Origin of the sequence: Christiangramia sp. 3-2217-3z (assembly GCF_051195275.1) — a bacterium.
Taxonomy (GTDB): Bacteria; Bacteroidota; Bacteroidia; order Flavobacteriales; family Flavobacteriaceae; genus Christiangramia; species Christiangramia marina.
Genome location: NZ_JBNJLI010000009.1, coordinates 1 through 57,671 on the forward strand (window position 1 = coordinate 1; position 57,671 = coordinate 57,671).

Below are 57,671 nucleotides of genomic sequence, written 5' to 3' on the forward strand. Positions count from 1 at the left end.
GGAACCGGACGAAGAAAATCAAGGATTAGACGAAGAAGAAAAGGAAGCAGAATTATCGATCAGGTCAGCATTGATCAGCGACCAGCACATATTAACCTTCGAGAAGAAAGCGGACACTGGGAAGGTGATCTTATGGTAGAAGCCAATCACAAAAGTGTCATAGGAACTATTGTAGAACGCAAGTTCAGATACACTTTAATTATAAAATTAGATCATAAAAAGGCTAATCACGTCAGTAAAAAATTCTCCAAAACCTTGAATCAAATAGATCCAGTTTTTAAGAAAACGATGACTTACGACAACGGAGTTGAAATGGCTGCACATAAAAAAATTACACAAAAAACAGGAATGCAAATCTACTTCGCTCACCCCTATTCTTCCTGGGAAAGAGGCACCAATGAAAACACCAATGGACTCATCAGAAGATACCTTCCAAAAGGAACAAATTTTAATACCATTGATCAAAAACGATTGAAGATTATACAGGATAAACTCAATAACAGACCTCGTAAAATTCTGGGGTTTAAAACCCCACAGGAAATGATGGATCTTGAACGAAAAAAATTATATTTGAATACCTAACCTTTAAACTACGCTTTGTTGCGTTAAGACCTTGAATCCAGCGTACTGAATGTTTTCTATTGTTCCTATGCACCGTTAATAGTGCTGAAGTGTGAAGGTTAATTCTATTTTGATATCCAAATAGAATTTCTAAATTTGACAAACATCAAAAATTACATCAATGCATCACAAATTTTACCTGTCTCTGCTTTTAGCAGTTGCAGTTCTATTTTCATCCTGCACTTCAGACGATAGTGCTCCATCAATCGATTATTCCATCAAATCTGACGATCATCTAAAAATCCTGAGTCAGTATGACAACGGCTGGATCAAAGAAGCAAAACATGTAGATTCAGAAGACCTGCCTATACATGAGGTCACGTATCATGAAAACGGATTCATCAAATCGGCTAAAGTATATAACTTCTATCAGGATCGGGAATTATATATGGAGGTGAGAAGAGATGAACAAAACCGACCTCTATGGTCCAGGTACTATACTCCTGAGGGCGATGTATGGTTTGAAACGGCGTATGAGAATGGTTTAGTTTCAGAAAAAATCGTCTACAGCGAACTAGGAACTTCGATACACACTTACACAAATGGAGAAATCACTTCCATTGAATTTATAAGTACGAATGGCCTGGATAAAAGTATTACTTCCCATGATCTGGAAACAGGTACAAAAAACGTGAAAATCACCAAAAATTCTGAAGTGATTCTGGAACAGCAATTTAATGATCAGGATGATTTTGGTTCAGGTATTTTAACTAGTAACCATGCTCCAAAGGCCAATTCTTTCAATGAACCTCAAACCGGCTACTTAACAATAGGAACGTCTTTTAAACATAGTCCTGTCTGGCAATTCAATGCAAATCCTAAAGATGATGTGATTGGTTACAGAAAGTATGCAGGTTTGCACCCACCAGCTTCAAAATTTGCAGTGCAGCACGCAGTTAATTTTGAGATGTATCAATCTATTATTGAACAATATCCTTATACTGAAGACCAGGTTTTAATCCTTGGTTATAAAGAAAATGAAGGAAATACTGCAATAATTGACGTTAGTAGAGACGAAAGGTTAGCTATTGATGCAGAACGGCTTGAAAATCCCGACTTATTTGCTCTTAAATATGGAGATCAGTACGTAAATAAAATTCATTACGGGAAAAATCTTATAGTCGTTGGCGCGTTACGAAATATGCCAACGCATGTTACAGCGATTGAGCAAGTGAACAAGATCGCAGAAAAACGGATGAACGATATTCTAAGCGGCTCTAACCTGGTAAGTGATCATGAGATGGAAATACTGGATAAAGTTTGGTTCGAAGTCAAATTATTTTCCACCTTCAAGAATCAGAGAAACGGGATAGTGCTCGAGGACACTGATGATTATCAGGAAGCTTTGGATGAGTTTATAGCAGCGGATCCTGAAATTATCCAGTTTGAATATGCTAAATTCGAACATCTGGTTCAATAACATTTCAAACAGTTCTATACAAAAGCCATTCATTTCCGGATGGCTTTTTCTTTTCTGAAATTTAAATATTTTATATTAGAGCGTTATTACGATTATATATGGTCAAATTTTTCTTCCGAAGTAGATTCTTAAATATTATTTGTGTTCTATTGCTTATGACTGCCGCAACGGTCAATTCCCAGAATAAAATATCTGGAACCGTTCTTAGTGCCGAAGATTCAACCGCAATCATAGGTGCTTCCATATACTTTGATGGAACCAGTATTGGGGTTTCTTCAAATCAGGATGGGGATTTTGACATCTCCTTTATGGATAATAATTCCGCACTAATAATTACTTCTCTTGGTTACGAAGCGCTTGTATTAGATGCTTCAGAAATATTAAAAAATCCTGTAGATTCAAAATACTACTTACCTTTTAAACGTGAAGAGCTGGAAACTGTTTACCTTGAAACAGACCCATGGAGCAGATCGCGAAAACTTCGGCACTTCAGAAAAGAATTTCTGGGAAGGAACTACGCGATGTACAACTGTAAGATTATAAATGAGGACGCAATTAAGCTTAGATATTCCCCTTCAGAAAAAACTATGAAAGCTACCGCAATTGAGCCTTTAATCATACATAACGAATATTTAGGGTATGCCATTAGTTACAGCCTTGCCGACTTTGAGCTGGGATTCCAGATGAATGGCGGTCTACTTCTACCCTACTCCACTTATTTTGCCGGTTCAGCCTACTTTCAGTCATTAAAAAAGAAAACCGGCAGAAAGGTATTGAGAAACAGAGATCGTAGTTACTATGGTTCATCACTTCATTTTATGCGCTCACTTTACAAACATAAACTGGAAGAAAATAACTTCGCGATCTATCATAAACGTTTCCAAGTGCCTACCTACAAATTTTTCAACATTAGCGAGGAAGGAAAAAATCGAAAAATAGAATTACTTAAGGATGAATTGAGCATTCTCTACGATAAAACGGAGCAGTCTGCCATCGTTTCAAAAAATACGTTTACCATAGATCAATTTGGAAATCCGTCGCCACCAGAAGCCATACTTCTAAAAGGAATAATGTCTGAAAAACGAATTTCAGAACTTCTTCCTCTGGATTATAAGATCAACTAGAAAAGTGTGAATAAAAGTTTGGAATTTAATTCTACCATCAATTAGTATAGTATGTTATTTAATGATCTATCTTCACTCCCTAAATAACTAAAATACAAGATGCTTCTTTTCTGGATATCAACCATCATCGCATTTATAATTATCGCATATATTGTACATAAATTCTTCTTTAAAGATGTTCGAGGGAACCCAGCTGAGGATAAAAGGCTATGGAAATTCTGGGGTATAAGAACGTTTTACTGGCAGGGAGTTTTCCTTATTACGCTGGGAATTCTCGCACTAATTCTGGCAATTATTAAATGGAGCGGCGTCTGGCCTTTACTTAATTAAACTTAGAATTTCTACGAAAATGTTTATTGTTATTGAAGAACTATTCGAAAAATGATACTTTAAAGGCATGATAACGTAGTTCTAACCGTTATGGTATTTTTTTACAGAAGCCAATTCAAATTAGGGCTTCTGTAAAATTTTCCTTTTAAAGAAAGACAACCACAGATATTTGATTACGAGTACTTTATCTGAAGGACTTAGATTAAAATTATTTTTTCGGAAAAAAGCTGTAACAAACTAATGTTTAATTCGTTGTAATAATACACCATGGAAAAATATAATTCATGATCAAAATTATTGTAAGCCTTGCTATGCTTTTAGCAAGTAGTATTGTCACATCACAAAATCAACCACAAAACATTCAGACTCAACTGGACTCGATCTGGAAGACAGACCAGGATATAAGATTCGAGCTCATAAAACTTCAGCAGGAAGGGAAAATGAATTCAGATGAAACGAAGGAACTGGCTCAGCAAATGAAAACCCAGGACTCTGTAAATCTGGAAAAGGTTGAAAGTATACTTCAGAACGGATGGCCAGATGATCTCAACATGCAAGGGAATCAAACTATTTTCCTGGTGATTCAGCATGCCGATTTGCAAACTCAAAAGGAATATCTTCCGGTAATTGAAAAAGCAGTGCAGGACAACAAAACATTCCCCGCGAACCTGGCTCTCTTAAAAGATCGAATGGCCCTACGTGAAGGTAAAAAACAAATTTATGGTAGTCAGATTTTTATCGATTCCAATACCGGTAAAAAATATGTACAGCCTCTTCAAAATCCTGAAGGAGTAGACAAACTACGTGCTGAAGTTGGCTTACCTTCCATGGAAACTTATTTGCAACAATCATTTCAAATGGGCTGGAAACTTGAAGAATATTATAAGAATTTGCCAGAGATTGAGAAACTGCTTGAAGAAAGGAAGTCGGCGAAATAAAGTTTTAGATACATATCTTGACTATCAGTTAAAAAATTTGGAACATCATTGGTAATTTTAAAAGTTCATTTTAAGTTATTTTTGGAAGAAGATAAATAGATAACTACACACCTAATGCCTGCTACCAAAAGTAAAATTGTTATTCGAACCATACTTTTAGCTGGTACGGTGATATCGCTTTATTTTGTTCCATGGATACTCATCTGGGCGTGGATACTGCCATTACCGGACAGCGTGCAGGAACAATTAAACGAAGGTATCGAGCATGGTTTTGATGGCACTATAGTATATATTCAGCAGGGAGATCACCCAGCAGAATATTATACAGCCGGATGGCATGACCGCGACCGCATGATTAGAGCTTATCCCGAAGCTTATTTTAAAATTGCGAGTATTGGTAAACTGTATGATGCGGTCGCAATTACGAAACTGGTAGCCGAAGACCTTATATCTCTGGATAAAAGTATCCTTGAATACTTTCCTGAGTTTGCCGGCCGAATCGAACATGCTGAAAATATCAGCGTTCGAATGCTTGTCCAGCATCGTAGTGGTATCCCGAATTTTACTGATGTCCCGAACTTCTGGATGCATCCGCCGGAAAATGAAGAACAAACCCTGGAACTATTCCTTGACAAACCAGCCAGTTTTGCACCGGGAACAGATTATGCCTATTCAAATTCGAATTATTTCCTATTAGGTTTACTCATGGAGAAGGTGACCAATAATTCCAAAGAACAGGTGATAGAGAAAAAAATCCTTAAACCCCTGAAGCTTAAAAATACTTTTTTCAGCCTGAATGAGATTGATCTGGATAAACTAATGAGCGGTTATTATGTTGGAGTTGAAGAAGATATCAAGTCTACTAATTACCATTCGATGATCGCTACAGCGCAGGATGTGGGAATCTTTATAAAAGCGCTGAACACTGGTGAAATCCTTACCAAAGAGGAGAATGATATCTATTCTTCCATCTATAAATACGATCATACCGGATTAATTCCTGGTTACCAGAGTATTGCAAAATATCATAAAAATATCGATACGGTAGTGATCCAGTTCGTTAATACCGCAAATTTTGATGGCTATACCTGGAGTATTTCTGAAATTGTTTATGGCCGAATTCTAAAAATATTAGAGAAGCGCGACTAAGATTTATCTATTTGCCTGCAATAATTTCAAGTGTAAATGCTGTAATAGCATGATCGATTTACCATCCTTAATTTCTCCCGATTTAATCATTTTCAACGCATCAGAAAACTTAAGTTCCAGGACTTCAATGTCCTCCTGTTCTTCAGCGACACCTCCACCCTCGCCTATTTTCATGTCTTCATGATATTCAGCAATAAAGAAATGTACAATCTCGGTCACCGAACCAGGAGACATATAAGCTTCAAAAACCTTTTCGAAATTGGAAATCTCATACCCGGTTTCCTCCTGCGTTTCTCTTCGAATACAATCTTCAGCATTATCCATTTCCAATAATCCCGCACAGACTTCGATCATCATCCCTGAAGGGTTACCGTTCAAAAACGTAGGCATTCTAAACTGCTTGGTAAGAATTACACTTTCATTTTCTAAATTGTATAAAAGAATCGCGGCGCCATTTCCGCGATCATAAGCTTCTCTACTTTGATTTTCCCAAATACCGTCATTTCTTCGGAAGTCAAAATTCACCTTATTAAGCGTAAACCAGTTATCAGATAAAATTTCTACTTCTAAATTATCTACTCTTTCCTGTTCCATGTCTTCGGAAAATTTTAAACATGCAAGATACTGAGCAGTTTCCATTTGAAATCGTGAAAACCAGTTATTGTGCATAAAAACTTCAATTGGCTGAATTACAAATAATTTACTAACTTGAACTTCATTGAAAATGAATGTTTTACGAAAATCACAAGGCATGTCTGTAGAGCGAGGTCCCAAAAGTTTACACGAACATAATAGATCATTACTGTACTCCCAGAAACCTAAATTCAAGGAAGACCTTCGGGACCCCATAAATAGTGATCGTATACGTTTGGATGGTGTCAAATTCAGAAATTACACTTCAGAAGAGCTTGAGCAGGTATTAGCTGAAATAAAACTTAATGCTGCCCGGGATCTCCAACATCAATATAAATTGATGGTTATATCTTCGATTATTTCCGTTTTGATCATGCTCTTTTTAAAGTATAAATTAGATCAAAGATTCAGCATCGTAGAATCTGCAGCTACCGATCTACTATAATCACTTAGATTTCCTGACTTCAGAAAACAGTAATTATAAATAGCCAGCTATCTGGACCATATATCTTATATTTCAGCTATAAAAAATTTAGAGAAAATACCAATGAAGAAATTCTTAGCAAGCCTATTATTACTACTTACACTTAGCTTAAATGCACAGGAAATTTCAGAAAAAGAAAACCAGGATGATTATCTACATGAACTAATCGCAGATCTGGTTCAAAAAGAAGAAATTACGAAGGATCCTGTCATCATTTTAAATGAACAACTTCTAACAACCGAGGCTTTGGATACACTTAACATTTCAAAATTCGAAATAACCTCTTATGCCGTTATCAAGAAAAATCAGGAAGATGTCGAGGACAAATTTCGTAAACAAGGACTGAATGGAGTGCTCATGATCAAAACCAAATCTTTTCAGGAGACCCTAAGCAATAAAAATTACCTGGCGAAAGAGGATGTTTTGTATCTAATTGATGGAAAAGCCACACATAGCTCGATGCTTAAAAATATGGATCCGGAAACCATTGCTAAAATTGATGTTTTGAAAGATCAGGATTCTATCGCAAAATATACAGATGAGGAAGTCAATGGAATTATAAAGATTCAGCTAAAAAAAGGGAGTAAGTAACAGTGTACTGCAATGCGTATTATAAACTTTATAATTTTTACTAAATTGAAGGAAGTTTAATAAAAGTATTGAATCATGAGTAAACCAGACTTCAGTAATCTACGCTGTATCTATATTAATTGTACTCTGAAAAAATCTCCAGAGGAGAGCCATACTTCTAAATTGATAGAACTTTCTGCAGAGATCATGCGGCGGGAAAATGTGGAAGTGGAAGAAATAAGGTTTATCGATCATGATATTGCTACTGGTGTGTATCCCGATATGAAAGAACACGGTTGGGATAAGGATGAATGGCCAGCTATTTATGATAAGATCATGGCTGCCGATATCTTAGTTCTTGGAACTCCTATCTGGCTTGGAGAAAAATCTTCCATTGCGCAGAAACTTATCGAAAGATTATATGCCATGAGTGGTGTTCAAAACGATAAAGGTCAGTATGTCTTTTACGGTAAAGTTGCAGGCACGCTTATCACCGGGAATGAAGATGGAATCAAACATTGTGCGATGGGGATTCTTTACTCTATGCAACATGTTGGTTTTAGCATTCCTCCTCAGGCCGATGCAGGCTGGATAGGTGAAGTGGGGCCTGGGCCAAGTTACGGTGATACCGAGTGGAAAGACGATAAACTTGATCCACCAGCTGGTTTTGGAAGTAATTTTACTAATAAGAATACTACTTTCATGACCTATAATTTAATGCATTTAGCGTCCACTCTCAAAAAACAAGGCGGTTATCCTGCTTATGGAAATTCGGCGGAAGGCTGGGAAGATGGTAAGCGCTGGAATTTTGAAAATCCTGAGTACAGCTAAATGTAATTCCAGAATATAATTAATGAGAATCCTTTTGAACTTTTTGCTTTTCCAGAGAAATATTATTTTCACAGCCTTGCCTATCTCTCTACTGATTGCCGCTCTAACTTCTGAATTTTCAAATTTTGGATTCTTCTACTTTCTTACCAGTGTTTTGATTCACCTCAGTGTTTATAGCATCAAACCTCCTAAAGAACTATTTTTTTATTTAAATAACGGAATCTCCAGAGTTCAGCTCTTTTTGAGTACAATTCTTATTTCGGTTTTAATGATTCTTATATCGCAGCTTTTTGAGTAAACTTGAACTGGATAGTGTACAAAAGACTTATGGTGGTCAAAAGATCCTGAACGATGTTTACCTACAGTGTTCAACTGGAGAAGTGGTTGGTTTGCTGGGAAGAAACGGAAGTGGGAAATCAACGCTACTGAAGATCATGTTTGGGTCATTAACGGCCGACAGCCGGTTTCTTAGAATAGACGAAAAGGTTTATACAGGCTCAAGAACGATTCGTGATATTAAGTATTTACCGCAGGATAGTTTTTTAATTAAAAGTATCAGTGTAAAGAGTACTATCAATTTATTTCTTAGCGGCGAGTATAGCCGAATAGTTCTGGAATTACCTATAGTGAAGCCGTTATTGCGAGAACGAGTAGGCCATTTAAGTTTTGGACAAAGAAGAACCCTGGAAGTTCTGCTTTTACTTTTTTCTGAATCCAGGTTTCTATTGCTGGATGAACCTTTTAATGGACTCAGTCCTACCAGCAGAGAAGTAATTTCGAAACTTATCCAGGAGAGAAAAGAACATAAAGGCATCATCATTACAGATCATGATTACCGCAATGTAATTTCACTATCAGATCGAATCATGCTAATGGAATATGGTAATCTTCGGAAAATTGAAGATCTGGATGGCTTAAATTCGTACGGTTATCTCACTTAGAACTTTTGTAAATTAAGCCTTGCTCGTACTGAAATTTCAGAAAAAGCATTAAATCGTAACTTTAGACAAAAGAGGCTATGAAAAATCATTACAATTTGTTCATGTTATTACTGCTTGCATTAACAATGACCGCATGCGGACAGACAATAAAAGATAACACAGACGAGAAAACCTATACTTTTAAAGACGGCGATCCAAACGGAATTGGAAAGTGGTATATGGGTAGAGAGATCGCGCATGTCATGGGTTACCAGGGAATAAACTGGCTGGAAAGATCTGATCGCGAAAAAGAGGAAAATACAAGTCAGTTGCTGAAGAACATGAATATCCAGCCTGGTGATACGATCGCTGATGTTGGTGCCGGCAGTGGTTATCATGCTTTTAAAATGGCGAAATTGGCTACCGAAGGTTTTATTTATGCCATAGATATACAGCCGGAAATGCTTCAGGCGATTTCAGTAAAGCAGTCAGAACAACAAGTAAATAATATTCAAACCATTCAGGGTTCAGAAAAAAGTATTAACCTGGATGGGAATTCAGTTTCAAAAATATTGCTGGTGGATGTCTATCATGAATTTAATTTTCCGAAGGAAATGATAGAATCCATGCATAAATCTCTGATTTCTGATGGTAAGATCTATCTGATCGAGTATAAAGCTGAGGATGCGAACATTCCAATCAAGGAAATTCATAAAATGAGCGAAAAACAGGCGGTAAAAGAATTTGAAGCTTCCGGTTTTAGACTAGAGCAGAATATTGAGAATCTACCCTGGCAGCATTGCCTGATCTTTGTAAAAGAAAAATCGAACTAGTTCTGTTGAAAAAATCTAATAAATCTATAAATTCAGCAATTCTAAATCCAGATCAATCTGAGAAAGTTTTTTAACCTATGACGTGGAAATACCTGTTTCTAAGCATCTTTGTGAGTTTCATGTTCTATGCACCCAACTCATATGCGCAACTCCCGGATATCGAGATCATGCATGAGCGCAGAGGGGATAAAAGTATCGAGTTCAGTTACCGGAAGAATAAACCGGGTACATACTATCTAAAGTTGGAGTTTCCAGATCTTAAAAACACCAACCACGGTGATCACAAACAGATCTTGGATCATGACTATGGCAATCTTACCGTATTGCGTCCAATTAATCGGGAAGAGGAAATAGGCTATTCCTATACCTTCTCCTATATACGGGGCATTCCAAATCCTGAAGTGGACTCAACTTTTAAGTACTTGTTACCTCTGAAAACTTCAGGAACCGCCAGAATAGTAGAGACCACGCAAAAAAATGCAGCCGAAACCCAGGAGGTGCTTCCAGGAAACTGGATATGGTATATAATCACAAAAGGTGAGAGTTTTCCTGTTCACGCAATGAGGGAAGGTGTAGTTGTAGAAGTACGAAATTCAAAATCTGATAGTATTTCCCAAGATGTAAGAAACAGCGTTATTATTGAGCATAAGGATGGAACCTATGCAAATTACCAGAGATTGGAAGAGATAAAAGTTCTTCCAGGAGAAGAGGTAAATCCAAACCAATATCTTGGCGATTCTCAGCAGTTCGAAGACCAGAAATACCGACTTGATTTTTCCATAAATTACATTTATAGTGAGAAATTCGAAAAAAACCGCCAGAATGCATTGAAACAGGATGAAGCAAATTTTAAATTCCTGAAGCCGGTTTTCTATGCGAAAAATCATTCTGGAACTATCGATTCTGGCAAAGAATATACCATGGAGATGACTCAGGAAATCTTTACACAGGATTTTTCTAAAAGAGATCTTAGAAAATTTAAAAAGGATCCGTCACAGTTTAACTGGTCAAATTGATTAGCCTTTATTAAATTGTAATGAGTAAATATCTTTGATAAGAAAAACGAGATTTTATATGTGGAGTACTATCATCATCATTTTTATCATTCTAACCCTCGTTCTATGGATCTGGGCACTTGTGGATATTCTAAAAACCAGGTTCAGTTCCCCCATCCTACAGGTATTATTAATCCTTATGATCTTTTTATTTCCTGTAATTGGATCACTTGTATACTTTCAATTCAAGCATAGGTTTACGGAATCAAAAAGAAGCTTTGAACCTGCTTTCAAACCGAGAAATTAGCATTCAATTTCTACATTCTTCTGAAGTTTAGCTTAATAACGAATGCTGCTACAGTTATAAAGTTTTCTTCGGAAGTAGTCAACAGTCTTCCTGGCTATCAAGTTTGTTGTAGTATGATAGTTTTCTGAAACATTTTCCTATTTTCGTCGGAAGGTGAAGCCCCTATGAATAAACAGAAATCTAGAATTAGACAAGCACGGATCTTAAGAATTTTCAGAAAGATACATCGTACTATGGGTGCTTTTTTATTCTTTTTCTTTTTTATCGTATCCATCTCCGGAATCCTTCTGGGAGCCAAGAAAAATACTGCTGGCTATATTCTTCCAGAAACCCAAACCGGGCAAACTTCAAATTTTGAAGAATGGAAATCTATAGCTGTTCTGGAAAATATTGCACAACAAACATTGAAGGATTCAGTTTCATCTTTATTATCCCACGATATTGACAGGATGGATATTCGAAAGGAAAAAGGTATTGTAAAGTTTCTTTTCAAAGACCATATTCACGAGATACAACTTGATGGTACTACTGGTGAAGTACTAAATATTGGCCAGAGAAGATCTGATGTTATCGAAAATATCCATGATGGTTCTATTGTAGATGATTACCTGGGCACCGGTGGCTATTTTAAATTGGTCTATTCTGTTAGTATGGGAATTGCATTACTAGTATTTACCATTACCGGATTCTGGCTTTGGTATGGTCCCAAAAAATTGCGTAAGACCGGCAGATAATCTATTTTAAAAGCTTCTCTCCTACTTCGTAATGTATATAGTTTCGCTTCATCCATAAATATCCAAAGCAATCTATTAAAGGTTTGATCAACCTGTTTCGCAATCCAAACTTTGCAGTTCCTGCTATTCTTGGATAATGGCGAATTGGGATCTGAATCACTTTTCCTCCCTGTAACATGATCATTGCCGGTAGAAACCTGTGTAGTCCTTTAAAAAAGGGAATTCGCTTAGCGTAATCTGTATGCATGATCTTTAGTGGACAACCCGTATCAAACATCCCGTCGTTTGTGAAAAAGTTTCTGACGTTATTGGCTACCGTGGAAGAAAGGTTCTTTTTAAAAGAATCCTTCCGCTGATTCCTGTAGCCATTTACTAATTGATAATTATTGATTTCCTTGAGCAGAACTTCAAAGTCTTCAGGATCTGTTTGGAGATCAGAATCTATATAACCAGTAAGACTTGTGGATACATGATCGATCCCAGCTTTGATCGCCGCACTCAAACCGGCGTTTTTCGTAAAAGATATGTAACCGAAATGTTCAGATCTTTCACAGATTTCCCTGACCATTTTTAAACTATGATCTGTTGACCCATCATTTACCAGTAATATTTGAGTGGGAACACTGGATTTTTCTGCATACTCTCCAAGTTTCTGCTCAACGCGGAGCAAGTTCTCTTCTTCGTTATATAAGGGAACTATAACAGTTAATTGGTGCATTCAGAAATCTTAGTCAATTAGTATATGAAAATCTTAAACTGCCGCAAATATATAAATATTGCTTAATAGTAGTTCCCATATGATTCCGAAGCATAAAAAAACCGACAACACAAATGTTGCCGGTTTCTTTTGTCGAGATGACAGGATTTGAACCTGCGACCCCACGCCCCCCAGGCGTATACGCTACCAGACTGCGCCACATCTCGATTGCTTAGCAAAAATAAGCTGGTTTTGTAGAAATTTCAAAATAATTTCGAGTAAACAATAGCCTTACTAAAGGTCCATTTCTTCCATAAAAGTATCTGGATGAGCTCCAGTACGCGTATTATCTTCCAGACCATTAATTTCAGCTACCTCATCGTCTGTTAATTCAAAGTCGAAGACATCGGCATTTTCCTGAATTCGCTGTTTATGTACGCTCTTCGGAATAGTTGCCACTCCCTTTTGCAGATCCCAGCGAATTACTATTTGTGCTTCAGACTTTCCGTATTTTTCAGCAATCGTTCCAATAAGCTCATTCTCTAGTAATTCTCCTCGCATAAGTGGTGACCATGCCTGAAACTGGATCTTATTTTTCTTGCAGTAGTCAAGTATATTCTGCTGAATAAGCTTAGGATGAAATTCGTTTTGCAAGACCATTGGCTGCACTCCTCCGAGTTCTTTAATACTCTCCAGGTGATGGATCATACAATTACAAACTCCAATAGCTCTAATTTTTCCTTCCTGGTACAGCTCCTGCAAAACTTTCCAGGATTCCAGATATTTACCAGGCTTTGGCCAGTGAATAAGGTAAAGATCAAGGTATTCCAGTTCCATTCTTTTCAGGGTCTCTTCAAAAGCTTTACGTGTGGTTTCAATTCCCTGATCTTCTATCCAAAGTTTGGAAGTAATAAAGATCTCCTCTCTAGGAATACCGCTTTTCCTGATTGCTTCGCCTACTCCCTTTTCATTTCCATAAAAAGTTGCGGTATCTATCAATCTGTAACCAGTTTCCAAGGCCGCTTTAATTGCCATATTTATCTCTTCTCCATTATCAGCTTTATAAACACCAAGACCTAAACCTGGCATTTTATAACCGTTATGCAATTCTATTTTATTACTAATGCTTTCTATCATCATCTTTTTTTCAAAGTTAAGAGTAACCGAGGAACATCTGATTCTCTAACTAGACTTTAAAAATTCTTTAACCTCTTTAAGATAAATTTCAGGTTTTTCAAGCCAACCATAATGACCACAGTCTGCCATTAAGATCAATTTTGAATCTTGGAAAATACTATCTGCATAGATCGCAATATCTTTATGAACAATCTCATCTACACCGTTCAGGATCAAAACAGGTTTATTAAACTTTTTCATTTCTTCGGAAACATCAAAATTAATGAGGTTCATATTCGCCCAAACCTGAGAATTGATTACTCGATCTGTATTCATAAGCCTTTCTGCTACTTCTGAAGTTCTGGTGGAATCATTTAAATAAGCGATCGCCATTAGTTTCGCCCGTTGGTAACGAGTCTCCCGCAGAGTATCACCAAAACTTATTTTCATAACCAATTGATTTAATTCATCGCGCTGGGATCTGCTCAATCTATCCTGAAGATTTGGGTAATCTCTCAATCTTAGATCCATGCCACCTGAGTGTGACTGTATCATCGCGCGTACTCTTTCAGGATATTTCGCCGCATAGGCATAAGCGAGCATTCCTCCAAAGGAATGTCCAAGTACGATCCAGTTCTCATATCCCAGGTGTTTTCTTAAAACCTCAATATCTTCCACCATAAGGTCGATGGTGTAGTCGGCATCGTTATTAGACAGAATTTTCGAATTTCCAGTACCTCTTTGATCGTAAGTGATAGTTCGATTATCTTCTGAAAGCAATTGTGCCAGTTCTCCAAAACCATCACTACTAATGCCAGGACCACCATTTATGATAAGAACAGGGTCTCCAGCCCCATACGTACTGTAGTGAAGTTTGCCATCTTTGTACTCGATCGTTTCTTCAGACTGAGCATGAAAATTATTAGTGATAAGAAATAGAAAAGTCAGATGGAAAAGCAGTTTCATAAGATTGAATTTGATTAAAAATACGTATTTATTGCGTTGGCCTGCTTTACAACGCAGCATGGACAATTTTAGTTCAGGCTTGTCGCAAATCGCTTAATATGATTATCTTCACCCCGGTTTTGCCCAAATCAACTTCTATGAATAGATCACTTTTACTTTTCCTGTTCTTCTTTGCATTTTTGAAGATGAACGCACAGCAAATTACCGAAAAGAACACAGATAGTCTTTATTTCCAGGGACTGGAACTCTACCAGAATAAGCAATATCAACAGTCTTTACAATACACGAACCGGGGATTACAACTTGCTCCGGAATATCATGATATCAGAATTTTAAGGGTTCGGAATTTATGGGCTCTTGACAGTATTGTTCAGGCTACTACAGATCTTGAATTTCTCATGCAGAATGCCCAGGATTATCCAGGTGTTAGAGAACTTACCGTTCGCCATACCAAATTATTAAAGGATCCTGAAGAGGCTCTGGCTTACCTTGAACAATTGGAGATGGTTCATAATGCAATAGATGGTGAAGAGGCGCTGGAATTTTTAAAACAAAAGGATAGGCTACCGGAAATAATATTACTGCATTTGAATATGCCTAAAATGAATGGCATCGAATTTCTAAGTATTTTGAAGCAGGATGAAACACTTAAATATATTCCTACTATAATTCTTACCACTTCAAATAATCGGAAAGATTTATTAGATTGTTTTAATATTGGTATCGCAAGATATATCTTAAAACCTCTCAAATATGATGATTATCTATATAAACTCAAGAGCTTACTGGATTACTGGAGCATTAACGAACTAATTAAAGTATAATATGAACGAATTGTTTTTACTGAGTTTCTGGAAATGGTCGAACAGGAGTTTGGTCTGGAAGTTCTGGATCAGATCATCATTGAATCTAACCTGGCTTCGGGAGGAATATATACTTCGGTTGGAACCTACGACTTCATTGAAATGCAGAGTCTTATCTTAAAACATTCAGAAAAAACTGGTTTGGGCGTTGATGATCTTTTATATGCCTACGGAAAAACATTTTTTGCAGTTCTGGAGAAGAACCATGCAAATATATTCAGCTTGTATAGTGGACCTTTGGAAATGCTTGCTTCCATAGAAAATCACATTCATGTTGAAGTTAGAAAACTATATCCTGGAGCAGAGATTCCTACCTTCCGTATCATTCAGCAAGATGATAATTCTCTTGAAATGATGTATTATTCAGATAGTTCCATGTACATGTTTGCCAAGGCGCTTATGGAACAAACCTTTGCACATTACCACGAAAATTCCAGGATTGAACTGGAAATGGTTCAGGAGAATGGTACACAGGTGAGATTCAGAATTTACAAGGAGCCGCATGCAGTCAGCTAAAAACGTTGAAATTCTGGAGCGTGCTCTTATGTGTGAGAAAGCTGCCCGAAAGGCGGCCGAAGCAATATTGGAGCAAAAGTCTCTGGAATTATATAATGTCTCAGAAGAATTACGTCAAGATTTAATCCTCCTGCATCACCAGATGTAAAATGTGGTTGATAACAATCTGTTTCTTCTAAAAGCTCTGATAATGAATAGAAAACCTCTGTGCTATTTTCAAATCCTATTCCCAGCAAAGCATTTGTGTGATCTTCGATTCTAATTCTATTAAAGGAATCTGGAGCTGTTATCGCAGCAGAGAAATCACCATTTTCATCTATAACTATTCTGAAATCGTCTGCAATAGGAAATGAGTCGGTACGATAGATACCTACAACAGATGAATTGTTTTTTAATTCATTCCCAAAAACTATCGATTCAACTATATCGCCTACAAGTTCCCCCAGGCTACCCTGTAAGAGAGCGTCGAGAATAGTTGGATCAAAATCCAGTCTGGTAAAGGTGGTTCTGGAAGCGTTGAGTGCACCTGGATACTGAAGTTCCAGTATTCCAACATCAGCTCCTGCGTTCAAGATAAAACCTGAATCCGAATTCAGCGTGGCTGATGAATTATTTAATTGAATAGCATTTGAAGAATTATCTACATTTTCTTCTTAGACAACACTATTCGCAATTTCCTGATAATACAAATTTTGGGTAATTCCTACAGTAAATAGTAATAATACCCACAATCTGAATTGTGTAAAAATTTTCATAGGCAGAGATTAAATTAGTAATTACTTTCAATCCAGTAGGGTAACTGAGACCTATTAAAAATAAACAACACCTTATCGCTACACCGATAAAATGCTAATCAGAGATATTTTATAATTCTTGGCTAGACCTAATACATAAACTTTAAAAATGTTAACAAGTTAAATTAATTTTAACTATTTAAGATTTTGCTTAAGAATACCACATTTACTAACCCTCGGAAATATGTTAAATTTTACTGACGAATAACATCTATCCTTTTTAAATCTTATAGGAAACTCTTAATAGAAATTGCTCTTGAAACAATACAATTAGGATTTATCAATGATTTGAAAGATTACACTAGGTTTATTAATTAATGTTCAAGCACCTTATTTCACTAAATACTGATTCAATGAAGACACAAATCAAAAACCTAGTTTCACCTTCACTAAATAAACCTGATATTTACATTTATTTTATCCAATCAGTCTTCACTAAATTGCAAGAGATTAACTAATACCCTGTAATAAAAAAACAATGATCAATTTCTGGAATACGTATCGCGAATCTATTATTTACGGACTTATAGTTGTGGGATTGGTTTTACTATTGCTCATTGCCACCAAATATCTTATTCGTTGGTTAATTGGAAAAGCGAAAAAGAAATATCCAAATGACGAGCACCACAGGATAAGCCTTGTAGGTCGTATCTTAAAGATTCTATGGGTTGTATTGGGATTGATTGCTTTCAGTCTTGTCTTCATTTCGGAAGATAAATACGATATAGCTAAACAAAATTTCGAACTTATACTCTATGTGGGTTTCGTACTTATTTTCACAATTATTGGAGCCAGTATTGTTGAAGCTTTATTTGCACGAACAATCAAGAAAACAGCTGCTTCTGGCGGTGATCCAACCAGCTATAAGTTTTTGAGGTACCTGAGTGTATTCGGTGTATATTTTATAGGTGCTATCCTGGCAACTCTGGCTTTTCCAGCCCTAAGAGGGATTGCTCAAACTGCCCTAGGTGGTGCGGGTATACTGGCCCTGGTGATAGGTGTGGCGTCCCAGGAAGCACTTGCAAACCTGATTGGCGGGGTATTTATAATTGCGTTTAAACCCTTTAGAGTTGGTGATGTTATTAAAATTACAGAGGATCTCGTGGGTACCGTAACAGACATCACCCTTCGGCATACGATCATAAGAAATTATCAGAATAAGATGATCGTGATTCCAAATGCTATTATTAATAAAGAAAAAGTGACCAACTACGATCTAGATGAAAAGAAGATCTGCCAGTGGATTGAAATTGGAATTTCTTACGACAGTGATATCGATCTCGCAAAAAAGATCATGAAAGAAGAGTGCGAGGCTCATCCCAATCTTTTTGATAACAGATCCAATCAGGATCTTAGAAACGGAGTTCCTCTAGTGATAGTAAGAGTCACCAACCTGGGGGATTCATCCATTACTATCAGAGCCTGGGCGTGGGCATGGGATTACGCTTCAGCCTTTGTCATGAAATGTGAGCTTTACGAGAGTATTAAAAAAAGGTTTGATGCCGAAGGAGTGGAAATACCCTTTCCGCACAGAACTTTGGTATTTAAAAAGGATAAGAATGAATTGAAGGTTGATTAGCTTTGATACGACAATGTAGGAAATATCACTTAACCTCAATCTGTTATTCGAGCATTAAAGTGTCTACATCTGTATGCTTTAAAGAGATTATTACGTGGTGAAATTCTGCCATGGCTCGCTTAATGACAGATTCTATTTTATCAGGATTTGCATTCTTATCTTCAAAACATATCTGGCAGTCTCTTAGTAATTCTACCAGTATATCAGACTGAATATAGTATACAGACATGGTACTTTTATGAATAAGCTCGGAGATTCGATTGGAATCCCGTAGATCTACAGCTTTCTGGAAATCTTCCAAATAGTCTTGAAAAGCTGTTAACGTGTTGACGATAAACTTCTGTAGAAATTCCGGTTTATTATTAGCCATGTTTACAAATCGGCTTAGGTCTATAGATTTCTTAGAGGCTTCTTTATTTTCTTCCGAAGAGATAATTCCCATCTCATCCTGTACGGGATCGCTGATTTTTTCCATTTCTGAAGAGGTAACTATATAATTTGCGATAAGCTTATGTAGATCCTCCGGACCAAATGGTTTGGAAATAAAATCATCTATTCCTGCACGATCGAGTTCAGATTCTATTGCCTCCCTGCTCGCAGCCGATAATGCCAGGATCACAGGTTGTTTTTCAAGATTAAGGTTTCTAATGGTAGAGGATGCTTCAAAACCGTTAATGACAGGCATATGAAGATCCATAAGAATAACATCGTAATGCTTTTTCTTCGCAGCTTCGATGGCTTTTTTACCATTTTTAGCGGTATCGAAATTGATCTTCCATTCCTTAAGATACTCAGAAATAACAAAAATATTGACAGGATTATCTTCAACGATCAGTAATTTAGCTAAATCCAATTTTTTTCTTTGAATGCTGTCATCAGCATCCAATTCATTTAATGAATTGCTGTACTTATCATAAGTGATATCAAAGCTAAATTCAGATCCTTCTCCTAATACGCTTTTTACCTTAATCTGGCTGCCATGAAGCTTTAAAAGTTGCTGCGAAATGCTGAGACCAAGACCTGTACCACCATATTCTAGATTTACATCATAACTTGCCTGTGAGAATTCATCAAAAATGCTTTGCAGCTTATCCTCTGGAATCCCAGTACCCGTATCAACTACTTTAAAGTTAAGAGCAGATTTTTCTGAAGATGATGGGTTAAGTTTCACCATTAACTTCACATGACCTTCACAGGTAAATTTAATCGCGTTACCTAAAAGATTTGTAAGTATCTGGCTAAGCTTAATTGGATCACCAATGATATAATTTGGGATCTTATCATCTATTTCAGAAATTAGTTCGACACCTTTCTCATCGCATTTCAGCTTAAAGGTATGGATCAAACTATTAATGAGAGTGCGAATGGCAAATGCCTTCTTTTCTAATCGTACTGCCTTGGCTTCCAGTTTACTCAGGTCCAGAATATTGTTTACCAAACCCAGGAGATTCCCAGAAGATAACCTGAGTATATCAGCGTACTCTTTCTGTTTAGGGTCTAAGGATGTTTTAGATAGAAGGTCACCTATTCCAACAATGGCGTTCAAGGGTGTTCTTATCTCATGACTAATGGTAGCAAGAAACTCTGCTTTTACCTGGGCCAGTTTTTCAGCCTTCAGCTTAGCATTCATTAGTTCCTGTTCGTACTTTTTTCTATCAGAAATATCAAAAACTGAAGCTCTGTAGCGATTTTCACGAACTGTAGGACCTTTTAACTCCTTGACATTGATCAATGCTGGAAAGGTAGATCCGTCATTTTTTCGAATTTCGAAATTGATCTCATTTGCAAAACCCTGAATCCTTATTAAGGGAAAAAAATGAGTTTCGAAATACATTCTTCCACCCATTTTAAAAAGCTCATAAATCTTCTTCTTTCCCAGAATTTCATTTCTGTCGAATCCAAGCCATCCCAGTAGCGTCTTATTTATATTGTATATCGTACCATCATTTCTGAAAGAAACATAGCCGCAAGGTGCATCATGGTACAAATCTTCAGCAGATTCAAATATTTCAGGTTTATTTTCACTGCCCTCTTCCATCTAGTCCTTTTTTTCCAGGTAATTCTTTATAGCACTGATCGTTTCTTCCGGAGCACTTAAGTTTGGACAGTGCCCGGTTGCATCGATCAATTCTAAGGTACTACTCGAAATGTTGTGGTTTACATATTCCACAACCGTGAGCGGCGCAATAGCATCCTCTACACACTGAATTATTAAAGTCGGAATTTTAAGTTTATTGAGATCCTGGCGATTGTCTGAAAGAAAAGTGACTTTCGCAAAGTGTTTTGCTATTTCCGGGTTTGTTCTACAGAAACTATTGGTTAATTCTTCACCTAACTCTGGAGTCCCCATAATAACCGGCGCCATTGTAGATGCCCAGCCCAGATAATTGCTTTCCAATGTTTCTAATAATTCATCGATATCCTGCTGACTAAATCCTCCCTTATATTCATCTTTATTGATATAGCAAGGAGATGGGCCAATCATAACGAGATGCGAAAACAAAGAAGGTTTCTTATTAGCTGCCAGCAGAGCGATCATGGAACTTACTGAGTGCCCAACCAGGATAACGTTTTCCAGTTCCAATGCATGACAAATTTCCAGAATATCGTCTGCATAACCTTGCAGGCTATTATATTTCTGTATATCATAATAGGATTCATCAGAATTTCCGGAACCTACATGATCAAATAGAATGACTTTATAATCATCAAGAAATGCAGGATAAACGAATCTCCACATGAGTTGATCACAACCATATCCATGTGCAAAAACAATCGGCTGACTACCATTTCCTTTTACAGTAACATTATTACGTTTTAATACGTCACTTTGATCGATCATAGCCATAGAAATTAGCATGCTAAAATATGATATAATTTTTTAAGAATTGTGGAATTAGACCTGACTTTCGAAACTTAAAATGATAAGATTATTTTAAGTTCATAAATCGTGATCAATAGCTGGAACCTACCCTAATTTTAAGTGCTGCCCTATAGCAGTAATAGATATACTTTCGTTCAACAACAGGAAGGCAATCCAGAAGGACGATCAAATGGAAACATATTGGACATAAAAAAAGGTAATTACATGATCTTCATGAAATTACCTTTTTAATCTTCTTTAGTAAGTCGGGGTGGCAGGATTCGAACCTGCGGCCTCCTGCTCCCAAAGCAGGCGCGATAACCGGGCTACGCTACACCCCGAAAAATGCTTTGTTTAGCATTAATTGGGCGGCAAATATAAGAATAAATCATATTCTACCATGGAAAGTTTCATTTTTTTATATCTTAGTTCAAACATTGCTTTAAAAAAGAGAAATATGAAAAAGTATATTGCTTCCATTGGTATTTTACTTTCAGTTTATGCTTGTGGTGATTCAAATTCTGGAAACGATCTTTCAGAAAATACTGAAGATCCTGTTGCGGTTCCTGAAGCTACTTCCGAAGAAGATCAACAAGTTCCAGAACCTATGGAAGCTGGAGTATCAAATGCGTATGGTTTTGAGATGGTAGTTGAAGGGCTGGATATTCCATGGGGCTTTACATTTATGCCAGATAAAACCATGCTTATCACTGAGAAAAACGGTGATATCCTACATTTTAAAAATGGTGAAAAGATCCAGATTACTGGTGGTCCTGAAGTTTATGATCGTGGTCAGGGAGGTTTGCTTGATGTGGTGCTTCACCCAGAATATGAATCTAATGGCTGGATCTATTTCTCCTATGCTTCCCCAGAAGGAAGTGCAGATGGTGGGAACACCGCCATTATGCGGGCAAAACTTGAAGGCAGTAAATTGACTTCTCAAGAGGTTCTGTATAAAGCTTCTCCAAATACAACCAAAGGTCAGCATTTTGGCTCCAGGATAGCTTTTGATAAAGATGGTTACCTGTTCTTTAGTGCTGGTGAAAGAGGTGAGCGCGATGTAAATCCACAGGATATCTCACGTGATAACGGGAAAGTTTACAGATTGAATGACGATGGTTCTATTCCTTCAGACAATCCTTTCGTAGGGGAAGAAAATGCCGTTGAAGCGATCTATTCTTACGGACATAGAAATCCGCAGGGAATGATTCTCAACCCTGAAACCGGAGAGATCTGGGTACATGAGCATGGACCAAAAGGTGGAGACGAGATCAATGTGGTAGAGAAAGGCGCTAATTATGGTTGGCCTGTAGTGACTTATGGTGAAAATTACAGCGGGACACCAATTACCGACGAGCGTAGCAAGACGGGAATGAAGGATCCTATTTTCTACTGGTTACCTTCTATTGCTCCTAGCGGATTCGCTTATGTAACTTCAGAAAAATTTTCAGAATTGAAAGGGAAACTCTTAGTGGGATCTCTAAAATTTCAATATCTTGAACTCCTTGAACTGGATGGTAAAAAGATCACTAAAAGAACCAAACTTATTGATGGTGCAGGACGAATGCGTGATGTAAGACAAGGACCAGACGGAGATATTTATGTAGCCATTGAAGGTAAAGGAATTGCAAAATTAACCAACAAATAATCACATGAAAAAACTACTTTTCGTATTTGGATTGGCCGCGATGGTGGCTTGTAAATCTGATAAAAAAGAAAATGAAACCGAAGATGAATCTTATGTAATTCCTTCTTCGGAAAAGTCCAGCGAACAAACTCCGCTAACCGCAAGTATCAAGAGAGGAAAAGGTATTTATTCAGATCTTTGTGTGACCTGTCACTTACCGAACGGAAAAGGAATTGCCGGCACTTATCCTCCACTCGATGGCTCAAACTGGCTTACAGAAAAGCGTGAAGAAAGCATTCGCGGTGTTAAATATGGAATGAAAGGTCCTATTGAAGTGAACGGTGAGAAATATGATAACGTGATGACTCCAATGGGCTTAAGCGACCAGGAAGTTGCAGATGCAATGAACTACGTCATGAACTCCTGGAGCAATAATATTGACGAGATGGTGACGGTTGAAGAAGTTGCTGCTGTCAAGGAAAGCGCTGAATAAGAAACCCTCAACAATTTCAAAACCGACTTTTTTCAAGTCGGTTTTTTTTATTTCGAAAGCCAGGCTGCACTTTCCGAAGATTTTTAAAAAGTAATATTACCTTTGCAAAAATTCTAGAAACATGCTAATTATTGGGATCGCCGGTGGTACCGGGAGTGGTAAGACTACGGTTGTAAATCAAATCATCGATGAATTAAAACATGAAGAGGTAGATGTGATCTCCCAGGACTCTTACTACCAGGATACGACTCATCTAACTTTTGAAGAGCGTAAAAAGATAAATTTTGATCATCCCAAATCCATTGATTTCGATCTTCTGGCAGAGCATTTAAGACAGTTACGCGCCGGTCATAACATTCAGCAACCAGTCTATTCTTTTAAAGAACATAACAGAACCGGAGAGTTTGTAGAGATACACCCTCGAAAAGTAGTGATCGTTGAAGGAATCCTTATCCTCACCCATCCTGAAATTCGTGACCTTTTTGACATTAAGATCTATGTTCATGCAGATAGTGATGAGCGATTAATTCGCCGTTTAAAACGTGACATTGCAGATCGCGGTCGTGATCTGGAAGAAGTGCTCTGGAGATACCAAACGACTTTAAAACCAATGCATCAGCAGTTTATAGAACCTACCAAAGAATTTGCCGATATCATCATTCCTACCAATCGCTACAATACGGTGGCTGTTGACATCGTTCAGACTATTATCAAAGATCGCTTAAGCTAATTTTGTATCTTTAAAACCTATGAAATTAAAAGACCTGCGTAAAAAACGATGGTTCCGGTTTATCAGTAACAAGTATGTACTGATAAGCATTATTTTCATAGGCTGGATGTTCTTTCTGGATACCAATTCCTGGTTCATACATCACGAACTGGATGTGGAAATAGAAGAACTGCAAAGTAATAAGAGCTATTATCAGGAAGAGATCGCGAAAGACAAGGCTATCATTGAAGATCTTCAGGATTCGGTGCAACTCGAACGTTTTGCCCGCCAGAAGTACTATATGAAAAGACCCAATGAAGATATTTATATTATCGAGTACGACACTATAGATTGATCTCGCCCGCCAAAAATTTAAAATCATGAAGCAATTGTTATTTCAGGAATTCGAAAATGTTTCTGCGAAGCAATGGAAACAAAAGATCCAGGCAGATCTTAAAGGTGCCGATTATAATGAGAAACTGGTTACCAAAACTCTCCACGGCATTGATATAAAACCCTTCTATTCTTCGGAAGATATTTCAGAAAGTCTTTCGATACCTAATCCGGCTCACTGGAATATCTGTGAAAAGATCTATATCACTTCTGAAGCTTCCGCAGTAAATAAAGCCCAAGACAAACTACAGAAGGGAACTGAATCTTTATGGTTCATTTTAGCTTCTGAAGAAATCGATTTCGTAGAAATTCTGAAGTCGATACCAGTAGAAGTTCCGGTTTACCTGCAATGCGAGTTCCTTAATTCAGAATTTATACTGAAGCTGGATAAGGAAATTAGTAAGACTAATCGAAAGGTTTACCTGCGTAACGATATTATAGGCAACCTGGCCCGATCGGGAAACTGGTTCGAAAACCTGAAATCTGATCATTCAGAATTAGAAAAAATTATTCAGAAAAGTTCCGGCTTTGCTTCAGTTTTGAGCATAGACCTGGGATTATATCAAAATGCCGGGGCAAATATTCCGCAGCAACTGGCATATTCACTTGCCCAGGTTTCAGAATATCTACATCATTTTGAAAACCTGGATTCAGAAAAGAAAGCGAGTCTTAAAATTCAATTTTACGTTTCGGTAGGATCAGATTATTTCTTTGAAATTTCGAAAATAAGAGCATTACGCTGGCTATTTGCCACTATCGCACCAGAATTTGGATTTCACAAAGATTGTCATATTGTTACCGAACCAACAAAACGCACCAAAACCTTATATGACTTTAATGTCAACCTGCTTAGAACCACCACAGAAAGTATGAGTGCGATCCTTGGAGGTGCAGACAGCATTTGCAATATGCCCTACGATGCCATCTATCATAAGAATAACGAGTTTGGTGACCGCATTGCTCGCAATCAATTGCTGGTGATGAGACACGAAAGCTATTTTGGAAAAGTAGGAAATGTTGCTGAAGGCACTTATTATATAGAAACGATCACCCGCCAGATCGCGGAAAAAGCTTTACAGATATTTAAGGATATTGAAAAAGGCGGTGGTTTGCTAAAGGAACTTAAAGAAGGAATTATTCAGAAAAAGATTAAGGAAAGCGCAAAAGAAGAACAACATAGATTTGATTCGGGAGAATTGATCCTTATTGGAACCAATAAGTTCGAAAACCCTGAAGACAGAATGAAAGATGATCTTGAGTTGTTTCCTTTCTTAAAACAGAATCCAAGAAAAACCCTTTTACAGCCAATCCTGGAAAGAAGATTAAGTGAAGCGATGGAGCAAAAACGACTGAAAAAGGAAACTTCTGTAGAAACCTCTCAAAACTAGTAACGATGTCACGTAAAGACCTTCAAAATATAAGCTTGAACGATAAAGATCTATCTTCAGCAAAGAAAATAAGCGCAGAGACCTTTGAGACGCCCGAAGAGATCGAGATCAAAGCATCTTACTCAAAAGAAGACCTTTCCGAAGCAGAACATCTTGAATTTGCCGCGGGAATCCCTCCATATTTACGCGGACCATATAGTACGATGTATGTGAGCAGACCATGGACGATTAGACAATATGCAGGCTTTTCTACCGCTGAAGAAAGCAACGCATTTTACAGACGAAATTTAGCTGCTGGGCAAAAAGGACTATCAGTAGCATTCGACTTGCCAACGCATCGAGGTTATGACAGTGATCACGAGCGTGTAGTTGGAGATGTAGGTAAAGCCGGAGTTGCGATAGATTCGGTCGAGGACATGAAGATCCTTTTCGACCAGATTCCGCTGGATAAAATGTCGGTTTCCATGACCATGAATGGAGCAGTTCTTCCTATTATGGCGTTCTACATCGTTGCTGCGGAAGAACAGGGCGTAAAACCAGAATTATTATCTGGTACGATCCAGAATGATATACTTAAGGAGTTTATGGTAAGGAATACCTATATCTATCCTCCTACTCCTTCCATGAAGATCATTTCAGACATTTTTGAGTATTCCTCTCAAAACATGCCGAAGTTCAACAGCATTAGTATTTCCGGTTATCATATGCAGGAAGCCGGTGCTACCTGCGATATCGAGCTTGCCTATACGCTGGCCGATGGTCTGGAATATATTCGCAAAGGTCTTGATGCAGGAATGAAAATTGACAGTTTCGCACCAAGACTATCATTTTTCTGGGCGATTGGGATGAATCATTTTATGGAGATCGCCAAAATGCGCGCAGGAAGAATGTTATGGGCAAAACTGGTAAAGCAATTTAATCCTACCAATCCTAAATCTCTAAGTCTAAGAACGCATTCACAAACCAGTGGATGGAGTTTAACCGAGCAGGATCCATTTAACAACGTGGCCAGAACCTGTATCGAAGCAGCGGCAGCAGCCTTTGGTGGAACCCAGAGTTTACATACCAATGCTCTCGATGAAGCGATCGCACTTCCAACCGACTTTTCCGCCAGAATAGCGCGAAATACTCAACTTTATCTTCAACAGGAGACGAATATTACCAAGACGGTGGATCCTTGGGCCGGAAGTTATTATGTTGAAAAGCTTACCGAAGAGATCGCTGCCAAGGCCTGGAAGCTCATTGAAGAAGTTGAAGAACTTGGAGGGATGACCAAAGCTATTGAGGCCGGTATTCCAAAAATGAGGATCGAAGAAGCTGCTGCCAAAAAGCAGGCCAGGATAGACAGCGAAACAGATGTGATCATAGGTGTGAACAAATATCGTCTGGATAAGGAAGATGATATGGTTACTCTGGAAGTAGATAATCAAACCGTGCGAAAACAGCAGGTCGCCAGGTTAGAAAAAATAAGATTGGAGAGAGATTCAGATAAGGTAAAAAAGAGCCTTGAAAAGCTAACCAGGGCTGCTAAAGAAGAAAATGCTAACTTACTGGAACTTGCCGTTGAAGCAGCACGTGATCGTGCTACATTGGGTGAAATTAGTGATGCTCTCGAAAGCGTTTACGGTAGATATAAAGCTAAGATTCAGTCATTCAGCGGAGTATATTCAAAAGAAATGAAAGACGACAGCTCATTTAAAAAGGCTCGTGAAATGGCCGACAAGTTCGCTGAAATGGACGGTCGCCGACCAAGGATTATGGTTGCGAAAATGGGACAGGATGGTCACGATCGTGGAGCGAAGGTAGTTGCTACCGGATATGCCGATCTTGGTTTTGATGTGGATATTGGACCTTTGTTCCAGACTCCTGCCGAAGCAGCACAACAGGCCGTCGAAAATGACGTTCATATTTTAGGGGTATCTTCACTGGCCGCAGGACACAAGACCCTTGTTCCGCAGGTTATTGAAGAACTTCAGAAGTTAGGACGTGATGATATCATGGTGATCGTTGGAGGTGTGATCCCATCTCAGGATTACCAGTTCCTGTTCGATTCAGGAGCCGTGGCTGTATTTGGCCCGGGGACCAAGATTAGTGATGCTGCGATACAATTACTTGAAATTTTAATCGACGAATAATCATATAACCAACCAAAATATGGATTTAAAGAAAAAAATGCTCCGTGATGATGCTTTAGCCGGAAAAACAATTGTTGTAACCGGTGGTGGTAGTGGTCTTGGAAAATCGATGACTACCTATTTCCTGGAACTGGGAGCAAACGTTGCAATCACTTCCAGAAATATGGAAAAGCTGGAGAAAGTAGCAAAAGAACTGGAAGAACAAACCGGTGGAAGATGTCTTCCCTTGCAGTGTGATGTAAGACATTATGATCAGGTGGAAGCTATGCGCGATAAAGCGGTAGCCGAATTTGGATCTGTAGATATTCTACTGAATAACGCAGCCGGAAATTTTATATCACCAACAGAACGTTTGAGCGCGAATGCCTTTGATACCATTATTGATATTGTATTAAAAGGTAGCAAGAACTGTACACTTGCTTTTGGAAAACACTGGATCGACGAAAAGCAGGAAAATAAGAATATTCTTAATATCGTTACTACCTATGCCTGGACGGGATCTGCTTACGTAGTCCCAAGTGCAACTGCAAAAGCCGGAGTACTTGCCATGACCAGGTCTCTGGCAGTAGAATGGGCAAAATACGGGATTAGATCCAATGCCATTGCACCTGGACCTTTTCCTACTAAAGGCGCGTGGGACAGATTGCTACCAGGAGATTTAAAAGAAAAGTTCGATCTGGCTAAAAAGGTACCTCTCAAAAGAGTTGGAGATCACCAGGAACTGGCAAATCTCGCCGCATACCTTGTTTCAGATTTCTCTGCATATGTAAATGGTGAAGTGATCACCATAGATGGTGGAGAATGGTTAAAAGGTGCCGGACAGTTTAATTTACTGGAAGATGTTCCTGAAGAAATGTGGGACATGCTGGAACAAATGATCAAATCTAAAAAAGGAAAGTAGTTGTACACACCTTAATTTAAACCGGGCCTTGAAAGCCCGGTTTTTTTATGGAAGCTCAATGTTATTTTTTAGACATTACCGTATCATTAATATGTGTTAATTGATTTGAAATATTATCTTGTGCGCAATTAATTAACACCTATTTCAATTTATTATGAAAAAAAACCTAACAGGCAACCTCTGGCTGCTGTTTCTGGTATTTACTGGAATTGGAATCGCCCAAACGAGCGACACCGATGAGATCCCTATGGATCCAGACGTGAAAATCGGGAAACTGGACAATGGTCTAACCTATTACATTCGCAATAATGGGAAGCCAGAAGACAAATTGGAGTTACGCCTTGCGCTCAAAGCAGGTTCTATTCTGGAAAACGATGATCAGCAAGGGCTTGCTCATTTTATCGAACACATGAACTTTAACGGTACCAAGAATTTTGAAAAAAATGAACTGGTAGATTACCTGCAAAGTATTGGAGTAAAATTTGGAGCAGATCTTAATGCCTACACCAGCTTTGATGAGACTGTGTATATTCTGCCAATTCCCAGTGATGATCCTGAAAAACTTGAAAAAGGATTCACCATTCTTGAAGATTGGGCCCATAATGCTCTTCTTACTGAAGAAGCTATCGATGGCGAACGCGGAGTAGTCCTGGAAGAATACAGACTTGGACTGGGGCCAGACAAGAGAATGATGCAGGAATACCTTCCGAAGGTGATGTACAATTCGAGATATGCTGAAAGACTCCCAATTGGTAAGAAAGATGTCATCGAGAATGCAGATTACGAAACTATTCGAAACTACTATAATGACTGGTATCGCCCAGGGCTTATGGCTGTGATTGCGGTTGGGGATCTTGATGTAGAGACTATAGAACAAAAGATCAAATCTCATTTCTCAAATCTTGAGGCCAGAGAAAACCCGGTAGAACGAAAAGAATATGGTGTACCCAACCATGATTCAACTTTTGTAGCTATCGCATCAGACCCTGAAGCTAACTTTAGCCAGGTTAGTATCTATTATAAGGATATGGATGAGGCAGAAGATGTAGTGACTATTGCAGATTACAAGAAACAACTGGAAAAAAACATGTTTTCTTCTATGATCAATAACAGGCTGCAGGAACTTGCCAACTCCTCTACTCCTCCATTTACTTATGGTTTCTCTTATTACGGCGGAACTTATTCTCCAAAGAAAAACGCATATCAATCTTTTGCAATGGCTGGGGAAAATTCACAAATGGAAGCTCTAAAAGCATTGGTAACAGAAAATGAGCGAGTAAAAAGATATGGTTTTAGCGAAGCTGAATTTGAAAGAGCTAAGAAAGAATATCTTGCTCAGCTTGAGAAAGCTTATAAGGACCGTGACAAGCAGGAAAGCAATAGAATTATTGGACAATACGTAAGTCATTTCCTGGAAGATTCACCAATACCTGGAACAGAATGGACCTACGAATTTGCTAAGAACAACCTTGATGCTGTTAAACTGGAGAACATTAATGGTTTGATTAACAACTTCCTGCATGATGAAAATAGAGTCATCATTTTCACCGGACCTGAAAAAGAATCGGTTAAAAAGATTTCTGAAGAACAGGTACTTGCCGTTCTTGATGACGTTAAAAACTCAGATATCGAGAAGTATGCAGATGAAGAAGTTCGTGAAAATCTAATTACTGAAATGCCTGTAAAAGGTTCTGTAAAAGAATCAACTACGAATGAAGAATTAGGGATTACAACCATGATCCTTAGCAACGGTGCTAAAATAATGCTGAAGAAAACTGATTTCAAAAATGACGAGATCCTGTTTTCAGCATATAGTGAAGGAGGAAACTCTTTGTACTCAGACGACGAATATATGTCTACAGTTTATGTCAATGCTGGTCTTAACGAAGCTGGTGTAGGAGGTTTAGACAAGAATGACATGAATAAAATGATGAGCGGTAAGATCGTCAATGTGAATCCGCAGATATCTACTTATTCTGAAGGATTGAATGGTTCTTCCACTTCAAAAGATTTTGAGACCCTGATGCAGATGATACATTTGTATTTTACAGATCTTAACAAAGATGAAGAGGCGTACCAGTCCTTTGTAACCAAGCAGAAAAATTTCCTGGGTAACCTGATGTCCAATCCAAACTTCTATTTTCAAAATGAGTTGAGTAAATTCAGAAATGAAGGCAATACGAGATATGTAGGTTTCCCTACTCCAGAAAGGTATGACGAAATGGATTACGATCTTGCTTACCAGAAATACCAGGAACGTTTTGCTGATGCTTCAGACTTTACATTTTTCTTCGTAGGAAATGTAGATGAAGCTCAATTAAAGGAATACGCCAGCACTTATATCGCTAGTCTTCCTGCTTCCAATTCTGATGAAGAATACAAAGCGCCAGTTTTTAGAGAGAAAACCGACGAGCAGCGTACTAAAACTATCTACAAAGGTTCCGATCCTAAAAGTCAGGTAAGCATCATCTGGAATGGTGAAACTGAATATGACAAAGAAGACGATTTTGCATTGTCTGCACTTGGAGAAGTTCTTACCATTAAACTGGTAGAACAACTGCGTGAAGAAGAAGGTGGTGTTTACGGAGTTGGAGCTCGTGGAAACATGTCTCAAATTCCTTATGACAGCTACAACTTTTCGATCTCCTTCCCATGCGGACCTGAGAATGTAGACAAACTTACGAAGGCTGCGCTTGCTGAAGTTGAAAAGCTAAGAACTGAAGGGCCTACGGAAGAAGATCTTGCAAAAGTGAAAGAGACTTTTAAGGTACAGCGCAAGGAACAATTGCAGGAAAACCAATTCTGGATGCAACAGCTTAGAAAAGCTGAAGAAGAAGGTTTCAAATTGAGCGAGATCAACAAATTCAACGAAATGGTTGATGATCTTGAAGCAGAAGAGCTTCAGGACCTAGCGGAAGAATTCTTAGGTTCAAATTATCTAATGGGAGTTCTAATGCCAGAAACTGAAGAAGCTTCAGCAGAATAAATAGAGAAAAATGTTGTTTAATTGACCGCCGCCAGAATTAACCTGGCGGCGGTTTTTTATTTTAAGCATTCTTCAGAAGCTGTTAACAAATACATTTTCTAAACCTATAATAAATTGTATTTTTACCTTTCAAAAATCAGACTGAATTAATGGGTAAAATCATTGCTATTGCCAACCAAAAGGGAGGAGTGGGTAAAACCACAACATCTGTAAACCTTGCAGCTTCACTTGGGGTTTTAGAGAAAAAGATCTTATTGATTGATGCCGATCCACAGGCCAATGCCACATCGGGATTGGGGATAGATGTTGAGGAAGTGGAAAATGGAACTTATCAACTATTGGAGCACTCGGTAAAAGCAGAAGATGCCATTCAAAAAACCAATTCCCCTAACCTGGATATTATCCCGGCACATATAGACCTTGTTGCTATAGAAATTGAACTGGTGGATCAGGAGAACAGGGAAAGCATGTTGAAACGTGCTATTACTCCTTTGAAGGAACTGTATGACTATATCCTAATAGATTGTGCTCCATCTCTTGGACTACTCACGCTAAATGCGCTTACTGCTTCAGATTCAGTGATCATACCTATCCAATGTGAATATTTTGCACTCGAAGGTCTGGGCAAATTACTTAACACCATTAAAAGCGTTCAGAAACTTCATAATAACAAGCTCGATATTGAAGGTTTGCTATTAACTATGTATGATTCAAGGTTACGTTTGTCTAATCAGGTGGTAGATGAGGTTAAAAAACATTTTGATGAGATGGTTTTCGAAACAATCATTCAGCGAAATGTTCGTTTAAGTGAAGCACCAAGTTATGGTGAAAGTATCATTAACTATGATGCTTCCAGTAAAGGAGCCAGCAATTACCTAAGCCTGGCACATGAAATTATTAAGAAAAACGAATAGAAATGGCTAAGGCTACCAGAAAACAGGCATTGGGAAGAGGACTTTCAGCCTTACTCAAAGATCCTGATAACGATATAAAATCTGCAGAAGATAAAAATGCCGATAAACTCGTAGGACATATTGTTGAACTGGAACTATCTTCTATTGAAGTAAACCCATTTCAGCCAAGAACCAGCTTTAACGAAGACTCACTGAAGGAGCTTGCTACTTCCATTCGGGAGCTTGGAGTGATCCAGCCAATTACGGTAAGAAAACTTGATTTTGACAAATACCAGCTGGTATCTGGAGAAAGAAGATTTAGAGCTTCAAAACTGGTAGGTCTTAAAACCATCCCTTCCTATATTCGAATTGCGAACGACCAGGAATCCCTGGAAATGGCGCTTGTTGAAAATATACAGCGACAGGATCTTGATCCTATAGAAATTGCTATTTCTTACCAGAGATTGATCGATGAGATCCAGTTAACCCAGGAACAATTAAGTGACAGGATTGGGAAAAACAGGTCTACAGTTGCCAACTACCTCAGGCTTCTAAAATTGGATCCTATCATCCAGACCGGGATGAGAGATGGTTTCCTTAGTATGGGACATGGCCGTGCACTTATCAATATTGATGACACGCAGCAACAGCTTGATATTTACGAGAAGATCCTGCAAAAATCATTGTCGGTTCGAGAAACTGAGCAATTAGTTCGTGAGCTTAATGGCAAAGGGAAAACTTCAGCAAATACCACTGCTAAGACCAGTGTTCCAAAAACCTACAAAAAAGGAATCAAGGAATTTTCAGAATATTTGGGAACCAAAGTAGATGTGAAGGTTACCAAAAAAGGAAGTGGAAAACTAACAATTCCATTTTCTTCGGAAGAAGATTTTGAGCGTATCAAAAACCTGATCAAAAGTGAAGAATAGATCACTACTTTTTATATTATTAGTGCTGTTCTCTTTTTCAGGAATCCAGGCGCAAACCGACTCTTTAAGCATTCAGGCAACGAAAGGTGTAGAAACTGAAGTTGTTGAGAAGGATTACGAACCTTACAACGCACTTGCCCCGGCAAAAGCTGCATTTTACTCGGCGATACTTCCTGGGTTAGGACAGGCTTATAATGGCAGCTACTGGAAAATTCCTATTGCTTACGGCGGACTGGCTACAGGAATCTATTTTTATCTCGATAATGATAAAGAATACAACAGGTTTCGTGACGCCTATAAGAACCGGATCGCAGGACGGGAAGACGAATTTAATGGTAAGGGTGACAGAGTTCTAGTTAGTACAGACAGACTTATTAGTGCGCAGGAATTCTATCAGAAAAATAAAGAGATCTCTTTACTGGTAACGGTTGGCGTTTATATTCTGAATATCATCGATGCCAATGTAGAGGCCCATTTACGACAGTTTAACGTAGATGAAGATTTAACACTTCAACCTAATCTCGATTTCAATTCACTTACCGGAAAAACCAATTACGGACTTACTTTAAACTTTAATTTTTAAATGAAAATCGCTCTTTTAGGCTACGGAAGAATGGGTAAAACCATTGAGGAAATCGCGAAAAACAGAGGTCACGAGATCGTACTGAAAGTAAGCGATGGCAGCGAAAATCATGATCTCACGAAGGCAGATGTTGCTATAGATTTCAGTGTACCCGATGCTGCCTTTAAAAATATTACTACTTGTTTTAAAGCTGCAGTACCCGTTGTAAGCGGAACTACTGGTTGGCTCGATGATTATGAAAAGGCAACGAAAATCTGTGCCGAAGAGAATTCAGCATTTATATACGCTTCAAATTTTAGTCTTGGGGTCAACGTGTTTTTCGAATTGAACCAAAAATTAGCCGGCATGATGCAAGGCCTGGAAGATTATTCCGTAGAGATCGAGGAAATTCATCATACCAAGAAACTGGATGCCCCTAGTGGAACTGCAATTAGCCTTGCTGAACAGATCATTCATGAAAACAAGCAATTAAAGGGCTGGCAATTAGACTCGGCAGATGAGAATAAAATTCCGATACATGCCAAGCGAATTGAAGATGTTCCAGGAACACACGTAGTAAGCTACGATTCTGAAATTGATACCATCGAGATCAAACATACCGCTAAAAGCAGGCAGGGATTTGCCCTTGGAGCTGTGGTCGCTGCAGAATATCTTCAAGACAAAACAGGTATCTATAGCATGAAAGATGTACTTGCCGATCTTTTTAAGAACTAATTTGTAACAAATGCAGGCGTTTTCAGCCTAACCAGTAAAAGAAATCAATATGACATTTACCGAATGGTTCATTTTTTTCCTGATCATACAGGTGGTTCATTTTTTAGGGACCTGGAAACTTTATCAGCGTGCAGGTAGAAAAGCATGGGAAGCTGCGATCCCGGTTTATAATGCGGTAGTTCTAATGCAGATCATCAACCGACCGAAATGGTGGGTCATACTTTTCTTTATTCCCATCGTAAACCTTATCATCATACCAGTTACCTGGGTGGAAACCATTCGAAGCTTCGGTAGAAATTCTACTGCCGAAACCTTTGCGGTAATTCTAACCTTAGGGTTTTATATTTACTATGTCAATTATGCTACCAACGATCCATATATCGTTGATAGAGATCTTAAGCCTCGATCTGAAGTTGGTGAATGGGTAAGTTCCATCCTATTTGCGGTAATTGCCGCGACTATCGTGCATACTTACTTTATGCAGCCTTTTACCATTCCAACCTCTTCTCTCGAAAAAACTTTGCTTGTAGGTGACTTTCTATTGGTAAGCAAATTCCATTACGGTGCAAGAATACCGAAGACTGCAGTGGCCTTTCCAATGGTACACGACACCATTCCAGTAGTTAATACAAAGTCCTATCTTAATGATCCACAAATCCCATACCTTAGATTTCCTGGTTTTGAAAATATTGAACGTAACGATATTGTCGTATTTAACTGGCCTGTAGATACCGTAAATGCTTTTCAGCAATATGGAGATGGGAAGTATTATGAAAAACCGATCGATAAAAAATCCAATTATGTAAAGCGTGCGGTGGGAGTTCCCGGCGATTCGCTGTCTGTAAAGAATGGATTCGTATTTATTAACGGTGAGCAATTACAATTGCCAGAAAGAGCAAAACCTCAGTTTACTTATACTGGTGTCACTAAAGGGCAGCCATTCAATCCTCAAACGCTATACAAAGTTTATGATATTACAGATGGTTTCGGGTATAATCCTACCACCAATGAATTTACATTCGTGGCTATTACTGAAGAAACTTTTGAAAGACTGAAGAATCATCCAAATGTGGCCAGTATTCAGAGATCTGCTGATACCGTTTCTAAGAGTAGCAGGTTATTTCCGAATGACAGGGCGCGATGGAACAATGATAATTTTGGACCTATTTATATTCCGAAGAAAGGTGTTACGGTAAAGATCACTCCTGAAAGCATGCCTTTCTACAAGGAGATCATCGAAACTTACGAAGGTTCTGAATATGGTTTGAATAATAAACTAAGCCTCAATGGTACTCAAGTGTTGTTGAATGGAAATCCTATCTCTGAATACACTTTTCACCAGAATTACTACTGGATGATGGGAGATAATAGAAATAATTCTGAAGATAGTAGAACATGGGGTTATGTTCCTGAAAATCATGTAGTAGGTAAACCTGTTTTCATATGGTTAAGCTGGGATTCCAATGCCAGCGGATTTGATAAAATTCGTTGGGATCGTGTTTTTACAACAGTGAAAGGTGACGGAGATCCAACCTCATTTTTACCATATTTTCTGATAGCATTGGTAGTGTTCTTTGGGTGGCGATTTTTTAAACAACGTAGAGAAGCTTAAAGATGGATCCGGTTTTACTACATCCCTCCTATTTTGGACCTGTAAGCCAGTGGGTTGCTTTCACTAAAGCCGAAGCAGTCGTATTTGAATCTGAAGATAATTACCAGAAACAAACCTATCGCAATCGCATGTATATCTATGACGCGAATGGAAAACTTACGCTGAATATTCCAATTAAGCACAGTGCTGCTTTAGGGCTTCCTAAAAAAGCGAGGCAAAAATACCGGGACATACAGATCGAAAATGCGTTTCCCTGGCAGTTACAGCATTGGCGTGCGTTTAAAGCTTCTTACCAGACCTCTCCATTCTTTGAGTTCTACGAAGATGAATTAAGACCACTCTATGAGAATAACTTCAAATACCTACTGGATTTCAATTATCGCTGTATGGAGTTTGTTGCAGATTCACTACAGGCAGACTGGACATTTGATCAAACATTAGAGTATGAACTGAGACCGGAAGGAATGCTTGATCTTAGAAACCTTGTAAATGCAAAATCAGATTCTGGATTTGAAAACGAGAGATATCACCAGGTTTTTGAAGAGAAACAAGGTTTTCTAAAAAACCTGTGTATTCTTGACCTTATCTTCAATGAAGGGCCAGCATCACTGGCTTACTTACAGGAACAAATTTTATAATTTAATTGAAGTAGATACCGGGAAATGATCTGAGAAATCAACGTTGTATTTTTCAAACTCGAGTATTTCCATCTGCTTTTCAATCAATAAGAAATCTATACGAAGTGGAAAATAATTCAGCTTAAAGCTTTTTCCGAAGCCTGTACCAGCAGTTAAAAATGCATCGTTAAAACGACAATCCTGACGCACCAGGTCATAGATATACGAGAAGCTGGTATTATTAAAATCACCCATAATAATGGTTTTATAAGGGGATCTGTCTACTTCCCTCATCATCATTTCCGCCTGTTCCTGTTGCAGAGAGAAACCATGACCAATTCTACCGAGTAATTTTTTGGAATCTTCGTTCTTAAGGTCGGATATACCTGGTTTAATATTCAATGACTGGAAATGTACATTAAAAATCCGCAGTGTATCATTATTAATCACAACATCAGCATAAATAGCATTGTTGTTTCCATCATGGGGGAAGTCTACGGAATGCTCCTTTAAAATTGGATATTTAGAAAAGATTGCCGATCCAAATTCTGAATTTTTACCCTTCAGCTTAACGTACTTATAAGGATAGATTTTCGATAGTTCGGCGGCACCTACATAATGTTCCTGCACACTAAGTATATCCGGATCCTTTTCTTTTACAAAAGCAGTGATCTTTTCAGGAATATCGGTTCTTTCAGTCCAGTTGTAGGCGTTGAACATTCGAACGTTATAACTCATTAACGTAAGATCTGCTTCCAGTTCTTCATCGAAATCATTTCCGAAGTTTACAAATACAGAGATATAATTATAGCCTAGTAAAAGCACGATCAGGGAAAGCAATAATTGTTTTTTGAGCCGGATCAACCAGTACACCAGGAACAGTGAATTTAAAATAATGAGTACAGGAACTCCCAGACTTAGTACCGATAGTAGCGGAAAGGTTTTAGGAGGAACATGAGGTAATAAATAGGAAAATAGTAAGGCCGTAGCGGCAAGCGAATTAAGTACAAAGACAAGCTTGTCAAAAAGATTTAGATTCTTCATCTAGTCTTCTTTACCGGCCTGAAATAAATAGTCCTTTTCAGTTTTAGACAAACTTTCATATCCGCTTTTGCTGATCTTATCAAGAATGTCATCTACTTTTTGCTGTTTCTCATTTTTACTAGAGGAGGTATTGTTCGTTGTTGTCTTCCGGGTCTTTGCAGCCTGCGTCTTGTTACGATGTACTGTTTTCATTTTTGGCTTGCGTTCGCCTGGTTTGAATAAGGCCGCAACACTATCCATAATATTCTCGAACCATTTTCCAATATCATTTCCTTTCTGAAGCTGTTTAGTATAAATATACCCTAACGCTGCACCGCCAAGATGAGCAAAATGCCCACCCGCATTACCCATTGGGATTTGTATGACATCAAGTGCTACCAGAAATGCGGCGATATACCAGAATTTCACACTGCCTATCAGCATTAATCTCACTCTCATGTTCGGGACGTGTGTGGCAATCCCAATAAGTACAGCCATCACTCCTGCGGAAGCTCCTATCAAATAGGATTTGCCGGTACCCTGAAATGCTGGAAAAAGGTTATAACTGAGCATATAGACCAGCGCTCCAATGATGATCCCCAGGAAATAGTAATTCAGCAGTCTTTTAGGTGAAAAGTAATTCAGAAAATAGATTCCTGAAAAATATAGAATAAGCATGTTGGATGCAATATGCCAGATCCCGCTATGCAGAAATGCATAGGTTATGATCGACCATGGCTTCATAATATATTCCAGTGGCTCCTTCGGAAAAACTAACCATTCGAGTAAAAAATCTGAAGGGAAGTTAAATAAATAAGCAATGGTTCTGAATAGGTAGAATACAAGGAACGCCAGTACGTTCACCGCTATAAGCTTCTCCACTACCGTAGCAGTTTGTAACTTAAATCTTATTTTATCTGCTGCGCTCATTAATACCAGCGATTGTCGTTAAACTGATTTTTTTTCCAGTAATACATCATCAGGAATCCGAACAGCGCCCCTCCAACGTGAGCAAAATGCGCTATAGATCCTCCAAATAAAGAATAACCAGTAACCCCTGAGAACAGGTCCAATAGAATGATCGCAGGTATAAAATATTTAGCTTTAATTGGTACCGGCACGAATAACAGGAATAATTCTACATTAGGAAACATCATACCAAACGCTACAAGAATCCCATATATTGCTCCGGAAGCTCCTACAGCTGGCGTAGTGAACGCTTCGTAGGCGCTTTGCAAAGTATCCATAGGAACAGTGTCCAGAATAGCTTTTGGATACTCCCCGGTCAAGAAGAAATTATCTACCTGGGTCATGTTCATCCCTGCATCCAGTAAATCCTGAACTCCCGTCTGGTAGCCATAAAAATTCACTAACGTATGTAGCAAAGCGGCTCCTATCCCGGCTGTAAAGTAAAAAAATAAAAATCTCTTCTGTCCCAGCATTTGCTCGATAGGTCCACCAAAGGCCCATAAGGCGTACATATTAAAAAGAATATGTGTAAAGCCACCATGCATGAACATATGGGTAATGACCTGCCAAACCTGAAAGTTCGGATTCTTGACGAACCAGAGTGCGAAATACTCGTAGGCTACATCACCTAATAGCTGACTCCCAATGAAAAATATCACATTGATAATCAATAACGTCTTTACCGTATCCGTAATTCTTCCCATCAGGCAAATTTTTTATCCAGTTCCTCTATAGATAACGTAGTGAAAATGGTTCTATTTGAAGGACTTAGAGCCGGTTCCTTACAGGCAAAAAGTCGGTTAACAATATGTTGTTGCTCAGCTGAATTCAACATAGTTCCAGAACGTACTGCCATGGAATTCGCCAAGGATTTTGATAATAGATCGGTTTGGGAAAATCCATTATCAGGTACGTCTTTCTCAAAGTCGGCAATGAGCTGTTCAAGTAAAATTTCTACTTCACTTTCAGAGATCAGGGTTGGAATTCCAGAGATCTCCACTTCATCCTTATCGAATGATGAAAAGATAAAACCGGTTTGTTCCAGAGATTCTTTGATCTCCTGCAGCATCTCCATTTCCTGATGATTAAACTGAAGTTTCAAAGGAAATAATAATTGCTGACTAACTGCTGCCGAAACAGTAATATTCTTTAATAATTCCTCGTATAAGATGCGTGTATGAGCACGGTGTTGATCAATAACGAGAATGCCGCTCTTAAGCGTGGAAATAATATATTTTTTATGAAGCTGAAAGGTAGATTTTTCGATCTCATCCTCTTTTCCGGCAAAGAGATTACCGGTAACTTCTTCACTTTCAAATTCTATTTGCCGAACATCTACTTCTGAAATTGACTCAGATTCCAAACCAGAGTACTGGCTTTCCCACTCTGCAGGTTTCTCTCTCCTGTATCCAGAATTTGAAGAATTGTAAGACCGTGCAGAGTTTTCAGATTGAAAAGGATTAAAATTTCTATCTACTTCGATCTGCGGCGCACTCGCCTGTTTTGACTGGTAATTATACGGTGTATCCAATTCAGAATCCCTATCGAAATCCAGAATAGGCGCTACATTGAATTGACCAAGCGCGTGTTTGATCGCACTTTTCAATATAGCATATAAGGCATGCTCATCATCAAACTTGATTTCAGTTTTAGTTGGATGAATGTTGATATCGATCGTTTTTGGATCTACATCCAGATAAAGAAAATAGCTTGGGTAGCTTTTATCTTTCAGCAGCCCTTCAAAAGATGCTACAACAGCATGATTTAAATACGGACTTTTAATAAAACGATTATTCACGAAGAAGAACTGTTCTCCCCTGCTCTTTTTTGCGAATTCAGGTTTACCCACGAATCCGGAAATCTTTACGATACCAGTATCCTCTTCAACCGGAACAAGTTTTTCGTTAGTTTTTCCACCAAGAATATTGGTGATTCGCTGGCGATGATTGGCTGCAGGTAATTGAAATAACTCGTTCCCGTTATGAGTAAGTGAAAAACTAATATCCGGATGCGCCAGCGCCACACGTTGAAATTCATCAATGATATGCCGTGCTTCGACATTATCAGACTTTAGAAAATTTCTCCGGGCTGGTATATTGTAAAAAAGATTTTTGACACTAATACAGGTTCCCTTTGGAGTTACACAGGCATCCTGGGCAGAAATCTTGCTTCCTTCGATCTTGATACAGGTTCCAACCTCTTCATTCTCGGTCTTCGTCTTTAACTCCACGTGCGCGATCGCAGCAATAGAGGCCAAAGCTTCACCTCGAAAACCTTTGGTTCTCAAAGCAAAAAGATCATCGGCAATTTTTATCTTAGAAGTTGCATGTCTTTCAAAGCTCATGCGTGCATCTGTGATACTCATTCCTGCACCATCATCGATGACCTGTATCAAAGTCTTACCAGCGTCTTTAATAACCACCTGTATACGACCTGAATGAGCGTCTATACTATTTTCGAGAAGTTCTTTGATTACTGAAGCCGGTCGTTGAACCACCTCACCCGCAGCGATCTGGTTTGCAACATGATCGGGCAACAGTTGAATAATGTTATTCATCTAACGGGGATTCGAGAAAATGGACAAATCAAAATCTAATATCCACAGGCAAATAAAGACCAGTACTAATATGATGTATACCACACGACGGTTGATACTTCTATTACCTCGCGTGCGACTTGATTCACGAGCCTCAGCCCAGTGAGAACCAAAATCGATGGCATTAGTAGCTTCTCTATATTTATTGAATTTTGAATCAAAATCATACACGTTCCCGGTATCCTTTCCCTTATAATAACGAGGAGTGTAATTATACCTGGTATTTTTCCTGATCTTGCCTAAATTGATTTTCAAAACTGTAGATTGTTTGGTGTTCCAAATTTACTCAAAATGCTTCAGAATTCCGAAGCCTTATTAGATTAATAAGAACACAAAGACAATGCCGTTTTGAAAATTCTATTTATCCCTTGTAGAATTTAGCGTCCTTTCTTAACTGAGCCATCTTGATTGCGGCTATAGCAGCTTCTGTTCCTTTGTTTCCATGTTCACCACCACTTCTGGCGCGGGACTGCTCGATATTATTATCTGTAAGCACACAAAATATGACCGGGATATCTGTCTGTACATTTAGATCTTTAATACCCTGGGTTACACCATCACATACAAAATCGAAGTGCTTGGTCTCTCCCTGTATCACATTTCCAACGGCAACGATGGCATCGAGCATTTCGAAACTTTCCTGCATTTTCTTGCAGCCGTAAATAAGTTCAAAGCTACCTGGGACGTTCCAGCGAACAATATTCTCCTTTTGCACACCGTTTTCGATCCACGCATCAAATGCTCCTTGAAATAAGCCTTGTGTTATTTCCTCATTCCATTCAGAAACAACAATCCCAAACCGAAAGTCCTTCGCGTTTGGGATTGTATCTTTATCGTACTCTGAAAGGTTGTTACCTTTTGTAGCCATATATTATTTTTTCATAGCGCGGGCCTGTCCAAGATAGACAGCCACTTTATCTGCTTCCGGAGAATCTGCATACTCCTCTTCGATCTTTATTAAATATTCTTCCGCAGCTTCAGCATCACCAGTATTGATTGCAGTGATCGCAGCTTTTAAAAGAAATCTAGGGGTTGTAAACGAGTTTGTACGCATATCTGCTGCTTTCTCATAATAACCTAAAGCTTCTTCCGGCTGGTCTAACTGAAGAAAAGCATCACCAATCCCACCAGTTGCAAGTGCAGAGAAAATCTCATCATCACTACTAAAACCTTCCAATTGCTCAATAGCTTCCTGATACTTTCCAGTTCTTAGATAAGCGAAACCAGCATTATACTGAGCAAGATTTGCAGCATCTGTACCACCATAATTCTCTATAATATCAAGGAATCCGTATTTACCTTCTCCACCATTAAGTGCAAGATTGTAAAGGGAATCGCTCTGTGCTCCATTCGCACTAAGTGCTGAAGCCATGTAGTTCTGTGCCATTGCCATCTCGTTAGCAGCTTCGTTCTGTTTTGGTTCATGGATAAAACGATTATATCCAAGGTATCCAAGTACAGCAACGATAGCAACTCCCACAATAATGTAGATATACTTTTGATTATCGGCGACCCAGGTTTCGGTTCTACTTGCCCCTTCATCTAAACTGTTAAAAACTTCAGCAGTTGTTGATTCCTGTTCTTCGATTTGTTCCTTCTCAGATTTACCGGAAGGCTTGTATCCTCTTTTCTTATAAGATGCCATAAAAAATTTTTAATGCGTGGCAAAAATATAATATTTTGTGAAAATTAAAAGAGAAAATATTTGTATTTTTTGAATAATTTGAAGTCCTTTTGCAGCTTTCAAAATACTTCTCATTTTTCATATTTCTAGCTGAAAAACAGCCATTTATGCACCTAAAAAATCTTAGCCTTCTCAATTACAAGAATCTAAAGACGGCTGAATTTACTTTTGACAATAAGATCAATTGCCTGGTTGGTAATAACGGCGTTGGAAAAACTAACGTTCTGGATAGTATTTACCATCTCTCCTTCGGAAAAAGCTATTTTAACCCGATAACTTCTCAGAATATCAATCATGAAGCTGAATTTTTCGTTGTGGATGGAGAATTCGAAAAGAATGGAAAAGCTGAAAAGATCCTGGTTAGCGCCAAGAAAGGTCAGAAAAAGGTGATTAAACGGAATAATAAAACCTACGATAAAGTGAGTGATCATATAGGATTTATTCCTACCGTGATCGTTTCCCCGGCAGATCGTGATCTTATTATTGAAGGTTCAGAAACAAGGAGAAAGTTTATGGACGGTGTTATTTCTCAAAGCGATCAATCCTATCTCCAATCTTTACTGAATTACACGAAACAGATATCACAGCGAAATTCCTTATTAAAATATTTTGCTGCCAATTCAACCTTTGATCGCGATACACTCGAGGTATACAATGCACAAATAAGCCATCTGGGACAGGAGTTGTTTGAAAAGCGAAAAAGCTTTCTAAAAGACTTCATACCGATCTTCAATAAACGTTATGCTGATATTACTAATAATAAAGAGATCGTAGATATTAATTATAAGAGTCAGTTATCTGAAAAGTCATTATCATCACTGCTGGAAGAAAATCTTCAGAAGGATATGGCTTTACAATATACCTCGGTGGGAACTCATAAGGATGACCTTAGCTTTGAAATCGAGGGTCACCCTATCAAAAAATTCGGTTCACAGGGACAGCAAAAGAGTTTTTTGATCGCTTTAAAACTGGCACAGTTTGATTTTATAAAAAAAATTAGCCAGGTGAACCCTATTCTCCTGCTGGATGATATCTTTGACAAACTTGATGAAAACAGGGTTGCTCATATCGTAGCATTAGTGGCTACCAATGAACTTGGACAGATCTTTCTTAGTGATACTCACGCAGATAGAACCGAGAAGGTCGTAAAAGGCAGTAATCAATCTTATAAAATTTTCAAACTTTGAAAAAAGCATTATACTTATTAGTCGCTATCGTTCTCACTTCCTGTACGAACACAGATCCCAATGAACAATTGCAAAATCTCACCGGGTACTGGACGATCGAGAAAGTGGAAGTTGAAAATGATTCGGTCATAGAATATAGTTTAAGTCAGTACATTGATTATATAGAGATCAAGGATAGTGTTGGTTTTCGAAAGAAACTTCAGCCAAAGATCGATGGTGGTTATATCGAAGCTTCAAATGATTCAGAAAAAATTACCGCGAAGATAGAAGATGATGTTTTGAACCTTTATTATAGTACAGCTTTCGATGAATGGCAGGAAACGGTTCTCGTAGCTACGGAAGAGGAACTGGTCATTAAAAATCGCGATGATAAAAAATATTATTATAAAAAATACGAACCTTTAATTAGCACAGATGAAGAAGAGACGAAAAAATGAGGAAATGGTCCTCGGTGATCTGCTGAAAAGTTTTGTAGGCGAGAACAAGCTTGACACGAAGGGATTAAACCAGGTACAGATAAGAGAAGTCTGGAACAATCAAATGGGACCAGCCATTGCTAAATACACAACTGGTCTTAAACTAAAGCATGACACACTGTTCGTGCAATTGAGTTCTTCTGTACTTAGAGAGGAATTAAGTTACGGGAAGGAAAAGATCATTAGAAACCTTAACGAGGAAATGAACCAGGAATTGGTGAGAAAATTGGTTTTACGTTAATCTACAATTATGAATAAGAGACTGAAATATTTTCTAGCCTTTTTACTGGTTTTTACCGGACTTATGATGGCAATCAATGAAATTCTAAGATATTTCTTTGAGCTGGATGGTATAGCGAATACATTAATTACAGCTCTTATCACGGTTGGCATTTCTCCAAGGCTGCACTCCGCAAAAGAAGGTGATGGCTATATTTTCAAATGGTCATGGTTTACAAAACCCATTGAAATTTAGCAATTTGAGAAAATAAAAAAACCCGGACTTTTCAGTCCGGGTTTTTTTATTTGATAAGCTCTAACTAGAACATCTCTCTACCTGCAAAATGGAAAGCACCTTCGATTTGTGCATTCTCATCGCTATCACTACCGTGAACAGCGTTCTCACCAATACTGGTAGCATATTTTTTTCTGATAGTTCCTTCAGCAGCATCTTCGGGATTTGTAGCACCAATCAATGTTCTGAAATCTTCAACAGCATTGTCTTTCTCAAGGATCGCAGCAACAATAGGTCCGCGAGTCATGAATTCAACCAATTCCCCGAAAAATGGACGCTCATTATGCACAGCATAAAAAGTTTCAGCATCTCTCTTGGTCATGTGAGTAAGTTTCATCGCTACGATTCTAAATCCTGAAGCGGTGATTTGATCTAATATTCCACCAATATGCCCGTTTTCAACTGCATCTGGCTTAATCATGGTGAATGTTCTATTATCTGCCATTATCTGGTTTTTAAATTTGGTGCAAAAATAAATTATTTATGGGCATAAACAAGTCCTTTCTTGCAATATGTTGACTTACTGGAATTCAACGATATAATCCTGCTGTTTACGGTTATTAAGTCCGCGCATTTCCATGATTACTTTCGAATTCTCAAAGTCAAATTTCAATAAGCCAAAACTCTTTTCGCTCACTACCTCTCCTACTCTATGCTCATTTGGCTCACCGTCAAAAGCTTCATAGGTATGGGTTAGTCCGCTACTCGTAAAGTCTACCAGAGGATAGCTAAGCCCGTTGATTCTTTCTTCGGAAAATTCAGAAATATGACGATCCCCACTCAACAGGATGATATTTTTTGCTTCCGAAGTAACAATAAGATCTTTTAGTTTTTGTGCTTCCGAAGGGAAATTACCCCAGGTTTCAAATCCGTGTTCGTCTGAAAGTATCTGGATACTGGAAAGAATAATATTGAACTGAGCATTCGAAGTTTCAAGTTCATTTTGTAACCAGCTCCACTGCTGTTCGCCAAGCATGGTACCGCTCGAAGGTTCATAACGCCTGTTCGCATCATTGTTCCTAAGCAAATTATCCCGAAAATAACGCGTATCCAGCATGATCACTTTTATGGAACCTTTGGGAGTCTCCAGAATCTCTGAACTATAGATACCTTCCCGGTTTCTTCTTGGATCATTCTTCGCAACACCCATGAAATCCAGGAAATATTGCTGACTTTCTTCTTTAATGTCATAATCCTTACCTCCATCATTCTGGCCGTAATCGTGATCATCCCAAACCCCATAGACTGGCACGCTGCTAAGTAACTTTTGATATCCTTCGTTACTTTTCTGAAGAGCATAAGCATTGACTAAAACTTCAGGAACTTCTGTATCTGCATACACATTATCGCCTCCCCACAGGAAAACATCAGGCTTATTTTTAAGAATTTCATTCCATAAAGGCTGGGGTGCATCTTCCCGGTTACAGCTTCCAAAAGCAATGATATAATCTGGTTCTTTCTCCAGCTTTATGTCTTCGGTAGACCCACAGGACACAAGGCTGAATACAAATAGAAATATTAGAAATCTTTGTTTCATAGTCGTAATTTGCAAGCTCAAATTTAAGGCTTCCACTGTTTCTATAGTGTTATTATATTGTATATTTAACCTCGATTATGATAGACACAAGAATACTCGAGATTACGGCAGAACTGGCAAAGGCAGATAATATCGTGATCGTTCCGCACAAAGGACCCGATGGTGATGCGATAGGCTCTACGCTAGGATTAATGCATTTTTTAAGAGATAAAGGTCATAAAGCGAATGTTATTGCTCCTAACGATTATCCACATTTTTTGAAGTGGCTTCCAGGTAGTGAGGAAGTTTATATCTATGAGCAGCAAAAAGAAATTTCAGATCAATTGATCGCTGAAGCTCAGATTGTTTTTACGCTTGATTTTAATGATCTATCCCGATGCGGCGGAATGGTGGAATCCCTTAAAGCTTCCGATGCTGTTTTCGTGATGATAGATCACCACCAGGAACCTTCGGATTACGCTCATTATACTTATAGTGATTCCACGATGAGTTCGACCTGCGAGATGGTACACAAATTCATAGAAAAGTTACGCGCTGGCAAACAGATCACTCCTGAAATTGCCACCTGTTTATACACCGGAATCATGACAGATACCGGAAGTTTCAGATTTAGCTCTACTTCCAGTGATACGCATCGTGTGATCGCCGACCTGATGGACAAGGGAGCGAAAAATTCTGAGATTCATAATAACATCTACGACACCAATTCTGGAAATAAACTGCAGTTGCTTGGAACCGCACTTCAGAATTTAAAAGTGATTTCAGAATTTAATACCGCTTACATAAGCCTTACTCAGGAAGAGTTAGATCGACATAATTTTAAGAAAGGTGATACTGAAGGTTTTGTAAATTATGGTTTAAGTCTGGATGGAATTAAATTTGCAGTCATATTTATTGAAAATGAGAGTGAGAAGATCATAAAAATTAGTTTTAGGTCTAAAGGAAGTTTCGATGTGAACAAGTTTGCCCGGGCACATTTTGAAGGTGGCGGACATATAAATGCGGCCGGAGGAAAAAGTGATCTTTCCATGAATGATACGATCGTAAAATTTAATAAGATCCTACCTGAATACGAGCAAGAATTAACCCAATGAAAAAGTTTCTAATTCTAATAGTAATGGCAATTGCCGTAGTTTCCTGTAAATCCCCAGAAGCACGTTATCCGGTTTCCCAAAGCAGTGGCTCGTATATCGACCAATCTGTAGAAAAGAACAGGGAAATGATCGCGCAGGAAGAAGATTATATCAAACAGGTAATGGGAGAAAATACCAGTACGGAATATATAACCTCAGCAGATGGATTCTGGTATTACTACAACAACAAGTCACTGGACAGTCTTAATACTGAAACTCCCGAATTTGGCGATATCGTAACCTTTGATTATAGTATCTCAACCATTGAAGGAGAAGCTATCTATGCTGAAGGTGACAAGCCTACCCGCGAATATGCTATTGATCGTGAAAAATTATTTACCGGACTTCGCCAGGGTCTTAAATTGATGAAAGAAGGCGAAACGGTAACATTCCTATTCCCCTCTCACAAGGCATTTGGTTATTACGGAGATCAGGAACGTATTGGAAGCAACAAACCTATTAGCGCTAAAGTGACCTTACACTCTATAAAGGAAGAAGAACAATCAAACACAGAAACCAAAGAACAATAATGAGGACAAAAAGTTTATTTGTGCTTTTCGCTGTTGCGATTAGCTTATTTTCATGTAAAGAAGAATACCCTGAACTTGAAGACGGTATGTATGTTGAATTTAACACCTCTATGGGGCCTATAATCGCTGAGCTTTACCATGAGGAAACACCAATGACCGTTGCTAATTTCGTATCGCTTTCTGAAGGGAGCAGCACCATGGTAGACAGTACTTTTAAAGGTAAAAAATATTATGACGGTATCGTATTTCACCGTGTGATCGATGGATTCATGATCCAGGGTGGTGATCCTATGGGAACCGGTAGCGGTGGCCCGGGCTATAAATTCCCTGATGAATTCAAGGACTCTTTGAGTCATGATGAAAAAGGTATTTTATCTATGGCCAATGCAGGTCCTGGAACCAATGGGAGCCAGTTTTTTATCACTCTGGAACCGGTAATGCAGCTTGATGGTAAGCATACGGTCTTCGGAAAAGTGGTAAAAGGTATGGATGTCGTTGAAGCGATTGGAAAGACCGAAACTGGTCCTAGAGACCGTCCTGTGAAAGATATAACCATGAATGAGGTGAACATCATTAGAAAGGGAAAAGCTGCTAAGAATTTTGAGGCGCCTAAAGTTTTTGAACAGGAACTTGCAGATCTTGAAGCTGAAAATGAAGCTAAAGAAAAAGAGCTACAGGAAGTAAGATCTAAAAGAGTGGAAGAGTTTGCTGCCCTGGAAGCAAAAGCAGATTCTCTGGAAAGCGGATTAAAATTATATTTTATTACTGAAGGTGATGGAACTCAGCCTAAACAGGGACAAACTGTAAAGGTAAATTATGAAGGTTACTTCGCAGACGGGAAGATCTTTGACACTAACAAAAAAGAACTTGCAGAGGAATTTGGTATATATGACCATAGAAGAGACCAGGCTATGGGTTACCAGCCAATGGATGTAGTTTATGGACCAGATGCACCAATGATCCCTGGATTTAAAGAAGCTATCCAGCAGATGCAGGTTGGTGACGAAGTTGTTGCTTTTATTCCAAGCCATTTAGGTTATGGTGAAAGAGGCTATGGAAGAGCGATCCCGCCAAACTCAGATCTTGTATTTAAGATCTCTGTAGTTGGAATTGCAGGAGAAGATCAGGAATAGTTAAAGATCAGTCATAAAAAAATCCCCCGTGCAGATGCACGGGGGATTTTTTGTTTAAAGCAAACATTCCTAGTTCTCCGGAATATTTTTTAACACCTCTAATAAAAATTTCCAGTATTTCTGAGCAGAGCTAATACTTGCCCGTTCATCTGGTGAGTGAGCTCCGCGAATCGTTGGTCCAAAGGAGATCATATCCATTTCAGGATAATGGCTTCCAATGATCCCACATTCCAGACCTGCATGACATGCTGCAATATTTGCTTTTTCACCATTCATTCTTTCGTAGATCTCATCCAGAGTTTTTAGAATATCTGAATCACTATTCGGAGCCCATCCAGGGTATTCTCCAGACAGTTTTACATCAAAACCTGCCAGTTCAAAGACAGATTTTAGAGAATCAGCCAGATCATCACGACTGGATTCAACAGAGCTTCTTGTCAAACACTTGATCTCGATCTTCCCTTCTTCAACACTAACTTTCGCAACATTATTTGAAGCTTCCACAAGATCTTCGATCTCCGGACTCATTCTATAAACTCCGTTGTGTGCCGCTGCAAGTGCTAGCAATAGCTGTTTCTGAGAATCAATATCCATAACCTCAACTTCAGAAGGAACGTTTTGAATTTCGATCTTCATATTAGGTTCCAAAGAAGAAAATTCAGCTTTTATTAGAATGATCCTTTTATCCAGTTCTTTTTTAAAACTTTCTTCTTCAGTTTCAGGCAAAGCAATGATCGCTTCACTTTCTCTTGGAATTGCATTTCTTAATCCTCCACCATTGATCGATGAGAGTCTAAGCTTATATTCTTCCATAGTATTAAGAAGCAGGCGATTCATTAATTTATTAGCATTGGCCAGTCCTTTAATGATATCCATACCTGAATGTCCACCCATAAGTCCTTTTACCTTGATTGCAAAGGCACGGTAGGAATCTGGAGTACTTTCTACTTTATAAGTTCTGCTTGCTGTGATATCCACACCACCGGCACAACCTATACCAATTTCGTCATCCTCTTCTGTATCAAGATTCAGTAAAATATCACCTTCCAGTAGATCAGGACTTAAACCTTTCGCACCGGTCATTCCCGTTTCTTCATCTATCGTAAACAAAGCTTCGATTGCAGGGTGCTCTATAGAATCGCTTTCCAGTATCGCCATCATAGTAGCCACGCCCAGACCATTGTCGGCTCCTAACGTAGTTCCTTTTGCTCGAACCCAGTCCCCATCTACATACATCTCGATTCCCTGTGTATCAAAATCGAAGTCTGTATCATTATTTTTCTGGTGCACAATATCCAGGTGAGCCTGTAGCACAATCTTTTTTCTGTTTTCCAAACCTATAGTAGCTGGTTTGTAGATCACTACGTTACCTACAGAGTCAACTTCGGTCTTTAAGTCAAGATCGTTACCAAATTTTTTAATGAATTCAATAACCCTTTCTTCTTTTTTAGAAGGCCGTGGCACCGCATTTAGATCGGCGAATTTATTCCATAATATTTTTGGTTCTAATGCTCTTATTTCTTCGTTCATATCTATAATTCTACATTTGTTTTCAAAGATACCTTTTAAGCTGCTGAAACAAAAATTCATTGACATTCTGTATAATTTAGCCGCTTTCATCTCTACTGAAGTTAGGCCAGATATGAATTATTTGTACTTTTAAAATGTGAATAAGAAAACGACTCTCATTCTTGCGATCCTATTACCTGTTCAGGTCATTTTATTGAGCCTGCTTAATAGAGGATCTCTCTTTATCGAAACCTATTATTCCAACGGAATCTACCCGGTGATCTCCAGTATTTTGAGATATAGCATTGGGATTCTACCATTCTCGCTAGGCGATCTTCTGTACGCACTGCTGGTGATTTTACTACTGAAATGGATCTGGAGAAGGTTTAGTCAGAAATTCAAGAATCCAAAACAATGGATCCCCGATTCTCTTGCTGCCCTATCGATCATTTATTTTTGCTTTCATCTATTCTGGGGTTTTAATTATTACCGCCAGCCCTTGCATAAGACTCTTGAAATTGATAACGAATATACTACTGAAGAACTAGTAACCCTTTCAGAAATACTCATCAGCAGATCCAATAAACTGCATGATGATTTAGCTGAAAATGATTCGGCTTCCGTCAAGTTTAAAATTTCAAAAAATGAGCTTTTCCGAAGAACCATTGAAGGTTACGATCATATTGCGTTGAATTATCCTGAATTAAAATATAAAGGCAATTCACTGAAGAGATCGATATACAGCATTCCTCTAAGCTATATGGGTTTTAACGGATATCTAAATCCTTTGACCAATGAAGCACAGGTGAACAGCATTATTGTTCCTTATAAAATACCCACAACAGCCAGCCACGAAATAGGACACCAATTGGGTTTCGCCAAAGAAAATGAAGCAAATTTCATCGCCTGCCTGGTCACCATGAATCATACAGATCCTCATTTTAGATATTCGGGCTATACTTTTGCTTTGAGTTATTGTTTAAGTGAAATCTTCAGAAGAGATAAAGAGGAAGGAGACCGGTTACTGGAGAGCATTAATCCAGGAATCGTTGAGAATTACCGGGAAGTACAGGAATTCTGGCTTGAGCATGAAAATCCATTAGAACCAATTTTTGCTGCGACCTATAATCGCTATTTAATCGCCAATAATCAGGCTGGGGGTATGAAAAGTTACAGTTATGTGGTGGCACTGCTCGTTAATTACTATAAAGATTCAAGAAACGACCTGTAGGAAGATTAACAGTTCTGCTATTTTTAGTACTTTAAGGCTCTTAAAATTTTAATCAATCTATATTTCCAAAAACTACCCACTTTTATGAAATTAAAATTTCTGCTTTTGGGAATAGTTCTGAGTATTAGCTCTGCTTATGCACAGGATTATTTCCCAAAGAACGATGGTGTTAAAACAGAAAACACCAATTACACCGTCTTTAAAAATGCCAGGATTCATGTGGATCCAAAGACAACCATCGAAAATGGAATGTTTGCCATTCAGGATGGAAAAATAACAGCTGTTGGTAAGAATATTTCTATTCCAAAAAACAGTATCATTGTTGACCTTACAGGAAAAGAAGTATACCCTTCATTTATCGACCTTTATTCAAGTTTTGGAATAGGAAAACCAAAACGCGTGGAAGGTGGAAATGGTCCGCAATACGACGCTAATCGCGAAGGTTTCTACTGGAACGATCATATTCGCCCTGAAACTAATGCGGTGGCTCATTTCAAATATGATGCTGATGAAGCCAAAAAATTGCTGGAAGCTGGATTTGGCGCTGTAAATACTCATGTTCCAGATGGAATTGTGCGTGGCTCTGGAATGCTGGTTGCTTTGACTCCTGAAGTTAGCGAAGGGGACCGAATTCTTGATGACAGATCTGCACAATACCTTTCTTTTGACAAAAGCGTCTTATCAAGACAGTCCTACCCTACTTCTCTAATGGGTGCCACTGCACTTATTAGACAAACTTATATTGATGCCGCCTGGTATGCAAAAGGAAATGCGCAGAATAAAGACCTTGCTCTGGAAGCTTTAAATAATAATAAAAATTTAGTTCAGATCTTTGCCTCAGATAATCTGCTAAACGAATTTAGAGCAGATAAAGTAGGTGACGAATTTGGTATTCAATACGTACTCCTGGGAAGTGGAAAAGAATACCAGCGACTGGACAAAGTAAAAAGCTCCAATGCTACGTATATCGTTCCACTAAAATTCCCAGCAGCTTTTGATGTGGAAGATCCATATCTTACCAAGCATCTTGGACTGGAAGAAATGAGAGAATGGAATCAGGCTCCTTCAAACTTAGCCATGTTGGAAGAACAGAAGATTCCTTTCACGATCACTACGCATGATATCGATCCCGCTAAAGACTTCAATTCTAATTTAATGAAAGCGATGGAATTTGGATTAAGCAGAGAAGCAGCTTTAGCAGCTCTAACTACTATACCTGCCAGAACACTGGGCCAGGAAGGGAAGATTGGTACAATTAAAGAAGGTGCCTGGGCAAATTTCCTGATCACTTCCGGAGACTTTTTTGATAAGGAAACGACCTTATTTGAGAACTGGATTCAGGGTGAAAAGAAGGTCCTGAATAGTATGGATGTAACCGATATTACCGGGAACTATGATCTGAAACTGGACGGAAAAACCTATACGCTGGCCATCACCGGAGAACCGGCTAAGCCAAATGCTGAAGTGACCTTAGATGAGACCAAAATTGGATCAAAATTGAGCATTTCAGAAAACTGGATGAATCTATTGATCTCTTCTCCAGACACTACTAAGACCGAATTCATTAGGCTTGTGGCGAACGTTCCAACAAATTCGAAGAATTTTTCAGGTAAGGCAATTCTACCTGGTGGCAGGGAAACCCGTTTTGAGGCTACTATGAAAGACGCCCAAAAAGAGGATGAAAAGAAAGATGAAGAGAAAAAAGAAGAAGATAATACCCGTGAGTTGATCGCGGTAACCTATCCAAATGTTGCTTATGGCTTTAAGGAAAGACCAGAGCAGGAAGATGTACTTTTCAAAAATGCTACCGTGTGGACCAGCGAAGATAAAGGTGTTCTTGAAAATACCGATGTACTTGTAAAGGACGGAAAGATCGTTAAGGTTGGAACAGACCTTAATGCCGGCAGAGCAAAAATTATCGATGCAACCGGTAAACATCTTACTTCCGGGATCATTGATGAGCATTCACATATCGCAGCATCAGACATTAATGAAGCAGGCCATAATTCTTCTGCTGAAGTGACTATGGAAGATGTAGTTGATCCTACAGATATCAATATTTACCGTAACCTGGCTGGTGGTGTTACGACCATTCAGTTATTACATGGATCTGCAAACCCAATTGGAGGTAGATCTGCGATCCTGAAATTAAAATGGGGAGCTCCTGCAGATGAATTGATCTTCGAACAGGCTCCGCCTTTTATAAAATTTGCACTCGGCGAAAACGTAAAACAATCAAACTGGAGTGGAAATCGCTTTCCGCAGACAAGAATGGGTGTGGAACAGGTATTTATAGATTACTTCAGTCGAGCTAAGGCTTATGAAAAAGAGAAGCAGGCTGCAGGAGACAATTTCAGAAAAGATCTTGAAATGGAAACTCTTGTGGAGATCCTTAATGGCGAACGTTTTATCACTTCCCATTCTTATATCCAGAGTGAGATCAATATGTTGATGAATGTTGCTGAAATGTTCGATTTTAATATCAACACGTTCACTCACATCCTTGAAGGTTACAAGGTGGCAGATAAAATGAAAGAACACGGTGTTGGAGCTTCAACATTCTCAGACTGGTGGGCTTATAAATACGAAGTGAACGATGCTATCCCTTATAATGCAGCGATCATGAACGATGTTGGCATCACCGTAGCTATTAATAGTGATGATGCCGAAATGAGTCGCAGACTTAACCAGGAAGCTGCTAAAAGTATGAAGTATGGTGGAATGAGCGAAGAAGACGCCTGGAAAATGGTTACGATCAATCCTGCAAAATTACTACATGTAGATGATTTAGTTGGTAGTATCAAAACCGGAAAACAGGCAGATCTTGTTCTATGGAATGATCATCCACTTTCTATATATGCGGTTCCGGAGAAAACAATGGTAGAAGGAGTTGTTTATTTTGACAAGGATAGAGACCTGGAACTTCGCAAGGAGATTCAGAAAGAAAGAAGCAATCTTGTAAGCCAGATGCTGAAGGAAAAGAACAGTGGAGTTAAAACACAAACAGTGAAAAAGAAAGAAAAGCAGCATGTGCACTGTGATCTTTTAGAAGCTGTAAAATAATATACTGAAGATGAAAAAATTAAATTTATTTATAGGATTGCTGAGCTTACTTTGCTGCGGAAATAGTTTTGCACAGCAAACCCCGGCACCAGAACAGGCGGAAGCGATTAGCATTGTTGGTGCTACCGCTCATATTGGAAATGGTGAGGTAATCGAGAATAGCCTGATCATTCTTGAGGATGGCAAAATTACTGAGATCATAGCCGCAGATCTTACGAAAAGACAATATCCAGGTAAACAGATCGATGCTACAGGAAAACATGTATATCCAGGAATTATCGCTCCGAATACCACGCTTGGACTGGTAGAGATCGCTTCTGTAAAAGCTACGGAAGATCAGGATGAAATGGGTGACATGCTTCCCAATGTAAGAAGCCTGATCGCCTATAATACAGAAAGTAAGATCGTAGAATCCATGAGACCCAACGGTGTACTTCTGGGACAGGTGGTTCCAAGAGGCGGATTGATCTCCGGAACATCTTCCATCGTACAATTTGATGCATGGAACTGGGAAGATGCAGCTGTAAAAGCTGATGATGGCCTTCATATCAACTGGCCAGATTCTTTTAGACGTGGTCGTTGGTGGAGAGGTGAAGACCCGGGACTTAAACCTAATAAGGAGTATACCGAAGAAATTCAGAAGTTATCTGATTTCTTCGCTTCCTCGAAAGCTTACTTAAATGGTGATAGAAATGACCAAAACCTGCCATTTTTAGCCATGGAAAAAGTTTTTAGCGGAGATAAAAAGGTATTTATACACGCTAATGGTGAAAAAGAAATCCTCGATATTATTCAGTTCAAAAAGGAAAATGAGCTTTCTTCTGTAGTAATTGTTGGAGGTTACGACGCGCTTGCGATCGCTTCAGATTTAAAAAATGCAGAGATCCCGGTTTTGGTAAACAGACCACACAGCACTCCAGATAATGCTTACGAAGATTACGACCAGCCATATAAACTGGCAAAATTACTGTATGATGCAGGAGTCGTGGTTGGATTGGAAAGCAGCGGACAAATGGAACGTATGAATACCAGAAATCTACCTTTCTATGCTGGAACGGTAGCTGCATTTGGGATGGACAAAGAAGATGCTCTAAGTCTTATTACTGCCAACAATGCTAAGATCCTTGGAATTGATAGTGATTACGGAACTCTTGAAAAAGGGAAATCTGCAACCCTGTTCATTTCTGAAGGTGATGCACTGGATATGCGTACGAATATTCTATCTCATGCATTTATAGACGGAAGGGAACTAAGCCTGGAGACACATCAAACTGAACTTTGGAAACGCTATTCCAAAAAATACAGCGAGCAGGAATCCAAGTAATTAAACTAATTTCAAATTTTCCCGAAGGACTGGAATGGAAATGCTGCGAAGCTTCCACTCTACTCTTCGGGCAACTTTTTTTATGCCTAATATCTACTTACTTTTGTGGTTATGTTGAAAAAGATCACCAGTCTGCAGAACAAGGAAGTGAAGTGGCTGCTTCAATTGCAGGAGAAATCAAGAATTAGAAGAAAGGAAAATACATTTCTTGTTGAGGGCTTGAGGGAAACAAGTCTTGCCGTAGCGCATCACTATGAACTGCTTCACCTTTATTATGTTCCTGAAAAGATAGCATTTCAGGAGGTGCTTGATCTTGTAAAGAAAGGCGATCAACATACAGAACAGATCACTGAACTTTCCCAGGAAGTATACGAGAAAATCGCTTATAGAGGTAGTACCGAAGGAGTTATCGCCGTTTTTCGTACACGTGACAATAAACTGGAAGATTTAGACTTCAGATCAACCTCTCCTTTGATATTGGTCGCTGAAGCACCGGAAA

57 protein-coding genes, 2 tRNA genes and 2 pseudogenes (1 of these 61 running past the window's edge) are annotated in these 57,671 nt (G+C 38.6%); 42 read left to right on the top strand and 19 right to left on the bottom strand.

Annotated elements, in window-relative coordinates:
- The 6 genes from ACSHZO_RS14145 to ACSHZO_RS14170 form a co-directional block, all read left to right on the top strand.
- Positions 1 to 582 (top strand): IS30 family transposase (locus ACSHZO_RS14145; protein ID WP_298248181.1); only part of this gene is annotated, 582 nt, incomplete at its 5' end.
- 160 nt (positions 583 to 742) lie between these two features.
- The gene (locus ACSHZO_RS14150) at positions 743 to 2,041 is read left to right on the top strand and encodes a hypothetical protein (protein ID WP_298248180.1); all 1,299 of its coding nucleotides are present in this window, start codon (positions 743 to 745) and stop codon (positions 2,039 to 2,041) included.
- 98 nt (positions 2,042 to 2,139) lie between these two features.
- On the top strand, positions 2,140 to 3,165 hold the full coding sequence (locus tag ACSHZO_RS14155; protein WP_298248179.1) for a carboxypeptidase-like regulatory domain-containing protein: 1,026 nt from the start codon (positions 2,140 to 2,142) through the stop codon (positions 3,163 to 3,165).
- A gap of 99 nt (positions 3,166 to 3,264) precedes the next feature.
- Positions 3,265 to 3,495 carry a hypothetical protein gene (locus ACSHZO_RS14160; RefSeq protein ID WP_298248178.1) on the top strand — a complete coding sequence of 77 codons (231 nt, stop codon included), beginning with the start codon at positions 3,265 to 3,267 and terminating at the stop codon, positions 3,493 to 3,495.
- Between the two features lie 284 nt (positions 3,496 to 3,779).
- Positions 3,780 to 4,433, top strand: coding sequence for a DUF6624 domain-containing protein (locus ACSHZO_RS14165; RefSeq protein WP_298248177.1), 654 nt, complete (start codon positions 3,780 to 3,782; stop codon positions 4,431 to 4,433).
- 114 nt (positions 4,434 to 4,547) lie between these two features.
- The gene (locus ACSHZO_RS14170; protein WP_298248176.1) at positions 4,548 to 5,582 is read left to right on the top strand and encodes a serine hydrolase domain-containing protein; all 1,035 of its coding nucleotides are present in this window, start codon (positions 4,548 to 4,550) and stop codon (positions 5,580 to 5,582) included.
- 3 nt (positions 5,583 to 5,585) lie between these two features.
- Here the strand turns inward: ACSHZO_RS14170 and nudK are convergent, their stop codons facing one another.
- Positions 5,586 to 6,176, bottom strand: coding sequence for a GDP-mannose pyrophosphatase NudK (nudK, locus tag ACSHZO_RS14175; RefSeq protein WP_298248185.1), 591 nt, complete (start codon positions 6,174 to 6,176; stop codon positions 5,586 to 5,588).
- A gap of 130 nt (positions 6,177 to 6,306) precedes the next feature.
- Here nudK and ACSHZO_RS14180 point away from each other — a divergent pair, with 130 nt between their 5' ends.
- The 8 genes from ACSHZO_RS14180 (at position 6,307) to ACSHZO_RS14215 (ending at position 11,889) form a co-directional block, all read left to right on the top strand.
- Positions 6,307 to 6,660 carry a hypothetical protein gene (locus ACSHZO_RS14180; RefSeq protein WP_298248175.1) on the top strand — a complete coding sequence of 118 codons (354 nt, stop codon included), beginning with the start codon at positions 6,307 to 6,309 and terminating at the stop codon, positions 6,658 to 6,660.
- Positions 6,661 to 6,762: 102 nt separating this feature from the next.
- Positions 6,763 to 7,290 (top strand): hypothetical protein, encoded by a 528-nt coding sequence (locus ACSHZO_RS14185; protein ID WP_298248174.1) that lies wholly within the window; start codon positions 6,763 to 6,765, stop codon positions 7,288 to 7,290.
- Positions 7,291 to 7,365: 75 nt separating this feature from the next.
- Positions 7,366 to 8,100, top strand: a complete 735-nt coding sequence (locus ACSHZO_RS14190; RefSeq protein ID WP_298248173.1) for a flavodoxin family protein — start codon at positions 7,366 to 7,368, stop codon at positions 8,098 to 8,100.
- Between the two features lie 290 nt (positions 8,101 to 8,390).
- A complete protein-coding gene (locus ACSHZO_RS14195; RefSeq protein ID WP_298248172.1) occupies positions 8,391 to 9,041 on the top strand; it encodes an ATP-binding cassette domain-containing protein in 651 nt (216 codons plus the stop codon).
- 77 nt (positions 9,042 to 9,118) lie between these two features.
- A complete protein-coding gene (locus ACSHZO_RS14200; protein WP_298248171.1) occupies positions 9,119 to 9,853 on the top strand; it encodes a class I SAM-dependent methyltransferase in 735 nt (244 codons plus the stop codon).
- A gap of 77 nt (positions 9,854 to 9,930) precedes the next feature.
- A complete protein-coding gene (locus ACSHZO_RS14205) occupies positions 9,931 to 10,869 on the top strand; it encodes a M23 family metallopeptidase (protein ID WP_298248170.1) in 939 nt (312 codons plus the stop codon).
- A gap of 58 nt (positions 10,870 to 10,927) precedes the next feature.
- Positions 10,928 to 11,155: a PLDc N-terminal domain-containing protein gene (locus ACSHZO_RS14210; protein WP_366878340.1), complete on the top strand. Its 228-nt coding sequence runs from the start codon at positions 10,928 to 10,930 to the stop codon at positions 11,153 to 11,155.
- Between the two features lie 164 nt (positions 11,156 to 11,319).
- Positions 11,320 to 11,889 (top strand): PepSY domain-containing protein, encoded by a 570-nt coding sequence (locus ACSHZO_RS14215; protein WP_298248169.1) that lies wholly within the window; start codon positions 11,320 to 11,322, stop codon positions 11,887 to 11,889.
- Between the two features lies 1 nt (position 11,890).
- Here the strand turns inward: ACSHZO_RS14215 and ACSHZO_RS14220 are convergent, their stop codons facing one another.
- The 4 genes from ACSHZO_RS14220 to ACSHZO_RS14235 form a co-directional block, all read right to left on the bottom strand.
- On the bottom strand, positions 11,891 to 12,607 hold the full coding sequence (locus tag ACSHZO_RS14220) for a glycosyltransferase (RefSeq protein WP_298248168.1): 717 nt from the start codon (positions 12,605 to 12,607) through the stop codon (positions 11,891 to 11,893).
- A 132-nt stretch (positions 12,608 to 12,739) separates the two neighbouring features.
- Positions 12,740 to 12,813: transfer RNA gene (locus ACSHZO_RS14225), tRNA-Pro, on the bottom strand.
- Between the two features lie 67 nt (positions 12,814 to 12,880).
- Complete coding sequence (locus tag ACSHZO_RS14230) at positions 12,881 to 13,726, bottom strand: aldo/keto reductase (protein WP_298248167.1); 846 nt, start codon at positions 13,724 to 13,726, stop codon at positions 12,881 to 12,883.
- 42 nt (positions 13,727 to 13,768) lie between these two features.
- Positions 13,769 to 14,668 carry an alpha/beta fold hydrolase gene (locus ACSHZO_RS14235; RefSeq protein ID WP_298248166.1) on the bottom strand — a complete coding sequence of 300 codons (900 nt, stop codon included), beginning with the start codon at positions 14,666 to 14,668 and terminating at the stop codon, positions 13,769 to 13,771.
- 488 nt (positions 14,669 to 15,156) lie between these two features.
- On the opposite strand from ACSHZO_RS14235, the pseudogene ACSHZO_RS14240 reads away from it, so the two are divergent.
- Positions 15,157 to 15,492 (top strand): annotated as a pseudogene (locus ACSHZO_RS14240) (response regulator); the annotation flags it as partial.
- Positions 15,493 to 15,501: 9 nt separating this feature from the next.
- Positions 15,502 to 16,047 (top strand): heme NO-binding domain-containing protein, encoded by a 546-nt coding sequence (locus tag ACSHZO_RS14245; RefSeq protein WP_298248184.1) that lies wholly within the window; start codon positions 15,502 to 15,504, stop codon positions 16,045 to 16,047.
- 26 nt (positions 16,048 to 16,073) lie between these two features.
- Here the strand turns inward: ACSHZO_RS14245 and ACSHZO_RS14250 are convergent, their stop codons facing one another.
- Positions 16,074 to 16,619, bottom strand: coding sequence for a hypothetical protein (locus ACSHZO_RS14250; RefSeq protein ID WP_298248165.1), 546 nt, complete (start codon positions 16,617 to 16,619; stop codon positions 16,074 to 16,076).
- Between the two features lie 700 nt (positions 16,620 to 17,319).
- On the opposite strand from ACSHZO_RS14250, the gene ACSHZO_RS14255 reads away from it, so the two are divergent.
- Complete coding sequence (locus tag ACSHZO_RS14255) at positions 17,320 to 18,420, top strand: mechanosensitive ion channel family protein (protein ID WP_298248164.1); 1,101 nt, start codon at positions 17,320 to 17,322, stop codon at positions 18,418 to 18,420.
- Between the two features lie 43 nt (positions 18,421 to 18,463).
- Here the strand turns inward: ACSHZO_RS14255 and ACSHZO_RS14260 are convergent, their stop codons facing one another.
- The 3 genes from ACSHZO_RS14260 to ACSHZO_RS14270 form a co-directional block, all read right to left on the bottom strand.
- Positions 18,464 to 20,458 carry a PAS domain-containing hybrid sensor histidine kinase/response regulator gene (locus ACSHZO_RS14260; RefSeq protein ID WP_298248163.1) on the bottom strand — a complete coding sequence of 665 codons (1,995 nt, stop codon included), beginning with the start codon at positions 20,456 to 20,458 and terminating at the stop codon, positions 18,464 to 18,466.
- Entirely contained in the window at positions 20,459 to 21,262 is an 804-nt protein-coding gene (locus ACSHZO_RS14265) for an alpha/beta fold hydrolase (RefSeq protein WP_298248162.1), read from the bottom strand. It abuts the gene before it with no gap.
- Positions 21,263 to 21,549: 287 nt separating this feature from the next.
- Positions 21,550 to 21,624: transfer RNA gene (locus ACSHZO_RS14270), tRNA-Pro, on the bottom strand.
- Positions 21,625 to 21,740: 116 nt separating this feature from the next.
- Between ACSHZO_RS14270 and ACSHZO_RS14275 the strand changes: the two genes are divergently transcribed.
- From ACSHZO_RS14275 to ACSHZO_RS14340, 14 genes and pseudogenes are all read left to right on the top strand, one after another.
- Complete coding sequence (locus ACSHZO_RS14275) at positions 21,741 to 22,931, top strand: PQQ-dependent sugar dehydrogenase (protein WP_298248161.1); 1,191 nt, start codon at positions 21,741 to 21,743, stop codon at positions 22,929 to 22,931.
- 4 nt (positions 22,932 to 22,935) lie between these two features.
- Positions 22,936 to 23,403 carry a c-type cytochrome gene (locus tag ACSHZO_RS14280; protein ID WP_298248160.1) on the top strand — a complete coding sequence of 156 codons (468 nt, stop codon included), beginning with the start codon at positions 22,936 to 22,938 and terminating at the stop codon, positions 23,401 to 23,403.
- Positions 23,404 to 23,512: 109 nt separating this feature from the next.
- Positions 23,513 to 24,133, top strand: a pseudogene (gene udk / locus ACSHZO_RS14285) (uridine kinase); the annotation flags it as partial.
- Positions 24,134 to 24,152: 19 nt separating this feature from the next.
- On the top strand, positions 24,153 to 24,467 hold the full coding sequence (locus ACSHZO_RS14290) for an FtsB family cell division protein (protein ID WP_141878236.1): 315 nt from the start codon (positions 24,153 to 24,155) through the stop codon (positions 24,465 to 24,467).
- Between the two features lie 25 nt (positions 24,468 to 24,492).
- The gene (locus tag ACSHZO_RS14295) at positions 24,493 to 25,893 is read left to right on the top strand and encodes a methylmalonyl-CoA mutase subunit beta (protein WP_298248159.1); all 1,401 of its coding nucleotides are present in this window, start codon (positions 24,493 to 24,495) and stop codon (positions 25,891 to 25,893) included.
- 5 nt (positions 25,894 to 25,898) lie between these two features.
- Positions 25,899 to 28,028 carry a methylmalonyl-CoA mutase gene (gene scpA / locus ACSHZO_RS14300; protein ID WP_298248158.1) on the top strand — a complete coding sequence of 710 codons (2,130 nt, stop codon included), beginning with the start codon at positions 25,899 to 25,901 and terminating at the stop codon, positions 28,026 to 28,028.
- Positions 28,029 to 28,047: 19 nt separating this feature from the next.
- Complete coding sequence (locus ACSHZO_RS14305) at positions 28,048 to 28,929, top strand: SDR family oxidoreductase (RefSeq protein WP_141878239.1); 882 nt, start codon at positions 28,048 to 28,050, stop codon at positions 28,927 to 28,929.
- Between the two features lie 154 nt (positions 28,930 to 29,083).
- Positions 29,084 to 31,915 carry a M16 family metallopeptidase gene (locus ACSHZO_RS14310; RefSeq protein WP_298248157.1) on the top strand — a complete coding sequence of 944 codons (2,832 nt, stop codon included), beginning with the start codon at positions 29,084 to 29,086 and terminating at the stop codon, positions 31,913 to 31,915.
- A gap of 149 nt (positions 31,916 to 32,064) precedes the next feature.
- Positions 32,065 to 32,829 (top strand): ParA family protein, encoded by a 765-nt coding sequence (locus ACSHZO_RS14315; protein WP_141878241.1) that lies wholly within the window; start codon positions 32,065 to 32,067, stop codon positions 32,827 to 32,829.
- Positions 32,830 to 32,831: 2 nt separating this feature from the next.
- A complete protein-coding gene (locus tag ACSHZO_RS14320) occupies positions 32,832 to 33,737 on the top strand; it encodes a ParB/RepB/Spo0J family partition protein (RefSeq protein WP_141878242.1) in 906 nt (301 codons plus the stop codon).
- Positions 33,727 to 34,320 (top strand): DUF5683 domain-containing protein, encoded by a 594-nt coding sequence (locus tag ACSHZO_RS14325; protein WP_298248156.1) that lies wholly within the window; start codon positions 33,727 to 33,729, stop codon positions 34,318 to 34,320. The genes ACSHZO_RS14320 and ACSHZO_RS14325 overlap by 11 nt, the downstream gene beginning before the upstream one ends.
- A complete protein-coding gene (gene dapB, locus ACSHZO_RS14330; protein ID WP_298248155.1) occupies positions 34,321 to 35,034 on the top strand; it encodes a 4-hydroxy-tetrahydrodipicolinate reductase in 714 nt (237 codons plus the stop codon). It abuts the gene before it with no gap.
- 49 nt (positions 35,035 to 35,083) lie between these two features.
- The gene (gene lepB / locus ACSHZO_RS14335) at positions 35,084 to 36,646 is read left to right on the top strand and encodes a signal peptidase I (RefSeq protein ID WP_298248154.1); all 1,563 of its coding nucleotides are present in this window, start codon (positions 35,084 to 35,086) and stop codon (positions 36,644 to 36,646) included.
- Between the two features lie 2 nt (positions 36,647 to 36,648).
- Positions 36,649 to 37,284, top strand: a complete 636-nt coding sequence (locus ACSHZO_RS14340; RefSeq protein WP_298248153.1) for a WbqC family protein — start codon at positions 36,649 to 36,651, stop codon at positions 37,282 to 37,284.
- Here ACSHZO_RS14340 and ACSHZO_RS14345 read toward each other — a convergent pair.
- From ACSHZO_RS14345 to ACSHZO_RS14375, 7 genes are all read right to left on the bottom strand, one after another.
- Positions 37,279 to 38,307 carry an endonuclease/exonuclease/phosphatase family protein gene (locus tag ACSHZO_RS14345; RefSeq protein WP_298248152.1) on the bottom strand — a complete coding sequence of 343 codons (1,029 nt, stop codon included), beginning with the start codon at positions 38,305 to 38,307 and terminating at the stop codon, positions 37,279 to 37,281. The two genes, ACSHZO_RS14340 and ACSHZO_RS14345, sit on opposite strands and share 6 nt — an antisense overlap.
- Positions 38,308 to 39,216 (bottom strand): rhomboid family intramembrane serine protease, encoded by a 909-nt coding sequence (locus tag ACSHZO_RS14350; RefSeq protein ID WP_298248151.1) that lies wholly within the window; start codon positions 39,214 to 39,216, stop codon positions 38,308 to 38,310.
- A complete protein-coding gene (locus ACSHZO_RS14355) occupies positions 39,216 to 39,959 on the bottom strand; it encodes a rhomboid family intramembrane serine protease (RefSeq protein WP_298248150.1) in 744 nt (247 codons plus the stop codon). The genes ACSHZO_RS14350 and ACSHZO_RS14355 overlap by 1 nt, the downstream gene beginning before the upstream one ends.
- Positions 39,959 to 41,812 (bottom strand): DNA mismatch repair endonuclease MutL, encoded by a 1,854-nt coding sequence (gene mutL / locus ACSHZO_RS14360; RefSeq protein WP_298248149.1) that lies wholly within the window; start codon positions 41,810 to 41,812, stop codon positions 39,959 to 39,961. The genes ACSHZO_RS14355 and mutL overlap by 1 nt, the downstream gene beginning before the upstream one ends.
- Entirely contained in the window at positions 41,813 to 42,106 is a 294-nt protein-coding gene (locus ACSHZO_RS14365) for a hypothetical protein (protein ID WP_298248148.1), read from the bottom strand.
- Between the two features lie 106 nt (positions 42,107 to 42,212).
- Complete coding sequence (ribH, locus tag ACSHZO_RS14370) at positions 42,213 to 42,719, bottom strand: 6,7-dimethyl-8-ribityllumazine synthase (RefSeq protein ID WP_295181610.1); 507 nt, start codon at positions 42,717 to 42,719, stop codon at positions 42,213 to 42,215.
- 3 nt (positions 42,720 to 42,722) lie between these two features.
- Positions 42,723 to 43,496 (bottom strand): tetratricopeptide repeat protein, encoded by a 774-nt coding sequence (locus tag ACSHZO_RS14375; RefSeq protein ID WP_298248147.1) that lies wholly within the window; start codon positions 43,494 to 43,496, stop codon positions 42,723 to 42,725.
- 146 nt (positions 43,497 to 43,642) lie between these two features.
- Here ACSHZO_RS14375 and recF point away from each other — a divergent pair, with 146 nt between their 5' ends.
- Genes recF through ACSHZO_RS14395 form a run of 4 tightly spaced genes read left to right on the top strand, consistent with a single transcriptional unit; the run spans position 43,643 to position 45,673 of the window.
- Positions 43,643 to 44,722: a DNA replication/repair protein RecF gene (gene recF / locus ACSHZO_RS14380; RefSeq protein ID WP_298248146.1), complete on the top strand. Its 1,080-nt coding sequence runs from the start codon at positions 43,643 to 43,645 to the stop codon at positions 44,720 to 44,722.
- On the top strand, positions 44,719 to 45,159 hold the full coding sequence (locus tag ACSHZO_RS14385) for a lipocalin family protein (protein ID WP_298248145.1): 441 nt from the start codon (positions 44,719 to 44,721) through the stop codon (positions 45,157 to 45,159). The genes recF and ACSHZO_RS14385 overlap by 4 nt, the downstream gene beginning before the upstream one ends.
- On the top strand, positions 45,137 to 45,439 hold the full coding sequence (locus ACSHZO_RS14390; RefSeq protein WP_295180969.1) for a DUF721 domain-containing protein: 303 nt from the start codon (positions 45,137 to 45,139) through the stop codon (positions 45,437 to 45,439). The genes ACSHZO_RS14385 and ACSHZO_RS14390 overlap by 23 nt, the downstream gene beginning before the upstream one ends.
- A gap of 9 nt (positions 45,440 to 45,448) precedes the next feature.
- Entirely contained in the window at positions 45,449 to 45,673 is a 225-nt protein-coding gene (locus ACSHZO_RS14395) for a hypothetical protein (protein WP_298248144.1), read from the top strand.
- 64 nt (positions 45,674 to 45,737) lie between these two features.
- Here the strand turns inward: ACSHZO_RS14395 and ACSHZO_RS14400 are convergent, their stop codons facing one another.
- Both ACSHZO_RS14400 and ACSHZO_RS14405 read right to left on the bottom strand, forming a co-directional pair.
- Positions 45,738 to 46,157 (bottom strand): nucleoside-diphosphate kinase, encoded by a 420-nt coding sequence (locus tag ACSHZO_RS14400; RefSeq protein ID WP_141878257.1) that lies wholly within the window; start codon positions 46,155 to 46,157, stop codon positions 45,738 to 45,740.
- A gap of 75 nt (positions 46,158 to 46,232) precedes the next feature.
- A complete protein-coding gene (locus ACSHZO_RS14405; protein WP_298248143.1) occupies positions 46,233 to 47,249 on the bottom strand; it encodes an alkaline phosphatase D family protein in 1,017 nt (338 codons plus the stop codon).
- Positions 47,250 to 47,326: 77 nt separating this feature from the next.
- Between ACSHZO_RS14405 and ACSHZO_RS14410 the strand changes: the two genes are divergently transcribed.
- Genes ACSHZO_RS14410 through ACSHZO_RS14420 form a run of 3 tightly spaced genes read left to right on the top strand, consistent with a single transcriptional unit; the run spans position 47,327 to position 50,045 of the window.
- Complete coding sequence (locus tag ACSHZO_RS14410; RefSeq protein ID WP_298248142.1) at positions 47,327 to 48,343, top strand: DHH family phosphoesterase; 1,017 nt, start codon at positions 47,327 to 47,329, stop codon at positions 48,341 to 48,343.
- Entirely contained in the window at positions 48,340 to 48,912 is a 573-nt protein-coding gene (gene gldI, locus ACSHZO_RS14415; protein WP_298248141.1) for a gliding motility-associated peptidyl-prolyl isomerase GldI, read from the top strand. The genes ACSHZO_RS14410 and gldI overlap by 4 nt, the downstream gene beginning before the upstream one ends.
- Positions 48,912 to 50,045, top strand: a complete 1,134-nt coding sequence (locus tag ACSHZO_RS14420) for a peptidylprolyl isomerase (protein WP_298248140.1) — start codon at positions 48,912 to 48,914, stop codon at positions 50,043 to 50,045. The genes gldI and ACSHZO_RS14420 overlap by 1 nt, the downstream gene beginning before the upstream one ends.
- Before the next feature lie 69 nt (positions 50,046 to 50,114).
- Here the strand turns inward: ACSHZO_RS14420 and ACSHZO_RS14425 are convergent, their stop codons facing one another.
- Positions 50,115 to 51,575: an aminoacyl-histidine dipeptidase gene (locus ACSHZO_RS14425; protein ID WP_298248139.1), complete on the bottom strand. Its 1,461-nt coding sequence runs from the start codon at positions 51,573 to 51,575 to the stop codon at positions 50,115 to 50,117.
- 136 nt (positions 51,576 to 51,711) lie between these two features.
- Here ACSHZO_RS14425 and ACSHZO_RS14430 point away from each other — a divergent pair, with 136 nt between their 5' ends.
- From ACSHZO_RS14430 to ACSHZO_RS14445, 4 genes are all read left to right on the top strand, one after another.
- A complete protein-coding gene (locus ACSHZO_RS14430) occupies positions 51,712 to 52,785 on the top strand; it encodes a DUF3810 domain-containing protein (protein ID WP_298248138.1) in 1,074 nt (357 codons plus the stop codon).
- An 84-nt stretch (positions 52,786 to 52,869) separates the two neighbouring features.
- Positions 52,870 to 55,848: an amidohydrolase family protein gene (locus ACSHZO_RS14435; RefSeq protein WP_298248137.1), complete on the top strand. Its 2,979-nt coding sequence runs from the start codon at positions 52,870 to 52,872 to the stop codon at positions 55,846 to 55,848.
- Between the two features lie 10 nt (positions 55,849 to 55,858).
- Positions 55,859 to 57,172: an amidohydrolase family protein gene (locus ACSHZO_RS14440; RefSeq protein WP_298248136.1), complete on the top strand. Its 1,314-nt coding sequence runs from the start codon at positions 55,859 to 55,861 to the stop codon at positions 57,170 to 57,172.
- A gap of 111 nt (positions 57,173 to 57,283) precedes the next feature.
- A protein-coding gene (locus ACSHZO_RS14445) for a TrmH family RNA methyltransferase (protein ID WP_298248135.1) crosses the window boundary here: on the top strand, positions 57,284 to 57,671 show its 5' portion. Its footprint extends 425 nt past the window's final position; 388 of the gene's 813 nt are visible here — the first part of the coding sequence; the start codon lies at positions 57,284 to 57,286; the stop codon falls past the right edge of the window.

Coding starts and splice junctions, on each gene's coding strand:
- ACSHZO_RS14150 (WP_298248180.1), top strand. CDS start 743: ATGCATCACAAATTTTACCTGTCTCTGCTTTTAGCAGTTGCAGTTCTA.
- ACSHZO_RS14155 (WP_298248179.1), top strand. CDS start 2,140: ATGGTCAAATTTTTCTTCCGAAGTAGATTCTTAAATATTATTTGTGTT.
- ACSHZO_RS14160 (WP_298248178.1), top strand. CDS start 3,265: ATGCTTCTTTTCTGGATATCAACCATCATCGCATTTATAATTATCGCA.
- ACSHZO_RS14165 (WP_298248177.1), top strand. CDS start 3,780: ATGATCAAAATTATTGTAAGCCTTGCTATGCTTTTAGCAAGTAGTATT.
- ACSHZO_RS14170 (WP_298248176.1), top strand. CDS start 4,548: ATGCCTGCTACCAAAAGTAAAATTGTTATTCGAACCATACTTTTAGCT.
- nudK (WP_298248185.1), bottom strand. CDS start 6,176: ATGGAACAGGAAAGAGTAGATAATTTAGAAGTAGAAATTTTATCTGAT.
- ACSHZO_RS14180 (WP_298248175.1), top strand. CDS start 6,307: ATGAATGTTTTACGAAAATCACAAGGCATGTCTGTAGAGCGAGGTCCC.
- ACSHZO_RS14185 (WP_298248174.1), top strand. CDS start 6,763: ATGAAGAAATTCTTAGCAAGCCTATTATTACTACTTACACTTAGCTTA.
- ACSHZO_RS14190 (WP_298248173.1), top strand. CDS start 7,366: ATGAGTAAACCAGACTTCAGTAATCTACGCTGTATCTATATTAATTGT.
- ACSHZO_RS14200 (WP_298248171.1), top strand. CDS start 9,119: ATGAAAAATCATTACAATTTGTTCATGTTATTACTGCTTGCATTAACA.
- ACSHZO_RS14205 (WP_298248170.1), top strand. CDS start 9,931: ATGACGTGGAAATACCTGTTTCTAAGCATCTTTGTGAGTTTCATGTTC.
- ACSHZO_RS14210 (WP_366878340.1), top strand. CDS start 10,928: ATGTGGAGTACTATCATCATCATTTTTATCATTCTAACCCTCGTTCTA.
- ACSHZO_RS14215 (WP_298248169.1), top strand. CDS start 11,320: ATGAATAAACAGAAATCTAGAATTAGACAAGCACGGATCTTAAGAATT.
- ACSHZO_RS14220 (WP_298248168.1), bottom strand. CDS start 12,607: ATGCACCAATTAACTGTTATAGTTCCCTTATATAACGAAGAAGAGAAC.
- ACSHZO_RS14230 (WP_298248167.1), bottom strand. CDS start 13,726: ATGATGATAGAAAGCATTAGTAATAAAATAGAATTGCATAACGGTTAT.
- ACSHZO_RS14235 (WP_298248166.1), bottom strand. CDS start 14,668: ATGAAACTGCTTTTCCATCTGACTTTTCTATTTCTTATCACTAATAAT.
- ACSHZO_RS14255 (WP_298248164.1), top strand. CDS start 17,320: ATGATCAATTTCTGGAATACGTATCGCGAATCTATTATTTACGGACTT.
- ACSHZO_RS14260 (WP_298248163.1), bottom strand. CDS start 20,458: ATGGAAGAGGGCAGTGAAAATAAACCTGAAATATTTGAATCTGCTGAA.
- ACSHZO_RS14265 (WP_298248162.1), bottom strand. CDS start 21,262: ATGATCGATCAAAGTGACGTATTAAAACGTAATAATGTTACTGTAAAA.
- ACSHZO_RS14275 (WP_298248161.1), top strand. CDS start 21,741: ATGAAAAAGTATATTGCTTCCATTGGTATTTTACTTTCAGTTTATGCT.
- ACSHZO_RS14280 (WP_298248160.1), top strand. CDS start 22,936: ATGAAAAAACTACTTTTCGTATTTGGATTGGCCGCGATGGTGGCTTGT.
- ACSHZO_RS14290 (WP_141878236.1), top strand. CDS start 24,153: ATGAAATTAAAAGACCTGCGTAAAAAACGATGGTTCCGGTTTATCAGT.
- ACSHZO_RS14295 (WP_298248159.1), top strand. CDS start 24,493: ATGAAGCAATTGTTATTTCAGGAATTCGAAAATGTTTCTGCGAAGCAA.
- scpA (WP_298248158.1), top strand. CDS start 25,899: ATGTCACGTAAAGACCTTCAAAATATAAGCTTGAACGATAAAGATCTA.
- ACSHZO_RS14305 (WP_141878239.1), top strand. CDS start 28,048: ATGGATTTAAAGAAAAAAATGCTCCGTGATGATGCTTTAGCCGGAAAA.
- ACSHZO_RS14310 (WP_298248157.1), top strand. CDS start 29,084: ATGAAAAAAAACCTAACAGGCAACCTCTGGCTGCTGTTTCTGGTATTT.
- ACSHZO_RS14315 (WP_141878241.1), top strand. CDS start 32,065: ATGGGTAAAATCATTGCTATTGCCAACCAAAAGGGAGGAGTGGGTAAA.
- ACSHZO_RS14320 (WP_141878242.1), top strand. CDS start 32,832: ATGGCTAAGGCTACCAGAAAACAGGCATTGGGAAGAGGACTTTCAGCC.
- dapB (WP_298248155.1), top strand. CDS start 34,321: ATGAAAATCGCTCTTTTAGGCTACGGAAGAATGGGTAAAACCATTGAG.
- lepB (WP_298248154.1), top strand. CDS start 35,084: ATGACATTTACCGAATGGTTCATTTTTTTCCTGATCATACAGGTGGTT.
- ACSHZO_RS14340 (WP_298248153.1), top strand. CDS start 36,649: ATGGATCCGGTTTTACTACATCCCTCCTATTTTGGACCTGTAAGCCAG.
- ACSHZO_RS14345 (WP_298248152.1), bottom strand. CDS start 38,307: ATGAAGAATCTAAATCTTTTTGACAAGCTTGTCTTTGTACTTAATTCG.
- ACSHZO_RS14350 (WP_298248151.1), bottom strand. CDS start 39,216: ATGAGCGCAGCAGATAAAATAAGATTTAAGTTACAAACTGCTACGGTA.
- ACSHZO_RS14355 (WP_298248150.1), bottom strand. CDS start 39,959: ATGGGAAGAATTACGGATACGGTAAAGACGTTATTGATTATCAATGTG.
- mutL (WP_298248149.1), bottom strand. CDS start 41,812: ATGAATAACATTATTCAACTGTTGCCCGATCATGTTGCAAACCAGATC.
- ribH (WP_295181610.1), bottom strand. CDS start 42,719: ATGGCTACAAAAGGTAACAACCTTTCAGAGTACGATAAAGATACAATC.
- ACSHZO_RS14375 (WP_298248147.1), bottom strand. CDS start 43,496: ATGGCATCTTATAAGAAAAGAGGATACAAGCCTTCCGGTAAATCTGAG.
- recF (WP_298248146.1), top strand. CDS start 43,643: ATGCACCTAAAAAATCTTAGCCTTCTCAATTACAAGAATCTAAAGACG.
- ACSHZO_RS14390 (WP_295180969.1), top strand. CDS start 45,137: ATGAAGAAGAGACGAAAAAATGAGGAAATGGTCCTCGGTGATCTGCTG.
- ACSHZO_RS14395 (WP_298248144.1), top strand. CDS start 45,449: ATGAATAAGAGACTGAAATATTTTCTAGCCTTTTTACTGGTTTTTACC.
- ACSHZO_RS14400 (WP_141878257.1), bottom strand. CDS start 46,157: ATGGCAGATAATAGAACATTCACCATGATTAAGCCAGATGCAGTTGAA.
- ACSHZO_RS14405 (WP_298248143.1), bottom strand. CDS start 47,249: ATGAAACAAAGATTTCTAATATTTCTATTTGTATTCAGCCTTGTGTCC.
- ACSHZO_RS14410 (WP_298248142.1), top strand. CDS start 47,327: ATGATAGACACAAGAATACTCGAGATTACGGCAGAACTGGCAAAGGCA.
- gldI (WP_298248141.1), top strand. CDS start 48,340: ATGAAAAAGTTTCTAATTCTAATAGTAATGGCAATTGCCGTAGTTTCC.
- ACSHZO_RS14420 (WP_298248140.1), top strand. CDS start 48,912: ATGAGGACAAAAAGTTTATTTGTGCTTTTCGCTGTTGCGATTAGCTTA.
- ACSHZO_RS14425 (WP_298248139.1), bottom strand. CDS start 51,575: ATGAACGAAGAAATAAGAGCATTAGAACCAAAAATATTATGGAATAAA.
- ACSHZO_RS14435 (WP_298248137.1), top strand. CDS start 52,870: ATGAAATTAAAATTTCTGCTTTTGGGAATAGTTCTGAGTATTAGCTCT.
- ACSHZO_RS14440 (WP_298248136.1), top strand. CDS start 55,859: ATGAAAAAATTAAATTTATTTATAGGATTGCTGAGCTTACTTTGCTGC.